This is a genomic window from Cupriavidus sp. 05N38, assembly GCF_056397345.1.
The window spans coordinates 1-52,076 of sequence record NZ_JBFTNF010000065.1 but is presented as its reverse complement, the minus strand read 5'-3'; the positions used below and the strand labels follow the sequence as shown (position 1 = coordinate 52,076).

At 66.2% G+C, this 52,076-nt stretch carries 43 protein-coding genes and 2 pseudogenes; 17 read left to right on the top strand and 28 right to left on the bottom strand.

The window, feature by feature from the left end:
• Positions 1-402: 402 nt before the first annotated feature.
• The 7 genes from AC1DK4_RS32800 to AC1DK4_RS32770 form a co-directional block, all read right to left on the bottom strand.
• On the bottom strand, positions 403-2,754 hold the full coding sequence (locus tag AC1DK4_RS32800; RefSeq protein ID WP_441622966.1) for a TonB-dependent siderophore receptor: 2,352 nt from the start codon (positions 2,752-2,754) through the stop codon (positions 403-405).
• 64 nt (positions 2,755-2,818) lie between these two features.
• The gene (locus AC1DK4_RS32795; RefSeq protein WP_441622968.1) at positions 2,819-5,032 is read right to left on the bottom strand and encodes a TonB-dependent receptor; all 2,214 of its coding nucleotides are present in this window, start codon (positions 5,030-5,032) and stop codon (positions 2,819-2,821) included.
• A 111-nt stretch (positions 5,033-5,143) separates the two neighbouring features.
• Positions 5,144-6,115, bottom strand: a complete 972-nt coding sequence (locus AC1DK4_RS32790) for a FecR domain-containing protein (protein ID WP_441622964.1) — start codon at positions 6,113-6,115, stop codon at positions 5,144-5,146.
• Between the two features lie 58 nt (positions 6,116-6,173).
• On the bottom strand, positions 6,174-6,683 hold the full coding sequence (locus tag AC1DK4_RS32785) for a sigma-70 family RNA polymerase sigma factor (protein ID WP_441622962.1): 510 nt from the start codon (positions 6,681-6,683) through the stop codon (positions 6,174-6,176).
• Between the two features lie 165 nt (positions 6,684-6,848).
• Positions 6,849-8,315, bottom strand: coding sequence for an amidase (locus AC1DK4_RS32780; RefSeq protein ID WP_441622960.1), 1,467 nt, complete (start codon positions 8,313-8,315; stop codon positions 6,849-6,851).
• A gap of 83 nt (positions 8,316-8,398) precedes the next feature.
• Positions 8,399-9,748, bottom strand: coding sequence for an MFS transporter (locus AC1DK4_RS32775; protein WP_441622958.1), 1,350 nt, complete (start codon positions 9,746-9,748; stop codon positions 8,399-8,401).
• 118 nt (positions 9,749-9,866) lie between these two features.
• Positions 9,867-11,144: a M20 family metallo-hydrolase gene (locus AC1DK4_RS32770; RefSeq protein ID WP_441622956.1), complete on the bottom strand. Its 1,278-nt coding sequence runs from the start codon at positions 11,142-11,144 to the stop codon at positions 9,867-9,869.
• A gap of 394 nt (positions 11,145-11,538) precedes the next feature.
• On the opposite strand from AC1DK4_RS32770, the gene AC1DK4_RS32765 reads away from it, so the two are divergent.
• Positions 11,539-12,126: a cupin domain-containing protein gene (locus tag AC1DK4_RS32765; RefSeq protein WP_441622954.1), complete on the top strand. Its 588-nt coding sequence runs from the start codon at positions 11,539-11,541 to the stop codon at positions 12,124-12,126.
• Positions 12,127-12,198: 72 nt separating this feature from the next.
• Here AC1DK4_RS32765 and AC1DK4_RS32760 read toward each other — a convergent pair whose 3' ends face one another.
• Positions 12,199-13,185, bottom strand: a complete 987-nt coding sequence (locus tag AC1DK4_RS32760) for an MBL fold metallo-hydrolase (protein ID WP_441622952.1) — start codon at positions 13,183-13,185, stop codon at positions 12,199-12,201.
• Positions 13,186-13,386: 201 nt separating this feature from the next.
• Between AC1DK4_RS32760 and AC1DK4_RS32755 the strand changes: the two genes are divergently transcribed.
• From AC1DK4_RS32755 to AC1DK4_RS32740, 4 genes are all read left to right on the top strand, one after another.
• Positions 13,387-14,310, top strand: a complete 924-nt coding sequence (locus AC1DK4_RS32755; RefSeq protein WP_441622950.1) for a LysR family transcriptional regulator — start codon at positions 13,387-13,389, stop codon at positions 14,308-14,310.
• A gap of 171 nt (positions 14,311-14,481) precedes the next feature.
• Positions 14,482-15,414 (top strand): LysR family transcriptional regulator, encoded by a 933-nt coding sequence (locus AC1DK4_RS32750; RefSeq protein ID WP_441622948.1) that lies wholly within the window; start codon positions 14,482-14,484, stop codon positions 15,412-15,414.
• A gap of 127 nt (positions 15,415-15,541) precedes the next feature.
• Positions 15,542-16,573: a succinylglutamate desuccinylase/aspartoacylase family protein gene (locus AC1DK4_RS32745; RefSeq protein WP_441622946.1), complete on the top strand. Its 1,032-nt coding sequence runs from the start codon at positions 15,542-15,544 to the stop codon at positions 16,571-16,573.
• Between the two features lie 83 nt (positions 16,574-16,656).
• Complete coding sequence (locus AC1DK4_RS32740; protein ID WP_441622944.1) at positions 16,657-18,063, top strand: MFS transporter; 1,407 nt, start codon at positions 16,657-16,659, stop codon at positions 18,061-18,063.
• Positions 18,064-18,164: 101 nt separating this feature from the next.
• Here the strand turns inward: AC1DK4_RS32740 and AC1DK4_RS32735 are convergent, their stop codons facing one another.
• On the bottom strand, positions 18,165-18,656 hold the full coding sequence (locus tag AC1DK4_RS32735) for a universal stress protein (RefSeq protein ID WP_477132021.1): 492 nt from the start codon (positions 18,654-18,656) through the stop codon (positions 18,165-18,167).
• Positions 18,657-18,886: 230 nt separating this feature from the next.
• On the opposite strand from AC1DK4_RS32735, the gene AC1DK4_RS32730 reads away from it, so the two are divergent.
• From AC1DK4_RS32730 to AC1DK4_RS32720, 3 genes are all read left to right on the top strand, one after another.
• Positions 18,887-19,342, top strand: coding sequence for a universal stress protein (locus AC1DK4_RS32730; protein WP_441622940.1), 456 nt, complete (start codon positions 18,887-18,889; stop codon positions 19,340-19,342).
• A 369-nt stretch (positions 19,343-19,711) separates the two neighbouring features.
• Positions 19,712-20,017: a DUF485 domain-containing protein gene (locus tag AC1DK4_RS32725; RefSeq protein WP_441622938.1), complete on the top strand. Its 306-nt coding sequence runs from the start codon at positions 19,712-19,714 to the stop codon at positions 20,015-20,017.
• Positions 20,014-21,675, top strand: coding sequence for a cation acetate symporter (locus AC1DK4_RS32720; RefSeq protein ID WP_441622936.1), 1,662 nt, complete (start codon positions 20,014-20,016; stop codon positions 21,673-21,675). Before AC1DK4_RS32725 ends, AC1DK4_RS32720 begins: the two co-directional genes overlap by 4 nt.
• A gap of 221 nt (positions 21,676-21,896) precedes the next feature.
• Here the strand turns inward: AC1DK4_RS32720 and AC1DK4_RS32715 are convergent, their stop codons facing one another.
• The 9 genes from AC1DK4_RS32715 to AC1DK4_RS32675 form a co-directional block, all read right to left on the bottom strand.
• Complete coding sequence (locus tag AC1DK4_RS32715) at positions 21,897-23,090, bottom strand: acyl-CoA dehydrogenase family protein (RefSeq protein WP_441622934.1); 1,194 nt, start codon at positions 23,088-23,090, stop codon at positions 21,897-21,899.
• Between the two features lie 86 nt (positions 23,091-23,176).
• A complete protein-coding gene (locus tag AC1DK4_RS32710; RefSeq protein WP_441650190.1) occupies positions 23,177-24,157 on the bottom strand; it encodes a tripartite tricarboxylate transporter substrate binding protein in 981 nt (326 codons plus the stop codon).
• Positions 24,158-24,161: 4 nt separating this feature from the next.
• Positions 24,162-25,502, bottom strand: a complete 1,341-nt coding sequence (locus AC1DK4_RS32705; protein WP_441622930.1) for an MFS transporter — start codon at positions 25,500-25,502, stop codon at positions 24,162-24,164.
• 107 nt (positions 25,503-25,609) lie between these two features.
• Positions 25,610-26,590, bottom strand: coding sequence for a tripartite tricarboxylate transporter substrate binding protein (locus AC1DK4_RS32700; RefSeq protein WP_441622928.1), 981 nt, complete (start codon positions 26,588-26,590; stop codon positions 25,610-25,612).
• A gap of 54 nt (positions 26,591-26,644) precedes the next feature.
• Positions 26,645-30,220: an indolepyruvate ferredoxin oxidoreductase family protein gene (locus tag AC1DK4_RS32695; RefSeq protein WP_441622926.1), complete on the bottom strand. Its 3,576-nt coding sequence runs from the start codon at positions 30,218-30,220 to the stop codon at positions 26,645-26,647.
• Positions 30,221-30,329: 109 nt separating this feature from the next.
• On the bottom strand, positions 30,330-31,364 hold the full coding sequence (locus AC1DK4_RS32690; protein WP_441622924.1) for an Ldh family oxidoreductase: 1,035 nt from the start codon (positions 31,362-31,364) through the stop codon (positions 30,330-30,332).
• Positions 31,361-32,065 (bottom strand): GntR family transcriptional regulator, encoded by a 705-nt coding sequence (locus AC1DK4_RS32685; RefSeq protein WP_441622922.1) that lies wholly within the window; start codon positions 32,063-32,065, stop codon positions 31,361-31,363. The genes AC1DK4_RS32690 and AC1DK4_RS32685 overlap by 4 nt, the downstream gene beginning before the upstream one ends.
• A gap of 6 nt (positions 32,066-32,071) precedes the next feature.
• The gene (locus tag AC1DK4_RS32680) at positions 32,072-33,226 is read right to left on the bottom strand and encodes a UxaA family hydrolase (RefSeq protein ID WP_441622920.1); all 1,155 of its coding nucleotides are present in this window, start codon (positions 33,224-33,226) and stop codon (positions 32,072-32,074) included.
• A gap of 4 nt (positions 33,227-33,230) precedes the next feature.
• A complete protein-coding gene (locus tag AC1DK4_RS32675) occupies positions 33,231-33,521 on the bottom strand; it encodes a UxaA family hydrolase (protein WP_441622918.1) in 291 nt (96 codons plus the stop codon).
• A 200-nt stretch (positions 33,522-33,721) separates the two neighbouring features.
• On the opposite strand from AC1DK4_RS32675, the gene AC1DK4_RS32670 reads away from it, so the two are divergent.
• The 8 genes and pseudogenes from AC1DK4_RS32670 to AC1DK4_RS32635 all read left to right on the top strand — a co-directional run bounded on the left by AC1DK4_RS32670 (position 33,722) and on the right by AC1DK4_RS32635 (position 40,381).
• Entirely contained in the window at positions 33,722-34,183 is a 462-nt protein-coding gene (locus AC1DK4_RS32670) for a hypothetical protein (RefSeq protein WP_441622916.1), read from the top strand.
• Entirely contained in the window at positions 34,173-34,538 is a 366-nt protein-coding gene (locus tag AC1DK4_RS32665) for a hypothetical protein (RefSeq protein WP_441622915.1), read from the top strand. The genes AC1DK4_RS32670 and AC1DK4_RS32665 overlap by 11 nt, the downstream gene beginning before the upstream one ends.
• A gap of 25 nt (positions 34,539-34,563) precedes the next feature.
• Positions 34,564-35,535: a zinc-binding dehydrogenase gene (locus tag AC1DK4_RS32660; RefSeq protein ID WP_441622913.1), complete on the top strand. Its 972-nt coding sequence runs from the start codon at positions 34,564-34,566 to the stop codon at positions 35,533-35,535.
• Between the two features lie 41 nt (positions 35,536-35,576).
• Positions 35,577-36,371 (top strand): TauD/TfdA dioxygenase family protein, encoded by a 795-nt coding sequence (locus tag AC1DK4_RS32655; RefSeq protein ID WP_441622911.1) that lies wholly within the window; start codon positions 35,577-35,579, stop codon positions 36,369-36,371.
• Positions 36,372-36,478: 107 nt separating this feature from the next.
• The gene (locus AC1DK4_RS32650) at positions 36,479-37,597 is read left to right on the top strand and encodes a Re/Si-specific NAD(P)(+) transhydrogenase subunit alpha (protein ID WP_441622909.1); all 1,119 of its coding nucleotides are present in this window, start codon (positions 36,479-36,481) and stop codon (positions 37,595-37,597) included.
• 10 nt (positions 37,598-37,607) lie between these two features.
• Complete coding sequence (locus tag AC1DK4_RS32645) at positions 37,608-37,961, top strand: NAD(P) transhydrogenase subunit alpha part 2 (RefSeq protein WP_441650188.1); 354 nt, start codon at positions 37,608-37,610, stop codon at positions 37,959-37,961.
• Positions 37,962-37,989: 28 nt separating this feature from the next.
• Positions 37,990-39,073 (top strand): annotated as a pseudogene (locus AC1DK4_RS32640) (NAD(P)(+) transhydrogenase (Re/Si-specific) subunit beta); the annotation flags it as partial.
• Between the two features lie 267 nt (positions 39,074-39,340).
• A complete protein-coding gene (locus AC1DK4_RS32635) occupies positions 39,341-40,381 on the top strand; it encodes a response regulator (protein WP_441617666.1) in 1,041 nt (346 codons plus the stop codon).
• Positions 40,382-40,478: 97 nt separating this feature from the next.
• On the opposite strand, the gene AC1DK4_RS32630 is transcribed toward AC1DK4_RS32635, so the two are convergent.
• The 9 genes and pseudogenes from AC1DK4_RS32630 to AC1DK4_RS32590 form a co-directional block, all read right to left on the bottom strand.
• Positions 40,479-41,768 carry a THUMP domain-containing class I SAM-dependent RNA methyltransferase gene (locus tag AC1DK4_RS32630; RefSeq protein WP_441617668.1) on the bottom strand — a complete coding sequence of 430 codons (1,290 nt, stop codon included), beginning with the start codon at positions 41,766-41,768 and terminating at the stop codon, positions 40,479-40,481.
• An 81-nt stretch (positions 41,769-41,849) separates the two neighbouring features.
• Positions 41,850-42,455 (bottom strand): 2-hydroxychromene-2-carboxylate isomerase, encoded by a 606-nt coding sequence (locus tag AC1DK4_RS32625; RefSeq protein WP_441617913.1) that lies wholly within the window; start codon positions 42,453-42,455, stop codon positions 41,850-41,852.
• Between the two features lie 164 nt (positions 42,456-42,619).
• Positions 42,620-43,042 carry a CopD family protein gene (locus tag AC1DK4_RS32620; RefSeq protein ID WP_441617670.1) on the bottom strand — a complete coding sequence of 141 codons (423 nt, stop codon included), beginning with the start codon at positions 43,040-43,042 and terminating at the stop codon, positions 42,620-42,622.
• Positions 43,043-43,179: 137 nt separating this feature from the next.
• Positions 43,180-44,432, bottom strand: a pseudogene (locus AC1DK4_RS32615) (glutamate-5-semialdehyde dehydrogenase).
• A 100-nt stretch (positions 44,433-44,532) separates the two neighbouring features.
• Entirely contained in the window at positions 44,533-45,573 is a 1,041-nt protein-coding gene (gene holA / locus AC1DK4_RS32610) for a DNA polymerase III subunit delta (protein ID WP_441617674.1), read from the bottom strand.
• Positions 45,574-45,585: 12 nt separating this feature from the next.
• Positions 45,586-46,065: an LPS-assembly lipoprotein LptE gene (locus AC1DK4_RS32605; RefSeq protein WP_441617676.1), complete on the bottom strand. Its 480-nt coding sequence runs from the start codon at positions 46,063-46,065 to the stop codon at positions 45,586-45,588.
• 156 nt (positions 46,066-46,221) lie between these two features.
• Positions 46,222-48,846 (bottom strand): leucine--tRNA ligase, encoded by a 2,625-nt coding sequence (gene leuS / locus AC1DK4_RS32600; RefSeq protein WP_441617678.1) that lies wholly within the window; start codon positions 48,844-48,846, stop codon positions 46,222-46,224.
• Between the two features lie 140 nt (positions 48,847-48,986).
• Positions 48,987-49,784, bottom strand: a complete 798-nt coding sequence (gene dapB, locus AC1DK4_RS32595; protein WP_441617680.1) for a 4-hydroxy-tetrahydrodipicolinate reductase — start codon at positions 49,782-49,784, stop codon at positions 48,987-48,989.
• Positions 49,785-49,896: 112 nt separating this feature from the next.
• Positions 49,897-50,562, bottom strand: coding sequence for an outer membrane protein assembly factor BamE (locus AC1DK4_RS32590; protein ID WP_441617682.1), 666 nt, complete (start codon positions 50,560-50,562; stop codon positions 49,897-49,899).
• Between the two features lie 199 nt (positions 50,563-50,761).
• Here AC1DK4_RS32590 and fur point away from each other — a divergent pair, with 199 nt between their 5' ends.
• Positions 50,762-51,193 (top strand): ferric iron uptake transcriptional regulator, encoded by a 432-nt coding sequence (gene fur / locus AC1DK4_RS32585; protein ID WP_441617684.1) that lies wholly within the window; start codon positions 50,762-50,764, stop codon positions 51,191-51,193.
• Between the two features lie 106 nt (positions 51,194-51,299).
• Here fur and AC1DK4_RS32580 read toward each other — a convergent pair.
• The coding region (locus AC1DK4_RS32580; protein WP_477132020.1) for a LysR substrate-binding domain-containing protein at positions 51,300-52,076 on the bottom strand (777 nt) is incomplete at its 5' end.

Below are 52,076 nucleotides of genomic sequence, written 5' to 3'. Positions count from 1 at the left end.
GGTGGTAGTCATGGCAGTTCTCCTGGAAGGCGGTTGGCCAGCTGGCCGGGTATCGATTGGGACTTCGGTTCGTTTGCTGTCGAGCATCTTTGCTTCGCTCGGGAGGTACAAACGCATGGAGTGTGCCAAGGTGGGCCATGTCGCCTCGAATCGCCCGCAAACGCAGGCTGGGCTTGGGAGAAATTTTTCTCGAGGGGGAAAATGGCGCCGAAGCCCGGTGTGGGAAGGCTTTGATCTGGCAGGCAAAAACCAACACAACAGACACCGTGTGTTCGTGCGCCGCCAACATCGGGAAACATCTGGGCGATCACGCCGGCATGACGCGGCAGCGGGAGGACCCTTGAGGCGCACCGGGATGAGAACACCGGCGGCCTGCCGGAATTCCAATGCGGTCACATGGGATCAGAAGCCCATCGTCGCCGACAGCAGCAAGGTGCGCGGCTCGGCGATCGCCACGCCGCCGAAGGCATCGACCGCGGCCCAGTAGCGCTGGCCGAAGACATTGCGGACGTTGAGCCGGAAGGTGGTCTGCCGGCGCGCCAGCGTAGTCCGGTATCGCGCGCCAAGGTCAACGCGGGTCCATTGCGCAATGCCCTGTTGCGTATTGGCCTGGTCCACATACTGGCTGCCCGTGTAGACCAGGCTGCCGGTCAGCGTCAGCCCGGGCGCGAAGGCGGCATCCCATTCGGCGCCCAGGTTGGCTTGCAGCCTGGGCACGCCGATGGGGGTCTTGCCGGCGGTCGCGGCGCTGTCGGTGCGCACCGGCCTCGCATCGAGCACGGTGGCGCTGGCCAGCAGCCGCACGCCTGGCACCGGCTCGCCATACAGGCCAAGCTCCAGTCCGCGGTTGCGCTGCTCGCCGTCTGCGGTGAACAGCGTGCCGGACATCTGCCCACCCGGCCGGGTGATCTGGAACGCGCTGACCGTGGCGATCATGCCTCCCCGCTCTACCTTGACGCCGGCTTCGTACTGTATCGACTTGTAGGGCGCGAAGACCTCGCCGGCGTTGCTGGCGCTGGCGGGCGCGGTGTCGCCCTTGCTCAGCCCTTCGGCGCGGTTGGCGTAGAAGGAGACGTGCTGCCAGGGCTTCACCACGAGGCCGAGCATGGGCGTCACGGCCGATTCGTCATAGCGCGAAGTCACGGCGCCGGCGGTGCTGAAATTCGCCGACCTGACCTGCTGGTGACGCACGCCCAGCGTCAGTTGCACGCGCTGGTCCAGCAGCGACAGCGTATCGGCCAGCGCCACGCCGGTCAGGCGGGTTTCCGAAACCGTTGGCACGCTGGCCGGATCCGCGATGAACTGCATGGGAAGCGAAACCGGCTGGTAAAGGTTCGTCAGCAGGGTGACGGGCGAATTGTTGAAGCCTCGTCCCAGTCGATCCCGATAGCCGCTGACCACCAGATTGAGGCGATGGCCGACCGGCCCGGTGTCAAAGCGGGCCCGCAGGCCGGTATCCGCGGTAGCCCGGGCCACGTTGAACTTGTAGTTCGTATCCGACACGGCAATGTCGCCGGCCTCGTTGACGATGGTGGGCGTGATGGCAAAGAGCCTGGCAACCCGGGTACGGCCGCCGCCGCCGTCCAGGAACCAGGCCAGCTTGTCGCCGATCTCGTATTCCGCCCGAAGCAGCAGCGACTGGTCGCTGATCCTGGAGTGTTCCCAGGGCTGCGAGATATTGCGCTGTCCATCCGGCGCGCCGGGCACGGCGATGCCGGGAAGGATGTGCAGCAGCCGTGACGGCGCGTTGATCCTTTCCCGCTGGCCGATGAAGTCCAGCGTCGCACGCAGGCGCTCTCCCTGATAGTCGAGCGCCAGCGCGCCGGCACCAGCGTTGCGCGACTGGTTGTCCAGCCTGGTGTCCCCTGCCCGGTAGCTGCCGTTGAGGCGGATGCCGAACTGCCGCGCGGCGCCAAAACGCCGGCTCAGGTCAACGTTTCCACCCAGTTGCGATGTCGCGGCATAGTCGGCGGTGACCTGCATCTGGTCCGGTCCGGTGGCCCGCTTGGGGACGATGTTGATGCCGCCGCCGACACTGCCGCTCGGCGCCATGCCGATCAGCATGGCGGTCGGGCCCTTGATCAGCTCGACGCGCTCGATATAGCCGGTGGACACGCGGTAGTTGGAGGCAACGCCATACAGGCCATCGAAGGCGATTTCCCCGAAGTTACCGTTGCCCACCGGAAAGCCGCGGATCGTGAAGGCATCGAGGATGCCACCGGGCTGGCTGACGAAGCGCACCGACGCATCATTGGCCAGCACATCGCCCACCGTGCGCGCCTGCTGGTCTTCGATCGCCCTGGCGGTGTAGCTGGTGAGGCTGAACGGCGCGTCCATGATGTCGGTGTTGCCGAGCATTCCCAGCCGGGCGCCGCGCGCGACCTGCCCGCCCGCGAAGGGCTGCGGCAATTCGCCCGCGGCGGCGGCGGTACCGGTGACCGTCACCGTGGGCAGCACCGGCGCCGCCTCGCTGCGGGCGCCCTCGCGCGCCCTGCGCAAGGAAAAGCCGCCGCCCGGCAGCGCCACCGCTTCCAGCCCGGTTCCCGCCAGCAGCGCCCTCAGCCCTGCCGGCACCGAATAGCTGCCTTGCAAGCCGGGGCTCTCGGCGGCACCGAGCAGCGCCGCATCGTAGGAAAGATCGATGCCGGCAGCGCTGGCGAAGCGGTTGAGCACCACATAGAGCGGGCCTGGCCCGATGGCAAAGGAGCGGGCCTGCTCCGTGCCCGGCGCGGCACGCGCCGTGGACAACGGCATGCCAACCCACAGGGCGAGACAGGCGAGAGCGCAGGAAAAGGCGCGGCAAGGTGCCCTCAATGGCTTAGAAGTCCATGCTCATGGACGCCATGAAGGTACGCGGCGCACCCAGCGAGATCGTGCTGAACGAGGCCACCCCCGACCAGTACCTGCGATCGAAGGCATTGAACACACCCGCACGGAAGGTGGTCGACTTGCCGTACAGCGAGGACTTGTAGCGCACGCCCAGATCCACCGTGGTCCACGACGGCACCCGCTGCGTGTTTGCCTGGTTCACGTATTCGCTGCCGGTGTAGTTGACGGCGCCGGTCAGGGTCAGGCCGGGCACCCACGGCAGGTCCCATTCCGTGCCCAGGTTGGCCATCACCGTGGGCACGCCGACCGGGCGGTTGCCGAGCGTGGCCGCGCTGCTGGTCTTGGTCAGTTCGCCGTCGAGCAGGGTCACGCCGCCGAGCAGGCGCACGCCCTTGTAGGCCTGGCCCGACATCGTCAGCTCCAGGCCCTGGTTGCGCTGCTCGCCGTCGACGGAGAAGACCGTGCCGGACAACTGGCCGCTGGGCTTGGTCATGCGGAAAGCGGCCAGCGTTGCCATCACCTTGCCCGCGTCGTACTTGACGCCGACCTCGTGCTGCTTGGTCTTGTACGGGGAGAAGACCTGCCCCGCGTTCGACGCCACCGCCGGCGCGATATCGCCCTTGCTCAGTCCCTCGATGTAGTTCGCGTACAGCGAGACGTGCTGCCAGGGCTTGAAGACGATGCCGGCCAGCGGCGTGACGGCGCTCTCGTCGTACGTGGCGGTCTTGGCGCCGGTGGCGGCGTAGTTGTTCGACTTGACCTGCTGGTAGCGCAGGCCGAGGGTGAGTTGCACGCGGTCGTCGAGCACGCTCAGGGTGTCGGCCAGGGACAGCCCCGACAGCGTGGAGTCGGACACCTTGGGCACGCGTTGCGGCGCGGCGATATCCTGCGCCGGGCGGTCGACCGGCGCATAGATATTGGACGTGACAGGCGTGCCGGCCACGTTGGCGCTGGCGAAGCGGTCCATATACAGGTTCGCCTGCAGCGCCAGCGCGTGCTTGACGGGGCCGGTCTCGAACTTGCTCCTGACGCCGGTATCGAAGCTCGACCGGTTGACCTGGAACCTCCAGTTCTGTATCGCCGACGAGGTGGCACCCGCCGAATTCAGGATGGTCGGCGTCTGGTCCGACAGCCGCGCCACGTCGGAGCGGGTACCGCCAGCGTCGGCAAACACGGTCACGTTGTCGGTGATGTCGTACTCCGCGTGCAGCAGCGTCGAGACATCATTGGACTTCCACCAGCCCCACCGCTGGCTGACATTGCGCCGGCCGTCCGGCGCCGCGGGCACCTGCACGCCGGCCGCGACCAGGAAGGGCCGCGTCGGCGCGTCCACCCACTGGTATTGCTCGATCAGGTCGAGCGAAGCCCGCAGGCGCTCGCCGTGATAATCGAGCGACAGCGCGGCCACCTCCGCGCGCGATTTCTGGTTGTCCAGCGGGGTCTGTCCCTGGCGATGCAGGCCGTTGAAACGGATGCCCCACTCCCGGTCATCGCCAAAGCGGCGGCTCAGGTCGATCGCGCCGCCCACCTGCGCGTCAGACGCGTAGTCGAGGGTAAAGCGCGTCAGGTCCTGCGCCAGTGCCCGCTTGGGCACGACATTGACCACGCCGCCCACGCCGCTGTTGGGAGACATGCCGTACAGCAGGGCGGCGGGGCCCTTGAGCACCTCGACCCGCTCCAGGTACTCGGTGAAGAGGTGGTAGTTGGGCGAAACGCCGTAGACGCCGTCAAACGCGATTTCCGACAGGTTGCCCTCGTTGATCGGGAAGCCGCGGATATAGAAGGAATCCGTCACGCCGCCGACCTGGCCGGTGAAGCGAACGGAAGGATCGCTGTTCAGCACCTCGGCCAGGGTGACGGCCTGCTGGTCCTCGATCCGCTGGGCGGTGTAGTTGGTCACGGCGAAGGGCGTGTCCATCACGCCCTTGTTGCCCAGCAGCCCCAGGCGGCCGCCACGCGCCACCTGGCCGCCGGCATGGGCCGGTGGCAATTCGCCCGGCGCCTCGGTGGCGGCGGTGACGGTCACCGCCGGCAGCGTCGCGGTGGCATCCGCCGGCTGCGATTGCGCCCTCACGCCGAGCGGTGCCACGCTCGCGCCCATCGCAAGACAGACAAAGGCGTGGTGCAGTGCAAGCGCGAACGGCTTGGGTCGAGGTGGGCGCGCGTTGGCGATGGCAGTGGCATGGCGTGTTGCAGACATCAGATTCTCTTCTCCGGCAGCGTGGTGTTTGAAGTTCCTACGCAGTAGGCCGGTCGAGAATCGAAATCCCCTCAATATTTCCCTGGTTTTTTTCCGCACATGGGCAAAGTGGCGTCAATTTCCGCCGGCGGGACCAACCGTGACCCAGAGGCGCGTGCGATAGGCGATGGAAACGGGCTGCGACTGCGCCAGGAAGCGCAGCGTCCGATCGGTGTCGCGCAGGTGGTAGGTGCCGGATATGCGCAGGTCCGCCACGCGCGGATCGCAGACGATGCGGCCGGTGCGGTAGCGGGCAAGTTCGGCCAGCACGTCGGCCAGGCGCATGTCCTTGCCGGCGATGACGCCCTCGGCCCAGCCGTCCGGCGCGATGGGCGGCGCCGCCGCCGGCGTGCTGCCGTCTGCGGCAAGCCACCAGGTCGTCCCCGCGCGTGCCACGTCCTCGCCATTGCCCGCCGACGGATACAGGGCGACGGCGCCCTCCTGCACGCTGACCCGGGCGCGCGCGCCCTCGATACGCACCACGAAGCGCGTGCCCAATGCGCGCAGGCTGCCGAACGGCGTCTGCACCCAGAAGGGCCGCGCCGCGCCGCTGGCGGCGGAAAATTCATCGTCATGGCCCGTGGTGACCAGGATCTCTCCGCGCCGCAGCGTGATCAGGCGGCGCTCGGCGCCCAGTCCGGTACTGATGGCCGTGTCCGTATTGAGCACGATGGTGCTGCCATCATCGAGCCGCACGGTACGCTGCTCGCCGGTGGCGGTGCTGGTATCGGCAAGCAGGCGCTGCCATGGCGCCAGTTCTCGCACACCCTGCACGGCAAGCAGCGAGATACCTGCCAGCGCCAGCACCTTGAGCGCCTGACGGCGTTTCAGGCCGCCGGCGCTGCGCCGCGCGCCGGCGGTTTGCAGCGTATCCAGCGCAAGCGCTGCCGGTACGCCGGAGAAATCGTCTCGCAGCGCCTGCACCCGCTGCCAGGCGAGCGCGTGCAGCGGGTCCGCCTTGAGCCACTGTGCGAACGCCTCGCGCGTGCCGGCGGTGGGCTCGCCGAAGTCGAGCCGGATCGTCCAGGTAACGGCCTTGTCGACCATGCGAGCGGGAATCCGGGGTTCGGGCGCGGGCGGCGTGGGTCCGCAGGGACTGGCGGGATCAGTCACCGAAGCGCACAGCGTAGCAATGGCGCAGGGCCGCGGCGACATGGCGTTCGGCCGTCGCCAGCGACACCCCGAGGCGCTCCGCGATCTGCCGGCAGGTCAGCCCTTCCAGCTGGGCCCACAGGAAGGCGGTGCGCACCTGCGGCTTGAGCGCATCGAGTATGCGGTCGATGGCGATCAGGGCCTCCAGGAAGAGCAGCCGGCTCTCTGGCGACGGCGCGTGGGCCGGCGGCAACTGCGCCAGCGTCTCCAGCCAGGCCAGCTCCAGCTCCCGGCGCCGCCAGTGCTCGATGACCAGGCCGCGCGCGATCGTGCTCAGGTAGGTGCGGGGCTCCCGGATATCCGCGGCCTGCCGGTGGAGCAGGCGGAGAAACACGTCCTGCGCCAGGTCTGCCGCATCGCAGGCATTGCCCAGCTTGCGGCGCAACCAGCCCTGGAGCCATCGGTTGTGCTCGCTATAGAGGGAGTGAACGTGACGCTGGAGAGCGGATTCGGCGGCAGCCATGCTGCATTCCTGATGATGATCAGTCTGGCACGGCCAAACCTCACAGATCGCAAATGAGAATGGTTCGCATTGTATTACAGACGGGCTCTCCAGTACAACTGCCGGCAGGCCCGGTCATTGCCACGCTGGCGCACAGCCCTGCGCCGCCCGCCTTCGCATAATGAGTCAGTCAGCGTCAGCCAACGGGGATCCGGCCCACACGGGCGGCCGGCGGCCTTGCCAGGGCATGGCCGCTTCCAGTTGGGCCGCCAGGCGGAAAAGGATGTCCTCTCGTCCAAACCCCGCAACGAACTGGGAGCCAATTGGCAATCCTGTTGCGCTATCGAACGACAACGGAACCGACATGGCGGGCAACCCCGCAACGTTCGGCAACGGGGTGAATGGTGATTGCTGGAGCACGTGCGCGATCCAGCCGTAGCCATCAAGCATTCCCTCGTCCTTGTTGTACTCACCTATCCGAGGCGCGAGATCTGGCAGCGTCGGCGTCAGGAGAAGGTCGTAGCCCAGGAAGAATTTGCCCGTCGCCCGCGTAACGGCATTCCGGACCTGCAGCGCCTCCAGCAGGTCCGTACCGCTGACGCGACGCCCATACTCGTAGACCGCGAATGTCGCCGGTTCGAGAATGCCCGGGGTCACGGGCCTGCCGGTTGCCGCCGAGATGGCGTTGAGCCTCATGGCCGCGTTCGCGGTCCAGATCTGCGCGTTGGCGTGAACGAAACTGTCCCAGCTTACGCCCAGGTCCGGCGTGACTTCCTCCACTTCATGGCCCAGCGATGCAAGAGACCGGGCAACGGCGCGGATGGCATCCGCCACGACAGTGGTGGTCCGCCCGGAATTCTGTGGGTTGAGCAGGAAGCCGATCCTGAGCTTCCCCGGACTGCGCTGGAGTTCCGACAGATAACTGTCGGCCGGTGGCGCAATCTGATACGGCTCGCCGATGCCGGCACCGGTCACGGCATCGAGCAAGGCGGCGCTGTCACGCACCGACCGGCTCACGCCAAAGTGCACGCCAAGTCCGTTCCATACCTCGTCTACGGCGGGGCCGTTGGATACGCGTCCCCTTGTCGGCTTCAGGCCGAACAGGCCATTCAATGCCGCGGGCACGCGAATCGAGCCACCGGCGTCAGTGGCATGGGCAAGCGGAACGATTCCGGCTGCGACGGCCGCGCCGGCGCCCCCGCTCGAGCCGCCGGCACCGCGATCGAGATTCCACGGATTCCTGGTCGGCCCGCACACGCGTGCCTCTGTGGTCGTGCTCACCGCCAGCTCGGGCATCGTCGTCCTGCCGAGCGTGACGAGGCCGGCCTTTCGGAATCTGACCATCAGATTCGAGTCTTCCCGTGCAATCAGCCCTTGCGCTATCCGGCTACCCAGTTCGCTTCTGCGGCCCTTCATCGCCACGCCCAGGTCCTTGATGAGGAAGGGCACGCCGGAAAGCAGGCTTCCTGGTTCCGCGGACGCGGTTGAGTCCGCCTCCGCGGGCCAATGCTCGACCACGGCATTGATCTTCGGGTTGATAGCCTCGAGCGCATTCAGCGCAGCGGCCGCGACTTCCGCGGGGCTGACCTGTCCGCTCGATATGAGATCGTGCAAACCTACGCCATCAAGCGACGCATATTCGTCCAGTTTCATAGCGATGCCAATAAAGAACCAACAATAAGAGCGGAATGCCCCAGCAGCCGCGCAACGAAACGGCTACCTGAGCGCGGGCGTGATCAATCCATGCCTCGCGTTCCCGCGGGAACCGGTGCATGCCCATCCGATGCGAATTCAACGACGTCTTCCGGATGCAAGCGCAGAAGGAGGACGATGACTCCCGAGATGAAAAGCATCGCGGCCACGATCAAGAAGCCAAGATGCATGCTTCCCGTCAGACTCTTCGACCATCCGATGATGCTTGGCCCGAAGAACCCACCGGAAAGACCGATCGTATTGATCAGTGCAATCGCCCCCGCTCTCGCATCGCCTTTGATGTACTCCGGCGGTACGGCCCAGAAGACGATATTTGCCATCCACATCATCCCCGTGGCGAGTGTGAGACAAACGATGGTGAGCAGAAGGCTACCGTCGGCAAATATCCAGGCGACAAAGGCGAGGACGCCGACGAACACAGGCAGCGCAATGTGGAAACGTCTGTCGCGATGCTTGTCGGAACTGCGGCCACCATAAAAAATGGCCAATGCAGCAGCAACGTAGGGGATGGCTGAATACCAGCCCAGCTGCTGTGTGCTGGCGACGCCTTCGAGCTTGAGGATCGTCGGAAGCCAGAAGCTGAGAGCGTAGATTGGCGCGATGATGCAGAGGTAGGCCACGGCAAGAATATAGACCTTCGGGTCCCTCAGGACAGCACGGAAAGAACCATGGCGTCCGGCATCCCTGCCCAGTTCCCCTTGAAGCAGGCGCTTTTCCTGCGGGCTCAGCCATTTCGCGGTAGCCGGGCCATCCGACAGGGCGAAGTAGGCGATCACGCCGAGGACGACACACGGGGCGCCTTCCAGCAAGAACATCCATTGCCAGCCGGATAGATTGCCGGCCCCTGCAAACGCCGTCATGATCCAGGCGGAAAGAGGACCGCCCACGATTCCGCTGACCGGTCCCGCGAGCCAGACAATGGAGATGGCGCCGGCAGTGCGCGACGGACCATACCAGCGGGACAGATAAAACAGCACGCCAGGAGCAAAGCCGGCCTCGAAAACGCCGAGCAAGAAGCGCACCGCATAAAAGGCCGGAATACTGTTCACGAACAGCATGCAGATTGACGCGATCCCCCACAGCACCATGATCCGGCTGAAGGTGACCCGCGCCCCCACCTTCGGAAGCAGCAGGTTACTCGGGATCTCGAACAGGACGTAACCCACGAAAAAGATGCCGGCGCCGACCCCATAGGCCGCATCGGATAGTGCCAGGTCACTCTGCATCTGCAGCTTCGCGAAACCGACATTGACTCTATCGAGGTACGCGAACATGAAGCCGACAAACAGTAGCGGCAGCAGGTGTAGATCCACCTTTCGATAGACGGAAGATACTGCTGCGTCGCCGCCTGACGTTTGATTTATTGCGGACAATTTTGTCTCCGGTCGTTGATCTTGGTCGAGCCTGGGCCATGGCGATCGCACGGCGAGCGATGTGGAAGATCCAATCCATCGGGCTCGCCGTGTGAGCGACAAGTGGCGGGCTATCCGGTCACAGCCTGGCTGACATGACAGCCAGCATTGCGTCGCAAAGAATCTGTGCGCCCGCGGCCAGATCCTTGTCGCGGGCATGCTCTGCCTCGTTATGGCTGATGCCCTTCTCGCAAGGCACGAAGATCATGGCCGTAGGCGTGTGGTCTGCCATGTACTTGGCGTCGTGAGTGGCGCCAGAGACGATGCTCATGTGCGTCAGGTTCCGAGCCTTCGCCGAGTCCTCGACAACCGCCACGACACGGTCGTCGAACTTCACGGGAGTCGAGCGCAGCAATACCTTGGCGGAGACGGGGCAATGCTCGACTTCGCTCGAACACATCTGGAGGATCTTCTCGCCCGTTTGCAGGAGATGATCCGGATCCGGGTGCCGGAGATCGATGTTGAAGGTAACCTTTCCGGGAACCGTGTTGGGCGAGCCGGGTGCCACTTCAAGCCGTCCGACGGTGAAGCGCAGTATGTCGAGCGGATCCGCAATTTCACTCCGAATCCGTGCCATCAGCACCGTCGCCGCAAGCAGCGCATCTTTCCGGTGTCGCAATGGCGTGGTGCCGGCGTGGGCCTCCATCCCGCGAACTTCGATCTCATAGGAATGAAGACCCTGAATGCCGCTGACGATGCCGATGTCGCAATCCGCATCTTCGAGGACGGGGCCCTGCTCGATGTGAGCCTCGATATACGCAAACCCTTTGCCGCCCAGAGGCCTGCTTTGCAAGTGCGGAAGCGCCTCGATCTGCGTCGCCAGCGCATCGCCAACGCTGATGCCTTTCGCATCGCGTATTGCCAGTGCCCTGTCGAGCGGCAAGGCGCCTGACGCCACCGCCGACCCCATCGTCGGCGGGGGAAATCTCGAACCCTCTTCATTCATCCAGACGACGAGCTCCATCGGGCGCTCTGTCACCACGCCATGATCGTCAAGCGTTTCAAGGACTTCAAACCCGGCCAGCACCCCGAATACGCCATCGAACTTGCCGCCCGTGGGCTGGGAATCGAGATGCGATCCCGTCATGACAGGACTGAGTTCCGGCCGCGCGCCCGGGCGGCGGATAAAAAGATTGCCGATCGGATCGATGGCCGTGATGTAACCCCTCCCCGAAGCCCAGTCCAGAAGGAGTTGCCGCCCCCTGGTGTCCTCTGCCGTCAGTGCCTGACGGTTAACGCCGCCATTGCCGGTGGCGCCGATTTCGGCCATCGCGCGGTGGCGGTCCGAGAGCCTGGCACCGTTGATAAGCGGTGCGGCTGTCACCGTGGATACAGATGTGGGATTGTCGACTTGCATTGTTTCCGGGGGGCGTCGTTTATCGTGGCACCCAGTTTGCCCAGCCAACCCCATAAAGTCAAGTCACTTGACTAGCAGGAATGTTAGTGTCATTTATACGAACAAAAAGCGGCATCCAAGCCACAATCAGGCTGCGGATCGCGAAAACCACCCCTTGAATTTGGCTCCGATGCCGACGCGGCGGAGGTGACGTCGACATCTCGCCGATTTATCGACCCCATGCCTGCACTCGTTACATTGCTACACGCCAAATCGAAAATGCGTTACTATTTCGAAATGCCGGAATACTATTAATCCGTGCCGTAGAATTATCGAAGATTCACGCCGGATCGAGAAACTTCACCGAAGACGGAACGATAAATCCGGTCCAGTACTGATCGCGCCATCGCATATTATGGAAAACAACGAAATTAATCAGGAAATCGTCATCGGCGGAAGGCTCAAGCACGCGAGACTCAATCGCAAGCTGAGCTTGCGTCAACTGGCGGAGAAAGTCGGCTGCACTGAGAGCTTCCTGTCGAAAGTCGAGAACTGCAAGGTCCGCCCTTCCCTCCCGATGCTTCACAAGATTGCCGTGACGCTGGGAATCAGTGTCGCCAAGCTGTTTATTGAAGAAGACAACACCACTGGATCGGTGACGGTCATGCGGGAGGGTCAGCGACAAATACTGCGGACGGAACATCGACGGGCTGGCGATGGCGTGTCGCTGGAAACGCTGCTCCCCAACCATCTGTGCGCCCTGCTGGAATCCAATATCCATCACATCCCCGCGGGAACCTCGTCCCAGGGCTTTCTCGAGCATCAGGGCGAAGAAATGGGCTATGTACTGCAAGGAGAACTGGAACTCACCGTGGCCGATCAGACTATCCGCGTGAGCAAAGGCGACTCCTTCTTTTTCTTTTCGCACCTCCCGCATGGCTACCGGAACATTGGCAGCACGGAAGCCCAGGTGTTGTGGGTCAACACGCCCCAGAGCTTCTGACGCAGTCACCAGAGCGACTATCCCGCAGGCCTCGACGACATCCTGCCAGCCCTTGCGCGGATCATTCCTGCGTTACTCCTTGCGTTTCAGGCCATCGGGAGCGGGCACCCAGCGAAAACCGGCCTGCCCGGCCTGTACATGACCCAGCCCGGGGAATGCCATATGGGCGCCTCCCACCAGATAGCCTTGCCGGGCCGCGTCGGCAAGGATGCGCTGCCGCGTGGCCGCCGCGGCGGCAGGAGCGACGTCGTACTCGATGGTGATGCCCGGATCGCCGAACTGCGCCTCGCTGGCGTGGATGACGTCTCCCCAGAGCAGCAGCCGCTGACCCCGGCTCTCGATGAAGTAGCCGTTCATGCCCGGCGTGTGGCCGTATAGCGGTACCGAGCGCACGCCGGGGAACAGTTCGGTGGCACCGTCGAAGGTGCGCAGCTTGCCCGCCACCACATACGGGTCGACAGTCTGGTGCGACTGCCGGAAGGTGGTGCGGGCCGCCGCCGGCGCCCTGGCCTCGGCTTCGGGGCTGAGCCACAAGGCCGGATCGCGCTGGTCCACGTGCACCACTGCATGCGGGAACACCCGCTGCCCGCCGATACTGAGGCCGCCGGAGTGGTCGCCGTGGATATGCGTCAGCAGGATGTCGTCGATATCGCCGGGCTGGTAGCCGGCAGCACGGAGGTTCTCGACGAGGTGGCCGGTCAGCGGCCCGAACAGCTCGCCCGCGCCGGTATCGACGAGAATGCGACGCTCGCCGGTGTCGACCAGGAAGCAGTTGACGGAGATCTCCACCGGCAATGCCTGGTGGGCGGCCGCGAACGCCTCGCGCACGGCTTGCGGCTTGCTCATGATCTTCGACACGTCGCGCGGCGCGGTGCCATCCGACAGCACCGTGACGCGAAACGCCCCCAGCGCAAAGCGGTAGAAACCGGGGGCCTGGTGCGCCGCCCATCCAGGGCTGGACGATGTGTCCGGCGAATCTGTCGCACCGGCGTTTGCCGGACTGGCGGCAAGGACGGTCATGGATGCGGTGGCAAGAAGCAGGAAGCGGGGGAAATTCATGATCGGTATCGGTCCGGGTTGCGCACTGGCCCCTTATCAGGTGCCGTACTGGTGCTGAATCAGCGATAAACGGAACAATAGCGATCGCGCTCTGCCGCGATAAGCTGTCTTTCTTGGGAATAATTGTGCCACCATTGGCATAATCGGCATAATTGGCGGCATCGATCATTGACCTGGCGCCGTGCGCGAACCGAGACGTCCATGCCTCCCGACATGAATGACACGCTGGTCTTCCTCAAGGTCGTGGAAGCGGGGAGTTTCACCGCCGCCGCAGCCGAGTTGCTCCTGCCCAAGACCACGGTCAGCCGCAAGCTGCGCGAACTCGAGCAGCGGCTTGGGGTGCAACTCTTGCACCGGACCACACGCCGCCTCGGCCTGACGGAGGCCGGCACGCTCTACTACGAATCCTGCCGCGCCATTCCCGGCATGCTGGCAAACGCCGATGCAGCGGTAGGCCAGTTGCAGGGCACGCCGCGCGGCACGTTGCGCATCACGGCATCCTACTCGCTGGCGATCACCCTGCTCGGCCCGCTGCTGGCAGATTTCCGCGGCGAAAACCCGAACGTGAACATCGAGCTGGTGCTCAGCCACCGCACGCTCGATCTCGTCGGCGAGGAAATCGACCTGGCACTGCGCATGGGCGACCTGCCGGATTCATCGATGGCCGCACGGCGACTCGCCACCTTCCCGAACCGCATCTACGCCAGCCCCGCCTATCTCGCGCAGCATGGCGAACCCACCCATCCGGACGCACTGTGCGAGCACATGGCGCTATCCACGCGCGTGGCCAGGCGCGCCAGCGGCCATGCCTGGCCAATGCGCCGCGAGGACGCTGCCGAAGGGCTCACCGACTACCCAATCCGCCCCGTGATCGAGGCCGACGATCCGGAGACACTCAAGGCGCCACTGTTCGACGGCGCGGGCCTGATGATGGCAACAGACCTGATCATGGCGCGGCATGTCGGGCAAGGCCTGGTGGTGCCGGTACTGCCTGGCTGGCTCGGGCGTTGCCCGGACCTGCACGCCGTGTTTCCGCGCGGGCACGTACAGCCGCCAAAGTTGCGCGCGTTCATCGACTTCCTCGTGCTGCGGCTCGCACCGGGTGCCGCAGGCGCACGGCGCTGAACGCATCGGCAACTCGCCTGGCGAGGATCGCGCAATTGTCGTGCGGGCGCCGATCCCTGCAAGGCATGGCAACGCGAACACCAGGGCTTCCGGCTTTTCGCGCGCGATACTTTGTGGCATGTTTGCCGGGGATTGCCGGTCGACAGGCCGGCTCGAACTACGGGTGAGATTGTGGAACTACGACATTTGCGCTATTTCATCGCGGTGGCCGAGCATGAGAGCATTCGCGAGGCGGCGGAGCGCATCCACGTCACGCAGCCCGCCATCTCCCGCCAGATCCATGACCTGGAGGAAGAACTTGGCTTCGCATTGTTCGCGCGCACGCCGCGCGGACTCAGGCTGACTTCGGCCGGCCAGGCGTACTTGCGCGATGCCCGCACGGCGCTCAACCAGCTCGACGTCGCGGCGCGCGGTGCCCAGCGGATATCGGCCGGCATGCAGGGCCGCCTGCGGCTTGGCTTTGTCGAGAACAGTGGCTGGGACGGCATCGTGCCGCATATCTTCCGGCGCTTCCAGGAAGACGTGCCCGACGTCCGCATCGAACTGATCCCGATGAACACGCCACAGCAGCTCGACGAGATCCGCGCGGGCACGCTCGACGGCGGCTTCGTGTACCAGTACGGGCCGCTCCCCGAATCGCTCGGCACGCTGCCGCTGACGACGAACAACGTGCTGCTGGCGGCGCCGCGCGCATGGGCGCTGCCCGCCCCGGAAACGTCCACGACTCACGCATCCCCGCCAGGCGTGGCGCTGCGCCAGATTGCCGACTGGCCATTCGTCACGTTCCCGCGCGCTGTGTATCCGGTCTACTACGACCGGCTGATCGGCGCTTGCCAGGCGTGCGGCGTCACCCTCAACGTCGTCCAGGAGGTCTCGACCGAGGCCGCCATGCTGTCGCTCGTCTGCGCCGGCATCGGCGCAGCCATCGTCAACTCGGCCAACGTCGGCCGTCCGCCAGCGCTCTGCCACTTTGCGTCGTTCACGGATCTTTCCATCCCGATGCCGCTCGTCTTCGCCTGCAAGGCCGATGCGCCCGAGCCGGCGCTTGCGCGCTTCATTCAGACGGTGGAAGCGATGAGGCAGACCGTGGCGGCGCCTGGGTGATGCCCGGAAAGCATCAGCTCCGCCAAAAAACGGCATTTGTCGGCAACCAGCTCGATCAGCAATATTGCATGCAGACGCGGCCGATCCCCACGAACCGGCCGCGCCCGATCCCCCACCGGAGACAGGCATGCCAGGCCGATCGAACGACCAGACCCATTCCAGGAAAACACTGATCTCAACGGAGATCGACTACGAGCGCGAGGGCTTCCAGACCGGTGTGCTGCGCATTCCCTATTCGCATGACCGCTCTGCCTATGGCCACATTCCCGCGCCGATCGCCGTGCTCAAGCAGGGCACGGGACCCACGGTGCTGCTGACCGGCGGCAACCATGGCGACGAATACGAAGGCCCGGTGGCGTTGATGAAGCTGCTGCAGCGCATGCCTTCGATGCAGATCCAGGGCCGGCTGATCGTCATACCGGCGCTGAACTTTCCGGCGTTCATCAACGGCTCGCGCACCTCGCCGATCGACCGCGGCAACCTGAACCGCATGTTTCCCGGCGACCGCAATGGCTCGATCACCGCGATGATCGCGCACTACGCGGACAGCGAGCTCTTCCCGCGGGCAGACGTGGTGCTGGACCTTCACGCCGGCGGCGCTTCGTTCAACCACATGCCCACGGTGCTGGCCGCGCTGCCGTCCGATCCGGCACGCCGTATCGCGTACCTGAAACTGGTCAAGGCCTTCGCCGCGCCGCACACCATGGTCATGGACCTGCTCGGCGAAGACCGAACCTACGGCGCGGCGGCAGAGCGCCACGGCACCTTGTTCCTGTGCGGCGAATTCGGCGGCTATGGCAGCTGCAACGTGGAAGGGCTGGCCATCGTCGAGCAAGGCCTGCGCCGTGTGCTCCATGTCGCCGGGCTGACGCGCGACGACAGCCCGCCGCCGCGCCACGACACGCAATTCATCGCGGTGAACGGGGCCCGGCACTATCTGTTCGCGCCACGCCACGGCGTATTCGAACCCTGCTTCACGTTGGGGCAGCAGGTCGCGGCCGGCGATCTCGCCGGGCGGCTGTTCGATCCGTACGCGCCGTGGGAGCCGCCGCGCGAACTCCACTTCGGCGGCGCCGGCATGGTGGTCTGCGCCCGCACCTTCGCCGGCGTCGAACCCGGCGACTGCATCGCCCTGCTGGCATCCCCCATCACGCTGTAGCCCATTCCGACGGCAACGCGGAGATTGGCGTCCTCTCATTGGGGAGCCGCCAGCCCGCCCCGTGCCCCTTCGAGGAGACCTTCATGCAGTCCGCCCCCAAAACCGCCCCGGCCCTGGAAGCCGGCGCGCCCCGCGCCGAAGAGCCGGGAATCGAGAACGCCGGCACCCCGTTCTCACATGGATACATCGTATTCATGTTCTTTATCTGCTTCGCCTTTTCTTATATCGACCGCCAGGTCGTCAGCATCCTTGTCCAGCCGCTCAAGGCATCGCTACTGCTCAGCGACACCCAGATCGGGCTCTTGCAGGGTGCGACATTCACGCTTTGCTACGCTACCGCGGGGATGTTCGTGGCCCGGCTCGTGGACCGCTCGAACCGGGTACGCCTGAGCGCTGCCTGCGTCGCCATCTGGGCGATTTCCACGGCCATGTGCGGCACGGCAAGCAGCTTTGGCGAACTGCTGGTCTGGCGTGCCGGCACGGCCATTGCCGAAGCCGCCCTCAGCCCCGCCGCCTTGTCGATCTTCAGCGATATGTTCCCGCCGCGAAAGGTCACGCGCGCCAGCAGCGTGTTCATGCTTGGGCCGTACGTCGGCGGGGGCGTGGCCTTGCTCGGCGGCGGCGTGTTGCTGGGCTGGATGGACCAGCCCACGATGGCCGGCTGGCTCACGACGCAAGGCCTGCAGCCCTGGCAGATGATCTTCTTCGTGGTCGGGCTACCCGGCCTGGCGCTTGCTGCGCTGGTGCTGGCGACCATCCGCGAGCCGGCGCGGCGCGGGCTGTCGACCGCCCACGCTCCCGCCGAGGCGGCGCCACCGATCAGCGAGGTCCTGCGCGAGTTGTTCGTGCGCAACCGCTTCTGCCTGCCCTACTTCTTCGGCTACGTCGCCCTCATCCTGCTGTTCTATTCCCACGCCGCCTGGTTCCCGACCCTGCTGATCCGCAGCTTCGGGTTGTCCGCAAGCGAGGTAGGCAAGATGACCGGACCGGTCTACATGATCGGCGGGATGGCGGGCGTCGTCAGCGCAAGCCTCTTCGTGGGCAAGGTGGACGATCGCGATGCGCTGCGCAAGGTGCTGCGCATCGCCTGCGCGGCGGCCACCTTGCTGGTGCCTGTCGCCTGTGCCGCGCCGCTCGCACCGGTGATGTCGCTGTCGCTCGCGCTGTATGGCCTGTGCGCCTATGCCGCCAGCATCGTCATGGCACTGGCGCCGGTGCCGCTGCAGATCACCATTCCCAATCGCATGCGCGGTCGCGCGGTGGCACTGCTGGTGTTCCTGACCAATGCCATCAGTGGCGGGCTTGGACCGTTCGCCGTAGGCTCCATCAACGAGTGGCTGGGCCATCCGAAGTCCGGGCTGGCGATCGCCCTTTCCATTGTCGGCACCACGGCGGCGGCGGTCAGCGCCCTGCTCTATTTCATCGCCGCCAGGCGGGCCGGCCAGGCATCTGCCACAGGCACGAGCCTGGGAACACAGGCAGGGCGTTGATGTCAGCCATGACATCCCCCGGAAAGCCAGGCCGGCTACGAGCAGTCCAGGCGATGCAAGGACGCGGCCATTGACAATGGCTCAGGCCCTCGGCGCGCCACCTACGGCTTCGATCGCACCGGCTCCGCAGTGTCTCTCGCCGGGGACATTGCGGCATGCACTAGCAGCACTGGCCGGCGGCACTGTCGTACCAGCCCCTCGGCTACGCTACCCATGAGCAGGCGCCGCACGCCGCGGCGCCCGTGCGTGCCCGCGACGATCAACTCCGCGCCAATCTGTTCCGCCGCCTGATTGATGGCCGTAGCCACATCGAAGAGCGCCCCCGGCTCGTCGATCATTGCCGTCGTACATTTCACCTGCCGGGCCGCTGCCCTTGCCTTGGCGCCGTCAAGAAGGAGTTGCCCACCTTCGAGCAGGGTGGCACGCAAGTCGGTGAGGTCGACATAGCCTGCCTCGTACCTGAGGTAGCTGTTATCGATCACATGGACCACGGCAAGCTCCGAACGCAAAGCTGCGGCCAAGCCGACCGCTTCCGCCAGGGCCCGCTCGGCGGACTCGCTGCCGTCGACTGCCACCAGGATCTGGCTGTACATCATCGCTCTCCGTGTGAAGACATCGCGGTCATCGGGCAACGGGAGGCGCCCGCAGACGCTGCCCGCCTCCCTCGGATACGTCCAGTCTGTACGCCCCCGCGTGCGTCGTATTGATGTAGATCATGGCTTGTGCTGTTCGCCGGGTTGCGCGCAGGCACCGGCATCTATTCTCGTGACAGAGCGTTTTCCTGCGGACGGCCAGTTCGCAACGACCACGAGGAGAGTTCATCATGTACAGGAAGATCTTGCTTGGAGTTGACGGCAGCCGCTCCTCGGACCTTGCAGTAAGCCAGGCGATCATCCTCGCCAAGGCGACGGGCAGCGAAGTGCGGGCGCTCTTCGTGGTGGACGACAGCGATGTCTTCTACCTTGCCGAGAATTCGTACCCCTCCTGGTTGATGGAGAGCATCCTGGCCATGGGACACAAGTGCCTGGAGACCGTGGCGAATCGCCTGACCGAGGCCGGCGTACCGCATTCGACAAAGATTCTCGAAAAGCCAGTCGCGCAGGGCCGGATCTCGGAATCGATCGTGAGGGAGGCTGATTACTGGGGCGCCGACCTTATCGTGCTGGGAACACATGGACGGCGCGGGATCAAACGCCTTGTGATGGGCAGCGTGTCGCAAGGCGTAGTCTGCGAGAGCAACAAGCCCGTGCTCCTGATCCGAAGCGAACTCGAAGAATAGCGATCTGCGTGGCGCCCCAGGCTTCGCAATGGCGGCGCCGCAGACGCTGCAGACCGCACCTGCGATCGGCATTCGTACCCGTATGCCGATTCCTGCACGCCATGACGTCCGCAACCTGGCAGTGGCGCTTTAGCCCTTCACACGCCCAGACTACGCGCCCAGACTAAGCGTTTACCCCTTGAGCAAATCCACGCCCCTGTAAGAAGCGGGTAAGGGGCAGGCCTTAACTTATCAGCATGGACATCGGCCGACGCTACGGCGCACGCCTCTGCCGGCGCCGCACGCTGGCGCGGACCATCGCGTCCGGCGGCGTCCGGCGGCGTCCGGCGGCGTCCGGCGGCGCAAGCACACAATCTGCAGGAGACATGGATGAATGAAGATCTGGTCACGAGACTGAAGGCAAATCCGCGATATCGCGAGCTTGTCCACAGGCGAACACGGCTTGGATGGTCGTTGACCGCCATCATGCTCGTCATCTACTACGGATACATCCTGCTGATTGCCTTCGACAAGGAACTCCTGGCCACGAAGATAGGAAATGGCGTGATGACGTGGGGCATGCCGATCGGCCTGTTCGTGATCGTCTTTACCGTCGCCATCACGGGATTCTACGTACGCCACGCCAACGGCGTGTACGACGAACTGACAGAGCAGATCAAGCGGGAGGTGGCATGAAAGCACATCACGCACTCCTTGCTTGCGCAACGCTGCTTCTGTCGACGGCCGCGCTTGCGGCGGGTGGAGACCTTGGGCAGGCGGTCCGGCAGCCAACCAACTGGACGGCCATCGGCATGTTCGTCGTGTTTGTCATTGGTACGCTGTTCATTACCAAGTGGGCGGCAACCAAGACGAAATCGGCGGCGGCATTCTATACGGGCGGAGGCGGCATCACCGGCTTCCAGAACGGGCTGGCGATCGCGGGCGACTTCATGTCGGCGGCGTCATTCCTCGGCATCTCGGCTGCCGTCTACACCAATGGCTATGACGGGCTGATCTATTCCATCGGCTTCCTCGTCGGCTGGCCAGTCATCACCTTCCTGATGGCGGAGCGGCTGCGCAACCTTGGTCGCTTCACCTTCGCCGACGTTGCGGCGTACCGCTTCAAACAGGCGCCGATCCGTGCGTTTGCGGCATCGGGCACGCTGGTGGTGGTCGCGTTCTACCTGATCGCGCAGATGGTAGGCGCCGGCCAGCTGATCAAGCTGTTGTTCGGGCTGGAGTACTGGATCGCCGTGGTCATCGTGGGGGCGCTCATGATGGTGTACGTCCTGTTTGGCGGCATGACCGCCACGACGTGGGTACAGATCATCAAGGCCTGCCTGCTGCTTGCCGGCGCTTCGTTCATGGCCGTCATGGTGCTGGCCCAGTTTCACTTCAGCCCCGAAGCGCTGTTTGCCAAGGCCGTGGAAGTCCACGCCAAGAAGGACTCCATCATGAGTCCGGGCAATTTCATCAAGGATCCCATCTCGGCGATCTCGTTCGGCATTGCCCTGATGTTCGGCACGGCCGGCCTGCCGCATATCCTGATGCGATTCTTCACCGTGCCCAATGCCAAGGAGGCGCGCAAGTCGGTGTTCTGGGCCACTACCTGGATCGGCTACTTCTACATCCTGACCTTCATCATCGGCTTCGGCGCGATCGTGCTGGTGGGAACCAATCCGGCCTTCCAGGATACGAGTGGCAAGCTCCTTGGCGGCGTGAACATGGCGGCAGTCCACCTGGCCAGCGCCGTCGGAGGAAGCGTGTTCCTCGGATTCATCTCCGCGGTGGCCTTTGCGACGATCCTGGCCGTCGTTGCCGGTCTCACCCTCGCCGGTGCGTCCGCCGTTTCGCACGATCTCTATGCGACGGTATTCAAGCAGGGCAAGGCAACGAGCGCCGTCGAACTGCGCGTATCGCGTATCACGACCGTGATCCTCGGCCTGGTCGCGGTGTTCCTTGGCATTGTCTTCGAGAAGCAAAACATCGCGTTCATGGTTTCGCTTGCCTTCGCCGTTGCGGCCTCGGCCAACTTTCCCGTGCTGTTCATGTCGGTGCTGTGGAAGGGCTGCACCACCCGTGGCGCGACGATTGGCGGTTTCCTGGGACTGTTGTCGGCGGTGATCCTCACCATCCTGTCCCAGGCCGTCTGGGTCGACGTGCTGCACTACAAGAGCGCGCCATTTCCCTACACGTCCCCGGCGTTGTTCTCGATGACGATCGGCTTCCTCGGCATCTGGCTCTTCTCGGTCACCGACAACTCGGCCAGGGCGCGCATGGACAAGGCTGGTTTCGAAGCCCAGCAGCTTCGCTCCGAGACCGGAATCGGCGCGGTCGAGGCGTCGGGACATTGAACGAAGCCGGCGGCGTATTCAATGCGAGCCGCCACGCAGAGCGGCGGCGGGCGCCTGGCGCCAAGCCGTCCCGGCCGGGGCAGGCTCGCCTCAAGAGCGCGCATCCTGCCCTTGCCTTGGACTTTGGCTATGGTGAAATAACCCTGCAAGGCGCTTCCCACGGTGGGGCTGCCACCTGCGCCCCTTCCCCGGTGTCGCAGGCCCTCCGTTACCGCGCTCGCTTACCCTTGCCGGGCCGCGCCTAGCGTGTCGCGCTTGATCTTCTTCGCCAGCGACCACTTGTGAACTTCGGTCGGGCCGTCGTAGATGCGGAATCCGCGAATCTCACGGAAGATCTGTTCGACGACGGTGTCGCGCGACACGCCCATGCCGCCCAGAATCTGCACGCAGCGATCCGACACGCGGAACAGCGCCTCGGAGACGCCAACCTTGGTCATCGAACTCTCCGCGGTACCGAGGCCACCTCCATCGAGCACCCCGGCGCACCAGTCGATCATCAGTGCGGCCTGTTGCAGATCGATCAGGTTCTCGGCCAGCATGAAGCCCACCCCTTCGTGGTCGATCAGCAGCTTGCCGAACGCCTTGCGCGTGACAGCGTACGCGCGCGCGATCTCGTCGGCCCGAACCGCGGCGCCGAACCAACGCATGCAATGCGAGAGCCGCGCCGGTGACAAGCGGACCTGCGCATAGCGAAAGCCCTCGTTCGCTTCGCCCAGTACATGGGCCTGCGGCACGCGCAGGTCGTCGATCACAACCAGCGCGTGACCGCCCGGCATGGAACTGTCGATGGTATCGATCAGGCGCTCGATGCGGATCGCCGGATGCGGCAGATCGACCAGAAACATCGTGGCCTGGACATGGTCGGCATCCCCGGTGCGCGCCATGATGATGCCCACGCTTGCACCTTCGGCGCCGGTAATGAACTTCTTGCGCCCGCGTATCACCCAGTCGTCGCCGTCCCTGACCGCCGTGGTCTGGAGCATCGACGGATCCGAACCCGCCCCGCCGTCCTCCGCAGGCTCCGTCATGAAGAACGCCGAACGGGCCTCGCCACTGACCAGCCGCGCCAGGAACCGATCCTTCTGCGCTTCCGTGGCCACCTCACCCAGCAGGAACATGTTGCCTTCGTCCGGCGCCATGGTATTCACGGCGACGGGGCCGAGTGGCGACAAGCCGGAGCGCTTGAGCACGGCCGCGGTCTCGCGCTGCGTCAGGTGCGAGCCATCGGCAAGGATATGGGGCGTCATCAGCCCCGCGGCACGCGCTTTGTCGCGCAGTTCGGCGACAAGATCATCCGATGGGCCATGATCGCCGCAGCGCGGATCGCGCTCATAGGGCATCACGACGTCGCGCACGAAGCGCTCGACGCGGTCGGCAATGAGTTGGCTTCTTTCCGTGGGGCATTCGGTGAACATGCTGGATGACCTCCTTGTAGTGTGTCGATTGAGTGACCGTCATCGATGCGATCATAATGCTTCTCGCCCCGGGCGGACTCGCGCAGCTACTCGCGGCGCAGTCCGGCCTGACGGACCACGGCGGGCCATTTCTTCTGCTCGGCCTGTATCAGATCGCCAAACGCCTGCGGCGTACCGCTGGCCGGCGCAAAGCCACGGCTTGCCAGGCGCTGACGGACGCCCGCGTTCCGCATGGCCTTGGTGATTTCATCGTTGAGCCGCGTCACGATGCCGCCGGGCGTACCCGCCGGCGCCACGACACCATACCATTCCATGGAATCGATGCCGGGCACGCCCGCTTCGTCCAGGGTCGGGACATCCGGCAGGGTAGGCAAGCGGTGCTTGCCCACCACGGCGAGCGCCTTGAGCTGGCCCGACTTCAGCAGCGGCTCCACCACCGGAAATCCGGGGAACATCATCGCGACGTGGCCGCCGACCATATCCGCCAGTGCCGGCGGCGCGCCTTTGTACGGGACATGGACGATGTCGACCCCCGTCTGCTTCTTGAACGCTTCGCCGATCAGATGGAGTTGCGTGCCCGGACCCGACGATGCATAAGTGATCTGGCCAGGCTGCGCCCGGGCCTTGCTCACCAGCTCCTGCAGCGAGCCGGCCACGGACGGATTCACAACCAGCACATAGTTCAGGGTCACGAGCAGGCTGACGGGGCTGAAGTCACGGGCCAGGTCGAACGGCAACCTGTCGTCGAGACTCCGGTTGATGATCATCGGCGTGGTGGCGATCAGCAAGGTGTATCCGTCCGGCGCGGCCCTTGCCGCCGCAAGGGCGCCGATATTCCCGGCGGCACCGGGCCTGTTCTCGACGATGACCGGCTGTCCCAGGCCGACGGAGACCTGCTCCGTCACGATGCGGGTGGCAATATCCACGCTGCCTCCCGCGGGCCAGGGCACGATCATGCGTATCGGACGGCTTGGGTACGCACCCGCCGCCAGCACGCTGGCCGCGCTGGCCGCCAGCGCCATCGCGCCGATGGCGCGACCAATGCGTTGCAGTATCATCGAATGCATCGTCTTACCCCAGCCGCTTTCCAAGCGTCTCCGGCACCATGCGCAGACCCAGCAACGACAACAGGCCGCAACCGATCAGGTAAAGCGCCGGAGCGTTCGGGCTGGAGGTCAGGTGGATCAGCAGCGTCGAGAAAAGCTGGGCAAAGCCGCCAAATACGGCGATCGCCAGGTAGTACGTGACCGACATGCCCGTGGCACGCAGGCGTTGCGGCAGCACCTCGCTCACCAGCACCAGCGTGGCGGGCGACGTCATGGCCATGGGGATCGCCAGCAGGCCGACCACCACCAGCAGGCATGGCAGCGACGGGTAGGCGTTGATGGTGACAAATGCCGGGTAGGCCATCACCAACAGGGCCAGGCGCGTCCACCACACCATCCTGCGCCGGCCGAGGCGGTCGGTCATCCATCCCGCGACCGGGCCGAACACCGCCATGACGGCGGCGGCGACGAAGCCTGCCCAGACGGCATCGCCGCGCGGGATGTTGAGCTGGATCGCCGCGTAGTTCGGCAGGTAGTAGGCGATCAGGTGGACGGCGGAGCCCAGGCCGATCATCAACAGGATGCTGGCGACGAGTTCGCGCCAGTGCTGGCGCATCAGTGCCCAGCCACCCACGGCGCGCCCCGCCTTGTTGCGCTCGGCCGGGGGCAGCGTCTCCTCCAGCCTGCGGCGGATGATCTGTCCGATCGGGATGACCAGGACGCCGATCAGGAACGCCACGCGCCAGCCCCACGACTCCAGCGACGCTGGCGACAGCGAATGGCTGAGCGCAAGCGCGACGAGCGCGGCGAAGACGGCGGCGACGCCTTGACTGGCGGTCTGCCAGCTCGTGTAGAAGCCGCGCGACCGTTCGTCCGCGTACTCCATCAGCATCGCCGTGGCGGACCCCATTTCCCCGCCGATCGCGAAGCCCTGCACCAGTCGCGCGATGATCATGAGCGTCGGGGCGATCACGCCGATCTGGGCATAGGGCGGGGTCACGACGAGAATCAGCGCGCTGAGCGCCATCAGCCACATCGACAGCAGCACGGCTGGCTTGCGTCCCCGGCGGTCGGCGTAGGCACCGATGACGAGGCCGCCCAGCGGCCGCATCAGGTAGCCGGCACCAAAGGTGCCGAACGACAGCAGCAGTTGCCCGAGCGGATTGTCGACCGGGAAGTACAGCGGAATGATCAACGTGGCGAAGAAGTTGTAGACCCCCGAGTCATACAGTTCGAGTGCGCCGCCAATCGTGATGGCCGAAATGGCCGAAACCTTCGACATCGGCCTGGATTTCGGCTCGGCGTGCGAACCTCCCGGGGCGGGGGTGTGTGCCGGATTCACCATGGCGGTGGGATCGAGTGGCATGCTTGTCTCCTGGCGCGGCGATATTTGTCGTGCCGTGCCGCTTGTCATGATCTGCTGAAATTGGCGGGACGTCTCGTTCGGCGTCCCCTTGATGCTTGCCGCGCTCGCTATTCAGGCCGGAAACCCGACTGCTTGACCGCCACCGCCCATTTCTTCTGCTCGGCGGCCATGAACGCGCCGAACTGCTCCGGATTGCTGTTCGTGGCCGGCTCGTATCCCTTGCCGCTCAACTGCTCGCGCACGCCTGGCGCGCCCAGTGCCTTGTCGATCGCATTGCCCAGCAGGACGACAATGTCCTTCGGCGTGCCGGCCGGCGCCACCAGGCCATACCATTCGCTGGCCTCGATGCCGGGATACCCCGCCTCCGCCATCGTCGGCACGTCGGGGAAGAGCGCCAGGCGCTGGCTCGTCGCCACGGCCACCCCCTTGAGCTGGCCCGACCTGACGAATGGCATCACGGCGGGCACCCCGTGGAACATCATCTGGATGTGCCCGCCCACCATGTCGGTCAGCGCTTGCGGGCCGCCCTTGTACGGCGCGTGGACGATGTCGATATGCGCCATGCCCTTGAAGACTTCCCCGACGATGTTCTGCTGGGTACCGGGGCCGGGCGAGGCGTAGCTGATCCTGCCGGGCTCGGCCCTGGCCCGCGCCACCAGATCCTTGACGGACTTTGCCGTCGAGGGATTCACCACCAGCATGTAGGGCGAGCTCGCCATCAGGCCAAGCGGCACGAAGTCCTTGCCGGTGTCGAACGGCAGGTTCCTGTACAGGCTCGCGTTGATCATCATCGGCGCGCTGGCGACGAGCAAGGTATAGCCATCCGGTGCCGCCTTCGCGCCCATCCCTGCCCCGATATTGCCGGTGGCGCCGGGCCGGTTGTCGACGATGACCTGCTGGCCCAGGCTTGCCGACATCTTCTCGGCGACGGTACGGGTGACCGTGTCGACCCCGCCGCCGGCCGGCCACGGCACGATGATGCGGATGGGCCGGTTCGGATACCCGGACTGCGCCCACGCGCCGGCGGCGCAGAGGGCGAGCGAAACGGCAGTGAGGGCGGTTGCGGCGTGACGCAGCACGAACTTCATGTCTGTCTCCTCGGTTCTCTTGTGATGGATGTGAGGTTGCTGCTTGTTTCCGGCCTAGGCGGCGACCGTCGACTGGCTCGGCGCGTCTGCACGCCGGCCGCCGCTGCGCCACTGCGCCATGAGCCGCGCCCACTTGCCGCGCGTGGCGGCGAGGTTGCGGCCCTTGACGTGGCCATAGCCGCGGATCTCCTGGGGCAGCCGCGCGATCTCCAGCGCGAGGTCCAGGTTCTGCTTGTTCAGCGAATCCAGGATCGTCTCGATGCACTCCCGGTATTCACCGATGAGGGCGCGCTCATCCCGGCGTTCGGCGGTGTAGCCAAAGGGGTCGAACGCGGTGCCGCGAAGACCCTTGAGTTTCGCCAGCACGTGGAATGCACTCCGCATCCAGGGACCATACGCAGTCTTGACCGGCTCGCCGTCGGCATTCTTCCTGGCGAACAGCGGCGGCGCGAGGTGGTGCACGATCCGCACCTTGCCTTCGAACATGCCTTCGATCTGCTGGCGGAACGATGCGTCCGTGTGCAGGCGCGCCACCTCGTATTCGTCCTTATAGGCCATCAGCTTGAACAGCGAGCGCGCCACGGCCTCCGCAAGGCGATTGCCGCCGGCATGCCCTTCCACCGCCTGGACGCTGGCGATGAAGGTCTCGTACTGCGCGGCGTAGGCGGCATTCTGGTAAGCCGTCAGGAACGCCGCGTGCTTGCGGATCAGTTCGGCCAGCGACGGCTTGCGGGTGAACTGGATCACCTGCGTGTCCGGCATGCGCAGCGGCACTTTGCTCATGTCATGCGCGCACTGGCGGCCCCACTCGAACGCAGCCTTGTTGCTCTGCACCTGCACGCCGTTCAGCTCGATGGCGCGCATCAGGGCCTCGTGCGACAGCGGCACCCTGCCCTTCTGCCATGCGTAGCCGAGCAGCAGCAGGTTGGCGTAGATCGACTGGCCAAGCAATTGCGTGGCGACCAGTTCGGCGTCGAGCGTGGCGAAGCTGTCCGCGCGCACCACTTGCGTGATTCGCGCGGCCGCCTCCTCGCCCGGCGGCGCCCAGTCCGGGTTCTGCACGAAGGCCGCCGTCGGCGTGACGTGGCTGTTCAGCACGACGAAGGTGCGCTCGGATGACATCGTCGCCAGCGTTGCCTTGCTCGTGCCGACCACCGCGTCGCAGGCGATCACGAGATCGGCCATGGCCACGTCGACCCGGCTGGCGTGCAGCGCGTCGGGCGACGCGGCGATCTGGATATGGCTCCACGTGGCGCCGCCCATCTGTGCCATGCCGGTGGCGTCCTGCGTGATCACGCCCTTGCCCTCCAGGTGCGCGGCCATGCCGAGCACGCCGCCGATGGTGACGATGCCCGTGCCGCCGATACCGGCGACCAGGATGCGTCGCGGGCGGCTGACGTCCGGCAGCGCCGGATACGGCAGCGCGCCGCCCTGCGCGGGCTGGGCCTTGCCAGCGGCGGCGGGCTTGCGCAGCTTGCCGCCCTCCACTGTGACGAAACTGGGGCAGAAGCCCTTCACGCAGGAGAAGTCCTTGTTGCAGGTGTCCTGGTTGACCTTGCGCTTGCGGCCGAACTCCGTCTCCACCGGCTGCACCGCCAGGCAGTTGCTCTGCACCGAGCAGTCGCCGCAACCCTCGCACACCAGTTCGTTGATCACCACGCGCTTGTCGGGGTCGGGCATGGTGCCGCGCTTGCGCTCGCGGCGCTTCTTCGTGGCGCAAGCCTGGTCGTAGATGATCACGGTGACGCCGGCCATCTCGCGCAACTCGCGCTGCACGGTGTCGAGTTCGTCGCGGTGGCGGATGGTCACGCCGGGGGCCAGGTTGGCGACTCCCGCATACTTGCCGGGCTCGTCGGTCACCACGACGATCTGGCGGGCGCCCTCCGACGCGAGTTCGCGCGTCATGGCCGGCACGTCGAGCTGGCCGCCGTCCACGGGCTGGCCACCGGTCATGGCAACGGCGCTGTTGAAGAGGATCTTGTAGGTCAGGTTGACGCCGGCATTGATCGACTGGCGCACCGCGAGCAGGCCCGAGTGGTTGTACGTGCCGTCGCCCAGGTTGGCGAACATATGCTTGCGCGTGGTGAAGGCCGACTGGCCCATCCAGGGCACGCCTTCCCCGCCCATCTGGGTCCACGAGGTGGTCGAGCGGTCCATCCACGTCACCATGCCGTGGCAGCCGATGCCGGCCATGGCGATGGAGCCTTCCGGCACCTTGGTGCTGGTGTTGTGCGGGCAGCCCGGGCAGAACCACGGCAGGCGGTCGCTGGGACGGCTGTCGCCCTGTGCGGTGGCGCGCTCCCTGGCCTCGATCTCCCGCAGGCGCAGGTCCATGCGGGCCTGCACGTCGGCCGGCACCCCGAGATGGGCGAGCCGCTGGGCGATGGCCTTCGCCACCAGCGCCGGCGACAGGTCGGCCTTGGCGCGCAGCAGCCAGTCGTCGCCCGGCTTGCGGTGGCTCCACTCGCCGCCCGCTCCTTCGCTGTGGCCGTATTTGCCAAAGACGGCGGGGCGGCGGTCCGGGCTCTGGTGATACAGCTCGTCCTTGAGTTGCTGCTCGATGATCGGGCGCTTCTCCTCGACCACGAGGATCTCGCGCAGGCCGTGCGCGAAGTCGCGCACGCTGCCCGGCTCCAGCGGCCACACCACGCTGACCTTGTGCACGCGAATGCCCAGCTCGCGGCAGGTGCCGTCATCCAGGCCAAGGTCCAGCAGTGCCTGCCGGGTATCGCTGTAGGCCTTGCCGCTGGCGATGATGCCCAGGCGCCCATGCGGCCCCTCGATGACGTTGCGGTTCAGACGGTTGGCGCGGATGTAGGCGAGCGCGGCCGGCCACTTGTACTCCATCATGCGGGCTTCGGCGCCGAGCGGATCGTCGGGCCAGCGGATGTGCAGCCCGCCCTGCGGCGCGATGAAGTCCTCGGGCAGCACGATGCTCACGCGGTCCGTGTCGGTCACTACCGAGGCGCCCGACTCCACCACCTCCTGCACCGTCTTCATGCCGGCCCACAGGCCGCTGAAACGGCTCATGGCGAAGGCGTGCACGCCGAGGTCGAGGATGTCCTGCACATTGGACGGGAAGAACACCGGCAGGCCGCACGCCATGAAGGTGTGGTCGCTCTGGTGCGCCAGCGTGCTGCTCTTGGAAACGTGGTCGTCGCCGGCCAGCGCGATCACGCCGCCCAGCGGCGCCGTGCCGGCGAGGTTGGCGTGCTTGAGCGCGTCGCCGCTGCGGTCCACCCCGGGGCCCTTGCCGTACCAGATGCCGAAGACGCCGTCGTACTTCTTGCTGGCCGCGTCGAACTCCAGCTGCTGCGAGCCCCATACCGCCGTCACGCCGAGCTCCTCGTTGACGCCCGGCTTGAAGACGACGTGGTTCTCGGCGAGGTGCTTCTTCGCCTGCCACAGCGCCTGGTCGTAGCTGCCGAGGGGCGAGCCGCGATAGCCGGAGATGAAGGCGGCGGTGTTGTGGCCCGCCATGGCGTCGCGCCGGCGCTGGAGCAGCGGCAGGCGCACCAGCGCCTGCACGCCGGTCATGAAGGCGCGACCCGACGCCAGGGCGTACTTGTCGTCGATGGTGACGGCTGCCATGGCCGTCCGTGCGGCTTCGGGGGGGATGGGGGCGTTCATAGTCGGATTCAGCCTGCTCAGGTTGGTCGGGTTCGTGTATGGGCGGCCGGCGTCCTCCGGCTGCTCCGGGTATCGACTGTCAAGGATGTCGGGAAGTGTGTCCGGGAGGTCAGTCCGGGAACGGGATGCCCACCTGCCGGCCCAGTGCGCTGAGGTCCTGCGCGATCGCTGCCGGCAGTGCGATGCCGCCTTCCCGGGCTTCATGCTCCAGCGCATCACCGCGCGCGCCAGGCAGGCGTGCTTCGGCGCCACCGGCGGCAAGATAGGTACCGGTCCATTGCGCCATGTAGTCGGCGAACAGGTCCTTGCCGGCGAATGCATCGGGCTTGACCAGCCAGACGAACCCGCCCTGCCGGCCCACGGCGCCGCCGCTCTTCAGGTCGTTGCGCGCAGGGTCAAGCGATTGCGCGGTGGCCGCCAGCGCGCCGGCCAGGCACTCCACCATCATGGCGATGCCGATGCCCTTGTGCCCGCCCATCGGCAGCAGGGCGCCGTCCAGCGCGCGCTCGGCGTCGGAGGTCGGTACGCCGTTGGCGTCCACGGCCCAGCCCTCGGGGATCGGGCGGCCTTCGCGGGCGGCCAGCAGGATATGGCCGCGTGCCGCCACGCTGCATGCCACGTCGAAAACTATTGGCGCGCCGCCGGGCACGGGGCAGCCGAAGGCAATCGGGTTGTGGCCGATCCCTGCCTTGCTGAAGCCCTCCAGTGCGAGCAGGGGCGGCGTGCGCTGTCCGACCATGCAGAAGGCGCCCGCCTCGGCGGCCAGCAACGCGTGGATGCCCAGTGCACCCAGGTGGCCGCAGGACTGCACCGCGACCAGCACCGATGCACTCGTCTCCAGCGCTTCCAGGCCGAGCCGCACCGCGAGCGGGCCGGCGACCTGCCCCATCGCACCGTCGGCGTCCAGCACGATGCCGCCCGGGAAGCTGCGATGCGTCATGGCCGCGCGCGGGTTGAAGTCGCCTGCGCGCAGACGGTCGACGTAGGATGGGATGCGCGTCATCCCGTGCGTCTTGTAGCCGCGCAGCTCGGTGCGCACCAGCATGGTGGCGGCCTCGACCGCATGGTCGGGCGGCATGCCGCAGCTTTCGAATACGCCCGCCGTCCAGCGCTCCAGCGCGGCAGGGCTCCATCGGGTGTTCATGACGATTTCTCCCGCACGATCATCAGACGCTCGGCGAACGGGCCGGCATAGACCGTCTGGTAATACAGTGGCTGGTCGCGCAGCGTGTAGCCGCGCAGTTCCATGATGAAGACAGGCGCCTCGGGCTCTAGTCCGAGTTCACTCGCCACCGTCGCGGGCGGCGCGCCAAAGCGGATCCACTGATCCACGCGCAACGTCGGCAGGGACAGCCGCTGGCCAATCAGCTCGCGCAGGTTCTTTTCCAGCGCCTCCCGGTCCAGCCCTCCCAGTTGCGCGAAATCCTCCTCTCGCAGCCAGAACTCGCTGTACAGATCGAAGCGCCCGCCCACGTTGATGACGCGCTCGATCCGCACATAGCCGTCCCCTTCCAGGAAATCGGCCCACGGCCCCTTGCGCTTGATCCGCTTGACCGAGCGCGCGTGGACGTAGGAGGCCAGCTCGTTGCCCGCCTCGTCGCGAAAGCGCAGGTAGCGCACGTCCGCCGGCGCGACGCGTGCTCCCGAGACGAAGGTGCCCCGTCCCTGTTCACGCGTGATCAGTCCCGAATGCGTCAGCCGGATGAGCGCCTTCTGGATGGTGCCCACGCTCACGCCGTGCAGCGCCGCCAGCTCGCCCTCGGACGGCAGGCGGTCGCCCTCGCGCAGGGCGCCGGTTTCAATGGAACGGATGATCGCGTCGGAGACGGTATTCAGTTTTGTCATGGTCGCTCAGAGACTCAGTGCAAACCGACTGATCGCGGTCTCCCGGATGTCGAGCACCTCGCTGCTCAGCCGCGTGCCGGATGCGACGTCCATCGCATAGGCAAACAGCTGGTCGCCGAGGTCGGGGATCTTCTCCCCGCGCTCCAGGACCGCGCTCACGTCGAAATCGATATTGTCGGCCATGGTGTCGACCGTATTCACGTTGCCGCACACCTTGACCGTCGGGGCTACCATGCTGCCGATCGGATTGCCCACTCCGGTACCGAAGAAGGTGAGCTGGCAGCCGCCGGCGGCAAGTGCAGTCAGATTTTCCACTGCCGCGGCCGGCGCGTCCATGAAATGCAGGCCTTTCTTCTTCGGCGCCTCGCCGTAGCCCAGCACCCCGACGAGCTGGCCCTTGCCGGCCTTGGCCATTGCGCCCAGGGCCTTTTCCTCGACCGTGGTCAGGCCGCCGCGCTTGTTGTCGGGCGACGGCTGGTCCTCGCGCATGTCCACGCCGCGCGAGATGGCCAGGTTTTCCATGTTGCGCACGGCGGTGACGAAGGCCTCGCGCACCCGGCTGTCGGCCGCGCGCTCGGCGAACAGGTGGTCGGCGCCGATGAATTCCGAGGTCTCGGAAATGATGACCGTGCCGCCCTCGGCGATCACCATGTCGGCCAGATGGCCGATCACGGGGTTGCAGCTCAGCCCCGACGTCGTATCCGAGCCGCCGCACTCCACGCCGATCACCAGCGACGACACCGGGCACGGCACGCGGCGGGCGCGCGATGCGGCGAGCGACAGCTTCGCCGCCTTGCGCGTACCGTCGGCAATGCACTGCACCGTGCCGAGCGGCTGCAGGTGGACGGTTTCCACCGGCTTGCCCGCGGCGCGGATACGGCGCGCCACTTGCTCCGTCGACGACTCCTCGAGCCCCACCAGCAGTACCGCCGCGATATTGGGATTGCGACCGAGGCCGGCGAGCGACTCGAAGGCGAAATCAAGGTCGGCACCGAACTGGCCGCGCACGAACAGCGTGGTGACGGGGATGCAACCGCCCACGGCATGCGCAATGGTCCGCGTGACCGGATTGCAGTTGTCCATCACGGAAATCACCGCCACCCAGTTGCGCACGCCAACCGCGCCGTTCTCGCGCGGGTATCCAAGAAAGGTCGTTGCCATCGGATTACCTCCTCTCCAGGTCGCCGCGAGCGCGCGCCGACTCGATGTTGTGAACATGCATGTGTTCGCCGGCCCGTACCGCGCGGCTCGCCCGGCCGATGAGCTGGCCGTACTTCAGGATGCCGACCCCTTCGTCGGTATCGGCAACACAGACCTTGTGCCCGAACGGCACGTCCTGCAGCAGGACCAGTTCTCCCGCTATCTCTCCCTCCAGCCGGCAGGTATCTCCGGCGCGTCCTGCGTCCAGCAGGGTGGCCACATTGTCGGCCCGGTTCAGCACGATTGCTCGCGGCATCTTTCTTAACTCCTGTATAGGTGTTTGATGCAATGTAGAGAACGGACCCGGGTAGTGTCAAGTAATTACGTGGCAACCCCCGAGAAAACCACTACTCAATCCATGCAAGTCCTATATAGAAGTTATTGACACAAGCCTCGGCTATGTCTATTGTCATCACAACGGCGGGCGACTCGCGCCGACCGGAAGAGGAGACAGAGATGAGAGTGGCGTCCCATATGGAGAAGATCGGCAAGCTGATGGCCCTGCGCCAGCGGCTCGATCCGCTCGAGGACTTCGAATTGTGGTTCTGGGCTGGCATGACGGCTGGCACGCACGCGGTCAACGCCGCCCTGCACCAGGCCGGCGTGACCCGGGACGACGACATGTTCCCCACGCAGCCTGGCGTCTATCAGGCGTGCCAGCCGGACGGCAGCATGCGCAACGCCTTTGGCCCGCTGGGCGACGTCTTGCATGTGGGACGGCCAAAAGTGGAGGCCCCGGTACCTGACGACGTGGCGCGGATGATGGCCCAGATGGAAATCATCGAGCACTACCGCGACCCCTGCCTGCGCGAAGGCATGTCGCCCACGGCGGCGATCGCACGGGAATGCGACACGGCGCTTCGCTGCTGCATCGACCTGCTGGCGAAGCGCGTTCCGGGAGCCGGCCATGCAAACTGACGCGCACATCGCGCTGGCTCGGCGCGTCGAGGCATCCCTCGGCAAATGCAAGGAGGCCGACTACGAAATGAAGATCGAGGCGGCGATGCTGGCCGGCACCCACTGGCTGAACGTATTGCTGCATCGCCTTGGCACCAGTCGACCCGAGCAGGATGTCTTCCACACCTATCTGCTCACCATCAACGAGTTCCGGCGGCTGGCCGTCGCTGCCGAACTGCCGCTGCACGCGCTCGCCGAGATCGAGGACATCCGTCCGCCTTACGTGCGCGGCAACGTGGGTGGCGGCGAACACGCCGCCAGACGCGCGCTCGACCTGCTGGCACGGCTGCGCACTGCGGCACTCGACGCGGCATGAACGTTCAACACAAAGGGAGTCAGTCTTGAAAGCAATTCGCGTGATACCCGGCGCCGAGGGCGGCCGGGTCGAAGTGCAGGACATTCCGGCGCCGGATGCCGGCCCGGGACAGATCGTGGTGCGGGTCCATGCCGCGGGCCTGAACCGCGGCGAGATCAATCAGGCGCGCGAACTGCGCACCGGCAACACCATCACCGCGGGCGTCGAATTCGCGGGCGAAGTGGCGGTGGTGGGCGAAGGCGTGACCGGCTGGCGCCGCGGGGATCGCGTGATGGGCCATGGCCGCGCCTGCCAGGCGGAGTACGTGGTGGCCAACCCGATGGCGCTGATGCCCGTGCCGGATGGCATGTCATGGGTCGACGCGGCCGCGTTCCCGAACGTCTTCATCACCGCCCACGACGCCCTGGTGGTCAACGGCGGGCTCAAGGCCGGCGAGTCGGTGCTGGTAAACGGCGCCTCGGGCGGCGTGGCGATGGCCGCCATCCAGATCGCTTCCCTGATGGGAGCGCGGCCGGTGATCGCGCAATCCCGCTCGGCCGCCAAGCTCGACAAGATCATGCAGTACGGCGTGGATGTCGGCATCGACTCGTCGCGCGACGACCAGGTCGAGGCCGTGATGCGCGCCACCGACAACCGCGGCGTGGACATCATCATCGATACGGTCGGCGGCCCGGTGTTCGAGGACAACATCAAGTGCCTGGCGATCAAGGGCCGGCTGGTCAATATCGCCCGCCTCGGCTCGGCCACGGCGCAGATCGACCTGGCCCAGCTATGGCTCAAGCGCCTGCACCTGATCGGTGTGACGTTCCGCACGCGCTCGGAGCAGGAACGGCTCGAGTGCATCCAGGCCTGCGCACGCGACATGCTGCCCCTGCTGCGCGCCGGCCGGGTGCGACTGCCGATCGACCGCACGTTCGCCCTCACCGATATCCACGCTGCGCACGCCTACATGAAGCAGGACCAGCACGTCGGCAAGATCGTGCTGACCGTCGACTGACCGCGCACCAACGACAAATCACACGATTACAGGAGACCACGATGAGTATCGAAATCAGGCCGCTGACCGGCTCGGTCGGCGCCGCCGTCACGGGTGTGAATCTGAACGACCCGATCAACGATGCAGCCTTCCAGGTTCTGCACCAGGCCTTCCTCGAGCATGGCATGCTGGTGTTCCGTGGCCAGTTCCTGCAGCCGGCGGCACAAGTCGCCTTCGCCCGCCTGTGGGGTACGCCGGTGCAGGGCAACCCGCTGCTCAAGGGCCTCAACGAATTCCCGGAACTGGCCCAGGTCACGAAGATACCCAAGGAGACCGCCTCGACCGAGGCCTGGCACTCCGACTCGATCTACACGCCGGTGCCGCCCAAGATCTCCATCCTGTCGGGGATCGTGATCCCTGTCGGCGGCGACACGATGTGGTGCAACCAGTACCTGTCGTACGACCGCCTGTCGCCCACCATGCAGCGCCTGATCGAGGGCCTGCGCGCGACATTCAGCGGCGCCCGCCTGGCCAGGATGACCGGATCCGACAAGGTACCGACCGCCGTGCACCCGATCGTGCGCACCCATCCCGAGACCGGCCGCAAGGCACTGTACGTCGGCCACCCCGATACCGCCTTGCGCATCGAGGGCATGACCGAGGCCGAGAGCCGCCCGCTACTCGACTTCCTGTACGAGCATTCCACCACCCCGGACAACGTCTACCGCCATATGTGGCAGGAGGGCGACGTAGTGATGTGGGACAACCGCTGCACGATGCACTACGCCGTGCACGACTACGGCAACGCCGAGCGCGTGCTGAACCGCGTGACGCTGGAGGGGGAGGCCCCCCGCTGATCACCCGGGCATGACCGTGCCGGGCACGCCGCCCGGCACCCCCCGCCCCTGACCCACGGCGCGCCCAGATCGACGAGAGGCGCGCCCGGGACCACCGGAGACATCCAATGCAGATAGGGATCCCGACTGAGATCCGGCCGGGAGAGGCACGTGTTGCCGCGACACCGGAAACCGTCAAGAAATATGTCGCACAAGGCCATCAGGTCATCGTGCAAAGTGGTGCCGGCACGCGCGCGAGCCTGCCCGATGCCGCCTATGAGGCTGTCGGCGCCCGCATCGGCACCGCCGCCGAGGCGCTTGGCGCCGGACTCGTACTGAAGGTCTGCGCCCCCGGGCCGGCGGAACTGGGCGCGATCATGCCCGGCACCGTTGTCGTCGGCATGCTGAATCCCTTCGACGCGGAAAACAAGGCGCGCATGGCGGCTGCCGGCATCACCGCCTTCGCGCTGGAAGCCGCGCCGCGCACCACGCGGGCGCAGAGCATGGACGTGCTCTCCTCGCAGGCCAACATCGCCGGCTACAAGGCCGTGCTGGTGGCCGCGCACCACTACCAGCGCTTCATGCCGATGCTGATGACTGCCGCCGGCACTGTCAAGGCCGCACGCGTGCTGATCCTCGGCGCCGGCGTTGCGGGCCTGCAAGCCATCGCCACGGCCAAGCGCCTGGGCGCCGTGATCGAAGCCTCCGACGTGCGTCCCGCCGTGAAGGAACAGATCGAATCGCTCGGCGGCAAGTTCCTCGACGTGCCTTTCCTCACCGATGAAGAACGCGAGATCGCGCAGGGCGCGGGCGGCTATGCCCGTCCGATGCCGCCGGACTGGATGAAGCGGCAGGCCGAACTGGTCCACCAGCGCGCCATCCAGGCCGATATCGTCATCACGACGGCCCTGATCCCCGGGCGCAAGGCGCCGACGCTGCTGCATGAAGCCACCGTCCGGCAGATGAAGCCCGGCTCGGTGGTGGTCGACCTGGCCGCGGCGCAGGGCGGCAACTGCCCGCTGACCGTGGCGGACGAAGTGGTCGAGCGCCACGGCGTCATCCTTGTCGGGCATACCAACCTGGCCTCGATGGTCGCGGCCGACGCCTCGGCCCTGTACGCCCGCAACGTGCTCGACTTCCTCAAGCTGATTCTCGACAAGGAAGGCCGGGTGGCGATCGACAGACAGGACGACATCGTCGCCGCCTGCCTGATGACCGCGCAAGAGGAAACGGCGCTTGCCGGCTAAGGAGACCTCAATGGAAATGATTAACCACACCGTGATCAACCTGATCATCTTCGTGCTGGCGATCTACGTCGGCTACCACGTGGTCTGGACCGTGACGCCCGCCCTGCACACCCCGCTGATGGCCGTGACCAATGCCATCTCGGCCATCGTCATCGTCGGCGCCATGCTGGCGGCCGGGCTGACGGAAGATACGACCGGCCGCCTGATGGGCACGCTGGCGGTGGCGCTGGCCGCCGTCAACGTATTCGGCGGCTTTCTCGTCACGCAGCGCATGCTCGATATGTTCAAGAAGAAGGCGCCCAGGACCGAAGCAAAGCCGAAGGCCGCCGCGACGATCGGCGACAAGCTGGCGGAGGCCGCGTGATGAACGGACTCTCGATGAATTCGGTCACCTGATCTTCGGCGCGCTGGTGGTGGGCGGCGGCATCGGCGCCTACGTGGCGAAGAAAGTCGAGATGACCAAGATGCCCGAGCTGGTCGCGGCGATGCACTCGCTGATCGGCCTGGCGGCGGTGTTCATCGCGGTGGCCGCGGTGGCCGAACCGGCCGCCTTCGGCATCACGCCGGCGGGCTCGCACGACATCCCGCTGGGCAACCGCATCGAGCTGTTCATCGGCTGCTTCGTCGGTGCCATCACCTTCTCGGGCTCGGTGATCGCCTTCGGCAAGCTGGCCGGGCGCTACAAGTTCCGCCTGTTCCAGGGCGCGCCGGTGTCCTTCCCCGGCCAGCACATGCTCAACCTGCTGCTGGCGGTGGCGATGATCGGCTTCGGGGTGATCTTCTTCCTGTCGCAGAGCTGGCTGCCCTTCGTGGTGATGCTGGCGATCGCCTTCGTGCTGGGCGTGCTGATCATCATCCCGATCGGCGGCGCCGACATGCCGGTGGTGGTGTCGATGCTGAACTCGTACTCGGGCTGGGCGGCGGCCGGCATCGGCTTCTCGCTCAACAACCCGATGCTGATCATCGCCGGCTCGCTGGTGGGATCGAGCGGTGCGATCCTCTCGTACATCATGTGCCGCGCCATGAACCGCTCGTTCTTCAACGTGCTGCTGGGCGGCTTCGGCGGCACGGCCGCGGGGGCGGCCGCCGGCGAGCAGCAGCAGCGCCCGGTCAAGTCCGGCTCGGCCGATGACGCGGCCTTCCTGATGGGCAACGCCGAGACCGTGATCATCGTGCCGGGCTACGGCCTGGCGGTGGCGCGCGCGCAGCACGCGCTCAAGGAACTGACCGAGAAGCTGGTCGAGAAGGGTGTGACGGTGAAGTACGCCATCCACCCGGTGGCGGGCCGCATGCCGGGCCACATGAACGTGCTGCTGGCCGAGGCCGAAGTGCCCCAAGACCATCATCGTGAACAAGCGCTCGATGGCGGCCGGCTATGCCGGTCTCGACAACGAGTTGTTCTACATGGACAAGACCATGATGGTGTTCGGCGACGCCAAGAAGGTGGTCGAGGACATGGGCAAGGCCGTCGACTGAGCACGCCAGGGCGCCGGGCGCGGGCCACGCCCGTGCCCGGCGCCGCTGCCCGCACGCCACACGCGCCACGCCCCGGCGTCACCCCCCTCCTTCAACCCCGCCGCACTGCGGTTGCGCGGGGGCGCGAGCGCGCTATACTGGTTCCGGTCTTCGGCCACGGAGTGTTCGCGGGCCGATCCGCCACCGGCCCGGCCGCACAGGTCCGTCCCCTGCCGCGCCGAACCCACCCGCCCGAAGTGTCCGAGAGACGCTCAAGCCGAACGCAACATGACATTCAACCCCCAGGACAGGAATCTGTCGGTCTTCCACCACCCGATCCTGACGGTGCTCGTCGACGACAGCAAGTCGTTTATCGACAGCCTGGCGTTCCAGATGGATCCGTCGCGGCCGGTGGTGACCTTCACCGACCCGCGCGAGGCGCTGCAGTGGATCCGCGACACCTACGCGCGCTTCACCGGTTTCCTGCCGGTGCGGGTGACGCACGATGACCTGACTTTCCTGACCGAGCGGCGTACCGTGCAGCTCGATATCGACCGCATCTACCGGCAGATCCACGACATCAACCGCTACGTGCAGCCGGGCGTGATCGTGGTCGATTATTCGATGCCGCAGATGAACGGCCTGGAGTTCTGCCAGGCGCTGCAGGACCTGCCGTGCAAGACCATCCTGCTGACCGGCACCGCGGACGAGAGCATTGCCGTGCAAGGCTTCAATCACGGCCTGATCGACCGCTACGTCAAGAAGCACGACAGCAATATGGTGGAGCGGCTGGACCAGGAGATCGATGCGTTGCAGCAGCAGTATTTCGCCACGCTGTCGCGCACGCTGCGCGACCTGCTGACGCGGCATTCGTTTTCCTTCCTGTCCGATCCGGTGATCTGCGACCGGGTGCGCCAGATCACAGCGCGCTATGGCTTCGTGGAGTACTACCTTTACCCCAACCCGGCCGGCATCCTGATGCTGACGGCGCAGGGGCATGCCACGCTGATGGTGATCGAGACGCGGGCCGGGCTGATGAACCAGGTGGAGTCGGCCGAGGCCTACGACGCGCCCGCGGCACTGATCGAAGGCCTGCGCGAGGGCCGCATCGTGCCCTTCTTCTGGCCCGGTAACGGCATGTACACGCCGGCCTGCATCGACTGGGAGCAGTACTGCCTGCCGGCCGAGCATTGCGCCGGCCGCGAGGATTATTTCTACGCGCTGTTCGACCTGCCGCGCCACCTGCTGCAGGAACCCATCGTCAGCTTCCAGGACTTCCTGAAGGACTTCGCCCGGGAACCCGAGCGCATCACCGGCCGCGGACACTGATCCGGCGCCAGGCCGCCGCAGGCAGCGGCACACGGCATCACGGGCGGCAGGGGATCCCCCCTGCCCTCATCCCTGCTACCACCCTCTGCGCGGGGCGTCAGGCCGAAGCCGCGCCGCTGTCGCCGTTGCCGTTGTTGCTGCGATTGCCGCCACGCACCATGTCGAAACGGAACAGCCGGCATTCGATATTGCCGTTGTAGAGGGGCGTGCGGCGCGACTCCTTGAGCCGCAGCCGACGCGGCAGGCCGAGGTCGCCGGTGAAGATCCAGGCCTGCCAGCCGGCGAAATTCTGCTTCAGCGTGGTGGCAAAGGCGCTGGCAAACTGGTTGGCGGCCTCGTCCTCGACCCCATTGTCGGGCGCCTCCTCCAGCGGGCGGCGGCGCTCGCCGCGCACGGCGATCCGCTCCCCGTAGGGCGGGTTCATCAGCAACATGCCCGGCGTCGCGAACGGCGGCTGCGCAAAGCGCGCGTCCACCTGCTTGAGCTGCGGCTCGCCGGGCAGGCCGGCGCGTTGCCAGTTGGCTTCGGTCATCGACAGCAGGTCGGTGGAAATATCGCTGCCGGCAATCTCCAGCGGCTCTGCCACGGCGCGCGCGCGCGCGGCCTCGATGTCCGCCTGTGCGGCCGCCTTCAGGGCCTGCCAGCCGCGCGTATCGGCGCCCTTGAGCCATTCGAAGGCGAAGCTGCGCCCGGCGCCCGGCGCGATGCCCAGGGCGACCTGGGTCGCCTCCACCAGGAAGGTGCCGCTGCCGCACATCGGATCGTAGAAGGGTTGTTCGGTCTGGCCCGGCACCCAGCCGGCCAGGCGCAGGATGCCGGCGGCAAGGTTTTCCTTCAGTGGCGCCTCGCCCTTCTCCATGCGCCAGCCGCGCTTGAACAGCGGCTCGCCGGAGGTGTCGAGATAGAGCGTGACGTCGTGCTCGGTCAGGTGGGCATAAATGCGCACATCGGGACTGACGGTATCCACGCTGGGCCGCGCGCCGAGACGCTCGCGCATGGCGTCGCACACCCCGTCCTTCACGCGCAGCCCGATGAAGTTCAGGCTCTGCAGCGGCGAGCGGTGTGCCGTCACGTCCACCCGCAATGTCTCGTCTGGCGAGAACCATTGTTCCCAGCGCTGGCCGCGCGCCAGGTCGTAGATATCGTCCTCGCGGCGGTAGCCGCGTGCGGCCACGCGCATGAGCACGCGGCTGGCAATGCGCGAATGCAGGTTTACTGCGTAGGCCGCCACCATCTCGCCCGAGAACGTGACGCCGCCCGGCATCTCGCGATGGACCTGGAACGGCGCGAGCGCGGCCATGCCGGGCCGGGCTGCGATTTCGCGCAGCTCTTCGGCGAGCGCGCTTTCCAGACCGCGCGGGCAAGGGGCAAAGAAGGCTTGGGACATGGATTGGGTATTCCTGCAAACAAAAACGTCCGCCGTGGCGGACGGGGTCGGATAGCGCGCAGTGTACCGCGCCGCGGGGCTTCAGCCAGCCGCGAAGGCGCGCTCGAGGAAGTCCAGGCGATCCTGGCCCCAGTACGACTGGCCTTCGTAGACGAACCATGGCGCGCCGAAGGCACCGGCGGAGATCGCATCCTGGGTGTGCTGGGCGTAGTCCGCCTGCACGGCCTGGGCCTCGCTGGCCTTGAGCATCGCGGCGCCATCCAGGCCGATGCCGTCGGCAAGCTGGACCAGCGTGGGGGCGTCGGCGATATTACGCTGCTCGGCCCACAGGGCGCGGCCGATCGCGCCGACCAGCTCCATGGCGCGCGCGGTGCCGTGCGCCAGCTGCACGGCGATGATCAGTTTGCTGGCGGCGTCGCCGGACACCGGGAAATAGGTCGGGTGCAGGTTCAGCGGCAGGCCCAGGAATTCGCTCCAGCGGGCCAGTTCCACCAGCCGGTAGGCCTGGCGCTGGGGCGGGCGCTGCGCCAGCGGCAGTCCGCCCGAGACCGAAAACACCTTGCCCAGGTCGCTGGGCTTGAGATTGACCTGCACGCCGTACTTGGCCGCGAGCGCGGTGAAGCGTGCGTGCCCAAGGTAGACGAACGGCGATTGCGGGGAAAGATAGTAGTCGACCTGCTTGCTCATCATGTCCTCTGGACGGGGGCGGCGCGCGTCAACAGCGCCTTGGACTGTGGGGAAAACGGCAATGCGAACAGCGATCCGGAAACCGAACCGGGAACAATACGGGAAAACGCCGCGCCGTGCTTGCGGCCGCCGCGCGGCTTCCCCTGCGTTTCACGCCGGTCGGCTCAGAACGGCTTGACCACCACCAGGATCACCACCGCCAGCAGCACCAGCACCGGCAATTCGTTGAACCAGCGGTAGAAGGTATGCGAACGCGTGTTGCGCCCGCCCTCGAACTTCTTCAGCAGCACGCCGCAGCCGTGGTGATAGCCGATCAGCACCAGCACCAGCGCCAGCTTGGCGTGCATCCAGCCCTGCCCCGGGCCGCGCCCGATGCCGTAGCCGAGATAGAGCCACAGGCCGAACACCAGCGCCGGCACCGCCAGCATGGTCATGAAGCGATAGAGCTTGCGCGCCATCAGCAACAGCCGCTGCACGCCGGCGGCGTCGGTCTCCATGGCGAGGTTGACGAAGATGCGCGGCAGGTAGAACAGGCCGGCAAACCAGGAGACGACGAAGACGATATGCAGCGCTTTGACCCAGAGCATCTGGCTTCTTGTGTGGGGTTGATGGTGCGGCCAGGACGATGACCGTGATGCGTGACGACTGCAAGGCACGTCCGGGCCGGAAAAGGCGCCGGACAGGCGCCGGCAGGCGGCGGGACAGCCCGCCAGCCAGGCCGAACTCAGGTGCGGATCTCGCCGTGCCCGAACACCACGTATTTCAGCGAAGTGAGGCCTTCCAGCCCGACCGGGCCGCGCGCGTGCAGCTTGTCGTTGGAGATGCCGATCTCGGCACCGAGGCCGTACTCGAAGCCGTCCGCGAAGCGCGTCGAGGCATTGATCATCACGCTGGCCGAGTCGACTTCGCGCAGGAAGCGCATGCCGGTGCTGTAGTTCTCGGTGATGATGGAATCGGTATGCGCCGAGCCGTAGGTGTTGATGTGCGCGATGGCCTCGTCCAGCCCGGCCACGGTGCGGATCGCCAGCACCGGCGCCAGGTATTCCAGGCGCCAGTCTTCCTCGGTGGCGTCGACCAGGCCGGTGAAGCCGGCGGCTTCCAGCGTAGCGCGGGTGGCGGCGCACACGCGCAGCTCGACGCCCTTTTCCTGGTAGATGCGGCACAGCGGCGGCAGCGCGGCGGCGGCCACGCCGGCGGCGACCAGCAACGTCTCCATGGTGTTGCAGGGGGCGTAGCGCTGGGTCTTGGCGTTGTCACAGACGCGCACGGCCTTGTCCAGGTCGGCGTCGGCGTCGATGTAGACGTGGCAGATGCCGTCGAGGTGCTTGATCATCGGTACGCGCGCTTCTTCCATCAGGCGCGCGATCAGGCTCTTGCCGCCACGCGGCACGATCACGTCGACGTATTGGCGCGGTGGGTGGTCTCTACCACCTGCACGGCCTGCTGCGGCAGGCCGGCGGCCGCCAGGCCCTCGGCCACCAGCGCGGCCAGCGCGGTATTGGAACCGATGGCCTCGGAACCGCCGCGCAGGATGGTGGCGTTGCCCGACTTCAGGCACAGCGCGGCCGCATCGATGGTCACATTGGGACGCGACTCGTAAATGATGCCGATGACGCCCAGTGGCACGCGCATCTGCCCCACCTGGATGCCGGTGGGACGGAACTTCATGTTGCTGATCTCGCCGATCGGGTCGGCCAGCGCGGCGATCTGCTCGAGACCGGCGGCCATGGTGTCGATGGCCTTGTCCGACAGCGTCAGGCGGTCGATGAAGGCGGCGTCCTGGCCGTTGGCGCGGGCACGCTCGACATCGCCGGCATTGACTGCCTTCAGGTGCGCGGCATCGCGGCGGATGGCGGCGGCGATGATCAGCAGCGCGCGGTTCTTGTCGGCGGTGGAGGCGCGCGCCATGGCGCGCGAAGCGGCGCGAGCCTGCTGGCCGACGCGTTCCATGTATTGCTTGAGATCGAGCTCGTTCATAGTCCTGGCCGGGCGATACCGGCCCTCAATGCGTGTTTTTTGCAGGCGATGGGCTGGCAGGAACGCGTGCGCGGTGCGCAGGGCGTACCTGGCGCGCAACCTACCTGGCGATAAGCAAAGCCAGCTGCAGCAGGCCGTCCCAGGGTTCGGCCGGCATGCCCTCGGCGCGCAGGCCCTTGACCTGGCGGTCCAGCCGGGCGGCCATGGCGAGCGCGCTTTCGAGCTGCGCCGTTGAAAGCCGCTGTGCTGCCTGTGGCACCAGCTTCTCGCGCGGGCCCCAGATACGCAGTTCGCGGGTCAGCACGCCGATCGGCTTGCCTGCCGCCAACCCTTGCCGGACCTTGGATAATACGCGAATTTCCTCGGTCAGCGCCCACAGCACCAGCACCGTGGCCTGGCCTTCTCCGCGCAGCCCTTCGAGCATGCGCACCAGGCGCGGCACGTCGCCGCCGAGCATCGCTTCAGATAGCTTGAACACGTCGTAGCGCGCCACATTGAGCACCGCATCGTGCACTTGCTCGAACGTCAGCGCGCCGGCCGGATAGAGCAGGCCCAGCTTCTGGATTTCCTGGTGGGCCGCCAGCAGGTTGCCCTCCACCTTGTCGGCGACGAACTGCAGCGCGCGCCGGCCCGGCTCGCCCGGCTCCACGCGCTGCTGCTGCAGTGCCAGCCGCTCGCCGACCCACGCCGGCAGGCGGGTGCGGTCGACCGCATCGATCTTGAGCGAGACGCCGGCGCCTTCGAGTGCCTGGAACCAGGCCGACTTTGCCGTGGCGAAATCCAGCCGCGGCAATGTGACCAGCATCACGACATCCGGCGAGGGCTGGGCCGCCACCGCGCGCAGCGCTTCGCCGCCGTCCTTGCCGGGCTTGCCGGAAGGAATGCGCAGCTCGACGATCTTGCGGTCACCGAACAGCGACATCGATTGCTGCGCCTGGACCACCTGGCCCCAGTTGAAGCCGCGCTCGGCGGACAGCACCTCGCGCTCGGTGAAGCCAGACTCGCGTGCCGCCTGGCGCAGCCGGTCGACCGCCTCCAGCACCAGCAGGTGTTCGTCGCCGTGCACCACGTAGAGCGGCGCCAGGCCACGTCCCTTGGCCTGGCGCAGATGGGCGTCGAGTCCGTCGAGTTTGAGCTGCATGCCGGGCGTGGCTCAGATCGCCTTGACCGCGGCCAGCCGGCGGATCAGCTGCTGCACGATATCGCGCTGCATGTCGCGGTAGAGCTGTTGCTCTTCGTAGTCCTTGGCCAGCGTGTTGGCTTCGTTGTAGGTCAGGTCGCGCGTGAGCACCAGTTGCGACGGGGCGATCAGTTCCTGGCCGCCGGCATCGCGCAGGCGGAAGGTAAAGCGTTGCGTCAGGCGGTATTCGCGCACCACGCCGGTGGTGGTGAGCGACAGCACCGTCTTGGTACGGGTGTCCTGCAGCACGTCCAGCAGCGCGTCGGCTTCCTTGGGATCGGCCACGACCTGCGTATCCGAGCCATTGCGGATGGCGCGGCGCAGGTCCGAGCCCATCAGCGTATTGGGCGGGATGCTCAGGTACAGCTTCTTGAACACGAAATCCGCGTTGCCCCGCATGTGAAAGCCGCAGCCGGCCACCAGGCCGGCCGCCAGCAGTGCCGCCAGGGCCATGCGGCGGCCCCGCACGGGCTCACCCGGCGTCTTTCGATCCGTCTGCCGGTCGGCCTGTCGGTCGGTCGGTCGATCGGCTTGTCGATCGGATTGTCGATCCATACCGGGCAACTCCCTCGTTGGCTTGGTCACGGGCATGAGCTTGGCGGCAGCGTCTTACAACACCACGTTGACGAGACGCCCCGGCACCACCACGATCTTCTTCGGCGCGGCGCCGGCGGCGAACTTGGCCACGATCTCGCTGGCGGCGGCCATGGCCTCGATGGCGGCACGGTCGGCACTGGCCGGCACCGTCAGGCTGCCGCGTACCTTGCCGTTGACCTGCAGCACGAGTTCGAGCTCGCTCTGCACCAGGGCGGACTCGTCCACCTGCGGCCACGGAGCGTCGAGCAGGTCGCCGTACTGCGTGGCGTAGCCCAGTTCCTGCCACAGGCCGTGGGTAATGTGCGGCACCACTGGATACAGCACGCGCAGCAGGATGCCGAAGCCTTCGCGGCGCGCGGCCGGGGTGGCGGCCTTGGCGTCTTCCAGCGCATTGAGCATCTTCATGGTGGCGGACACCACCGTGTTGTACTGGATGCGCTGGTAGTCGTAGTTGGCCTGCTTGAGCACGCTGTGCAGCTCGCGGCGCAGCGTGCTGTCGCCATCGCCATACTGCGCGCCATTGCCGGCCGCCGCGATTGCCTCGGCATTGGCATGGCCGTAGTTCCACACGCGGCGCAGGAAGCGCGACGCGCCTTCCACGCCGGAGCCGCTCCACTCGAGCTGCTGCTCGGGCGGCGCGGCGAACATGACGAACAGGCGCGCGGTGTCGGCGCCATACTGGTCGATCAGCGCCTGCGGGTCGATGCCGTTGTTCTTGGACTTCGACATCTTCTCCACGCCGCCGATCACCACCGGCTGGCCGTCTGCGTTGAGCACGGCGCCCAGCGGACGGCCACGCTCGTCGGTGCTGACGTCCACCTCGGCCGGGTTGTACCAGGTCTTCTTGCCGGCCGCGTCCTCGCGGTAGTAGGTGTCGTTGAGCACCATGCCCTGGGTGAGCAGGTTGGTGAACGGCTCGCCGAACTTGACCAGGCCCATGTCACGCATGACCTTGGTCCAGAAGCGGGCGTACAGCAGGTGCAGGATGGCGTGTTCGATGCCGCCGATGTACTGGTCCATCGGCATCCAGTAATCGTTGCGGCCATCGACCATGGCAGCCGCGTCCGGGCTGGTATAGCGCATGTAGTACCAGCACGAATCGATGAAGGTATCCATGGTGTCGGTCTCGCGGCGCGCCGGCTTGCCGCACGACGGGCAGGTGCACGCGAGGAAGCGCGGATCCTTGGCCAGCGGGTTGCCGGTGCCGTCCGGCACCAGGTCCTCGGGCAGCACCACCGGCAGGTCCTGCTCGGGCACCGGCACCACGCCGCAGTCCTCGCAGTGGATCAGCGGGATCGGCGTGCCCCAGTAGCGCTGGCGCGAGATGCCCCAGTCGCGCAGGCGCCAGGTGGTCTTCTTCTCGCCGATGCCTTTCTCTCCGAGGTCGGCGGCGATGGCCTCCACCGCGGCCTGGTAAGCCAGGCCGTCGTACTTGCCGCTGTGGACGCAGACGCCGTGCTCCTTGTCGCCGTACCACTCCTGCCAGGCTTCGGTGGAGAAGGGCTGGCCCTTCACATCGACGACCTGCCTGATCGGCAGGCCGTACTTGTTGGCGAAGGCGAAGTCGCGCTCGTCGTGCGCGGGCACGCCCATCACGGCGCCGTCGCCGTAGCTCATCAGCACGTAGTTGCCGACCCACACCTCGACCTGCTCGCCGGTGAGCGGATGCACCACCTTCAGGCCGGTGGGCATGCCCTTCTTTTCCATGGTGGCCATGTCGGCTTCCATCACCGAGCCGTGCTTGCACTCGTCGATGAAGGCAGCCAGCGCCGGGTTGGTGGCAGCCGCGTGCGTGGCCAGCGGATGCTCGGCGGCAACCGCGCAGAAGGTCACGCCCATGATGGTGTCGGCGCGCGTGGTGAACACGTACAGCTTGCCGTCGCCGATCAGCTTGCCGTCATCGCCGGCAATCGCGTGCGGGAAGGCGAAGCGCACGCCGACGCTCTTGCCGATCCAGTTCTGCTGCATGATCTTGACGCGCTCGGGCCAGCCCAGGCCATCGAGGTCGCCCAGCAGCTCTTCGGCGTACTGGGTGATGCGCAGGTAGTACATCGGGATCTCGCGCTTCTCCACCAGCGCGCCCGAGCGCCAGCCGCGCCCGTCGATGACCTGCTCGTTGGCCAGCACGGTCTGGTCGACCGGGTCCCAGTTGACGGTGCCGGTCTTGCGGTAGGCGATGCCCTTTTCCAGCATCTTGAGGAACAGCCACTGGTTCCAGCGGTAGTAGTCCGGGCTGCAGGTGGCGACCTCGCGCGACCAGTCGATGGCCAGGCCCATCGACTGCATCTGGCGCTTCATGTACGCGATGTTGTCGTAGGTCCAGGCCGCCGGCGCCACGCCGTTGTTGAGCGCGGCGTTTTCGGCGGGCATGCCGAACGCGTCCCAGCCCATCGGCATCAGCACGTTGTGTCCCGTCATGCGCAGCTGGCGCGCCATCACGTCGTTGATGGTGTAGTTGCGCACGTGCCCCATATGCAGCTTGCCCGACGGGTACGGCAGCATCGAGCAGGCATAGAACTTGGGCTTCTCGCTGCCGTCGGCCAGCTTCGCCTGCTCCGTCACGCGGTAGGCATCGATCGCTTGCCAGTGTTGCTGGGCGGCTTGTTCAACGGCGGAGGGAAGGTATTTGTCTTGCATGTTCAGGACAGCGGGCGAAGCGCGTTGGCGGGCCAAAGCGTGGAAAAGAAAAGCGGCGGGCTGCCTTGCGGCGCCCGCCTGCGCTGGAATGCCGAAAACGCCGATTATAACCGTCGGGGCAGACGGCGCGGCGGGCCCCGTTACTTCAGGCCCAGCACGTCCTGCATGTCGAACAGGCCGGCGGGCTTGTCGGCCAGGAAGCGCGCCGCGCGCACCGCGCCGTCGGCGTAGGACTGGCGGCTCGACGACTTGTGGGTGATCTCGATGCGCTCGCCGATGCCGGCGAACATCACGGTGTGGTCGCCCACGATATCACCGCCGCGCACGGTGGCGAAGCCGATGGAGTTGGGGTCGCGCGGCCCGGTATGGCCTTCGCGCGCAAACACGCCGCAGGTCTTCAGGTCGCGGCCCAGCGCCTTGGCCACCACTTCGCCCATCGCGAGGGCGGTGCCGGACGGCGCGTCGACCTTGTGCCGGTGATGCGCCTCGATGACTTCGATGTCGTAGCCGGAGGACAGCAGCTTGGCGGCCATTTCCAGCAGCTTGAACGTGGCATTGACACCAACGCTCATATTGGCGGCGAAGACCACGCCGATGCGCTTGGCGGCCTCCGCCAGCGCGGCGCGGCCGGCTTCGTCGAAGCCAGTGGTGCCGATCACCATCTTGACGCCGAGCCGCGCGGCCACCGCGACGTGCGCCAGCGTGCCCTCGGGGCGGGTGAAATCGATCAGGCAATCGGCGCCGGCCAGTGCCGCTTCGATGTCGGAAGTGATCGTCACTCCGGTGTTGCGGCCCAGCACCAGCCCGGCGTCCTGGCCCAGGGCCGGCGCGCCCGGCACATCCAGCGCGCCCGACAGGGTCACGCCTTCGGTGGCGAGGACGTGTTCGATCAGCATGCGGCCCATGCGGCCGGAGGCACCTGCGATGGCGATATTCATGGCGTGTCAGCAATCATAAAAAAGCCGGCGGTGAGGCCGGCCGGTATTCGGGGGTCGGCAAGCCCGCCTGGCCGCCTGCACTGGCGGCCGGGCGGACTGCCTTGCGGGCTGCTCAGTTGGCGGAGTTCGGGCCGGCTACCGGCGCCGATGCCGATTCTTCGGTCAACTTGCTGCCGGCGGCGGTCGCGCTGCCAGCGGGGGCCGCGGCAGCGCCTGCCGGCGCGGTGTCGGCAGGCACGGACGGGCTGGCTGCGCCCGGCGCAACGGCGGCCGTCGAATCCACCGGCGCCGCGGCAGGCGCCGAAGCCGGCGCAACCACATCCATGTCCTTGCGCAGCGGGCGCTGGTTGGCCTGCATGGCCTTGTAGCCGTCGATTTCCGCGATCAGCTCGTATTCGGACGGGAGTTCGTCCCCGCCGAACTTGGCCAGCTTGTCGCCGTCGAAGAACACCGTGTAGCGGCGCTGCTGCACCACCGGGGTGTTGCCGCGGCGGAACGAGAAGACGTAATCCCAGCGATTGCCGTGGAAGACGTCCGCCAGCAGCGGCGTGCCGAGCAGGAACTTGACCTGGTCGCGCGTCATCCCTTCACGCAGCTGGGACACGGCCTCGCGCGAGACGAAGTTGCCTTGCACGATATTGATACGGTACGGCGTGATCGCGTTGGCGACTTTGCGTGACGTATTGTCGTAAGTGGAGCATGCTGCAGTCAGCAGAGCAGCAGCCAGCACAGAGGTAACCAGCGTCGGACGCATGGCGGACGAACGAAATGAACGCATGTATCTCGCTTCTAGAAGGGAGAGGAAAGTGCCGATTCCGGCCCTCGCGGCGTTTGCCACGAGACGGCTGGGGCGATGCATCATCGCGGGAGCAGCCTAGGGCAGCCGGCGGCGCCCCAGGCAACCCCCGAGGCGACTTTTACCGCCAAAACCCTTATGATTCAATAATCCAGACATTGTACTCTAGGGAGTCACGCCCATGCCGAGTCCGGCGGACCTCAAAAATATCGGTCTCAAAGCGACCGTTCCACGCCTGAAGATCCTCGAGATCTTTCAGACCAGCGAGCAGCGCCACCTGAGCGCGGAAGATGTTTACCGCATCCTGCTCAGCGAACAGATGGATATCGGCCTTGCAACCGTCTATCGCGTTCTCACCCAGTTCGAGCAGGCAGGCCTGCTCTCACGCAACAACTTCGAGTCCGGCAAGGCCATCTTCGAACTGAACGAAGGCAAGCATCACGACCACCTGGTCTGCATCGACTGCGGCCGCGTGGAGGAATTCTACGATTCCGAGATCGAGCGCCGCCAGCAGAGCATCGCCAGCGAGCGCGGCTTCGCGCTGCAGGAACACGCGCTGTCCCTGTACGGCAACTGCACCAAGCACGACTGCCAGTTCCGCCCCAAGCGCTGACACTGGCCTTCCGGCGGTAACTGCATCCGCCGCGGACGAACATAAAAAAAACCGGCGCACCGCGCCGGTTTTTCTTTGCCTCGGGCAATCGCCCCCGGGGCTGTGCTCAGGTCTCGCGCTCGTCCTGCTCGGCCACGATATGCAGGCCGCCACGCGCGGCGGCCGGCACGCCGACGAATTCGCCGACGACCTGGCGGAACAGGCCGCGCGCCCACACCAGCATCGGATGGGTGTTGCGGCTGCGGTGCCAGAACATGTTCAGGCCCAGCGTGGTATTGAGCTCGGCGGGTAACGGGAAGGCCTTGAGGCCGTAGGTCTCGCAGGCCATGTCCTTGGTCAGCGCATTGACCGTAAAGATCATGTCGGTCTGCGCCGCCAACTCGGACTGCGCGCGCCACGAATGCACCGTCAGCGTGGCGTTGCGCTTGAGCCCGCGCTGCTGCAAGGCGTAGTCCAGCGGGATCAGCGACGGCGCGGGACGGCCGCTGCCACCCGAATGCGCCATGAAGATGTGGCCGCAGTCGAGGTATTGCTCCAGCGTGCAGGTGCCCTTGAGTACGGGATGGTTCTTGCGCGCGCAAACCCAGAGGTTCAGCGAGGTCACCATCTCTTCCACGATCTCGGGATGCCGGGTCGGGAACGGCGAGAACGCCAGGTCCAGTTCGTTGCCGCGCATGGCGGCCACGTCGGATTCCCACGAGTGGGACTCGACCAGCTTGATATGCAGTTCCGGCGCCAGTTGCTTGATGCGCAGGATGAAGCGGTTGAACACCGTATCGCCCAGTTCGGCGGCGAAGCCTATATTGAGCGTGCCAGTTGCAACGGCGGGATCGAAATTGTCGGCGTCGACCTCGTTGATCGAGGACCACAGGTCGAGCATGTC

What these genes read in the sequence shown, in the direction of transcription:
- AC1DK4_RS32800 (WP_441622966.1), bottom strand. Translation starts at nt 2,754, where the DNA reads ATGCCGTTGTCCACGGCGCGTGCCGCGCCGGGCACGGAGCAGGCCCGC.
- AC1DK4_RS32790 (WP_441622964.1), bottom strand. Translation starts at nt 6,115, where the DNA reads ATGGTCGACAAGGCCGTTACCTGGACGATCCGGCTCGACTTCGGCGAG.
- AC1DK4_RS32785 (WP_441622962.1), bottom strand. Translation starts at nt 6,683, where the DNA reads ATGGCTGCCGCCGAATCCGCTCTCCAGCGTCACGTTCACTCCCTCTAT.
- AC1DK4_RS32780 (WP_441622960.1), bottom strand. Translation starts at nt 8,315, where the DNA reads ATGAAACTGGACGAATATGCGTCGCTTGATGGCGTAGGTTTGCACGAT.
- AC1DK4_RS32770 (WP_441622956.1), bottom strand. Translation starts at nt 11,144, where the DNA reads ATGCAAGTCGACAATCCCACATCTGTATCCACGGTGACAGCCGCACCG.
- AC1DK4_RS32765 (WP_441622954.1), top strand. Translation starts at nt 11,539, where the DNA reads ATGGAAAACAACGAAATTAATCAGGAAATCGTCATCGGCGGAAGGCTC.
- AC1DK4_RS32760 (WP_441622952.1), bottom strand. Translation starts at nt 13,185, where the DNA reads ATGAATTTCCCCCGCTTCCTGCTTCTTGCCACCGCATCCATGACCGTC.
- AC1DK4_RS32755 (WP_441622950.1), top strand. Translation starts at nt 13,387, where the DNA reads ATGCCTCCCGACATGAATGACACGCTGGTCTTCCTCAAGGTCGTGGAA.
- AC1DK4_RS32745 (WP_441622946.1), top strand. Translation starts at nt 15,542, where the DNA reads ATGCCAGGCCGATCGAACGACCAGACCCATTCCAGGAAAACACTGATC.
- AC1DK4_RS32740 (WP_441622944.1), top strand. Translation starts at nt 16,657, where the DNA reads ATGCAGTCCGCCCCCAAAACCGCCCCGGCCCTGGAAGCCGGCGCGCCC.
- AC1DK4_RS32735 (WP_477132021.1), bottom strand. Translation starts at nt 18,656, where the DNA reads ATGTACAGCCAGATCCTGGTGGCAGTCGACGGCAGCGAGTCCGCCGAG.
- AC1DK4_RS32730 (WP_441622940.1), top strand. Translation starts at nt 18,887, where the DNA reads ATGTACAGGAAGATCTTGCTTGGAGTTGACGGCAGCCGCTCCTCGGAC.
- AC1DK4_RS32725 (WP_441622938.1), top strand. Translation starts at nt 19,712, where the DNA reads ATGAATGAAGATCTGGTCACGAGACTGAAGGCAAATCCGCGATATCGC.
- AC1DK4_RS32720 (WP_441622936.1), top strand. Translation starts at nt 20,014, where the DNA reads ATGAAAGCACATCACGCACTCCTTGCTTGCGCAACGCTGCTTCTGTCG.
- AC1DK4_RS32715 (WP_441622934.1), bottom strand. Translation starts at nt 23,090, where the DNA reads ATGTTCACCGAATGCCCCACGGAAAGAAGCCAACTCATTGCCGACCGC.
- AC1DK4_RS32710 (WP_441650190.1), bottom strand. Translation starts at nt 24,157, where the DNA reads ATGCATTCGATGATACTGCAACGCATTGGTCGCGCCATCGGCGCGATG.
- AC1DK4_RS32705 (WP_441622930.1), bottom strand. Translation starts at nt 25,502, where the DNA reads ATGCCACTCGATCCCACCGCCATGGTGAATCCGGCACACACCCCCGCC.
- AC1DK4_RS32700 (WP_441622928.1), bottom strand. Translation starts at nt 26,590, where the DNA reads ATGAAGTTCGTGCTGCGTCACGCCGCAACCGCCCTCACTGCCGTTTCG.
- AC1DK4_RS32695 (WP_441622926.1), bottom strand. Translation starts at nt 30,220, where the DNA reads ATGAACGCCCCCATCCCCCCCGAAGCCGCACGGACGGCCATGGCAGCC.
- AC1DK4_RS32690 (WP_441622924.1), bottom strand. Translation starts at nt 31,364, where the DNA reads ATGAACACCCGATGGAGCCCTGCCGCGCTGGAGCGCTGGACGGCGGGC.
- AC1DK4_RS32685 (WP_441622922.1), bottom strand. Translation starts at nt 32,065, where the DNA reads ATGACAAAACTGAATACCGTCTCCGACGCGATCATCCGTTCCATTGAA.
- AC1DK4_RS32680 (WP_441622920.1), bottom strand. Translation starts at nt 33,226, where the DNA reads ATGGCAACGACCTTTCTTGGATACCCGCGCGAGAACGGCGCGGTTGGC.
- AC1DK4_RS32675 (WP_441622918.1), bottom strand. Translation starts at nt 33,521, where the DNA reads ATGCCGCGAGCAATCGTGCTGAACCGGGCCGACAATGTGGCCACCCTG.
- AC1DK4_RS32670 (WP_441622916.1), top strand. Translation starts at nt 33,722, where the DNA reads ATGAGAGTGGCGTCCCATATGGAGAAGATCGGCAAGCTGATGGCCCTG.
- AC1DK4_RS32665 (WP_441622915.1), top strand. Translation starts at nt 34,173, where the DNA reads ATGCAAACTGACGCGCACATCGCGCTGGCTCGGCGCGTCGAGGCATCC.
- AC1DK4_RS32655 (WP_441622911.1), top strand. Translation starts at nt 35,577, where the DNA reads ATGAGTATCGAAATCAGGCCGCTGACCGGCTCGGTCGGCGCCGCCGTC.
- AC1DK4_RS32650 (WP_441622909.1), top strand. Translation starts at nt 36,479, where the DNA reads ATGCAGATAGGGATCCCGACTGAGATCCGGCCGGGAGAGGCACGTGTT.
- AC1DK4_RS32645 (WP_441650188.1), top strand. Translation starts at nt 37,608, where the DNA reads ATGGAAATGATTAACCACACCGTGATCAACCTGATCATCTTCGTGCTG.
- AC1DK4_RS32635 (WP_441617666.1), top strand. Translation starts at nt 39,341, where the DNA reads ATGACATTCAACCCCCAGGACAGGAATCTGTCGGTCTTCCACCACCCG.
- AC1DK4_RS32630 (WP_441617668.1), bottom strand. Translation starts at nt 41,768, where the DNA reads ATGTCCCAAGCCTTCTTTGCCCCTTGCCCGCGCGGTCTGGAAAGCGCG.
- AC1DK4_RS32625 (WP_441617913.1), bottom strand. Translation starts at nt 42,455, where the DNA reads ATGAGCAAGCAGGTCGACTACTATCTTTCCCCGCAATCGCCGTTCGTC.
- AC1DK4_RS32620 (WP_441617670.1), bottom strand. Translation starts at nt 43,042, where the DNA reads ATGCTCTGGGTCAAAGCGCTGCATATCGTCTTCGTCGTCTCCTGGTTT.
- holA (WP_441617674.1), bottom strand. Translation starts at nt 45,573, where the DNA reads ATGCAGCTCAAACTCGACGGACTCGACGCCCATCTGCGCCAGGCCAAG.
- AC1DK4_RS32605 (WP_441617676.1), bottom strand. Translation starts at nt 46,065, where the DNA reads ATGGCCCTGGCGGCACTGCTGGCGGCCGGCCTGGTGGCCGGCTGCGGC.
- leuS (WP_441617678.1), bottom strand. Translation starts at nt 48,846, where the DNA reads ATGCAAGACAAATACCTTCCCTCCGCCGTTGAACAAGCCGCCCAGCAA.
- dapB (WP_441617680.1), bottom strand. Translation starts at nt 49,784, where the DNA reads ATGAATATCGCCATCGCAGGTGCCTCCGGCCGCATGGGCCGCATGCTG.
- AC1DK4_RS32590 (WP_441617682.1), bottom strand. Translation starts at nt 50,562, where the DNA reads ATGCGTTCATTTCGTTCGTCCGCCATGCGTCCGACGCTGGTTACCTCT.
- fur (WP_441617684.1), top strand. Translation starts at nt 50,762, where the DNA reads ATGCCGAGTCCGGCGGACCTCAAAAATATCGGTCTCAAAGCGACCGTT.